56 protein-coding genes (2 of these 56 cut by a window edge) are annotated in these 55360 nt (G+C 65.3%); 23 read left to right on the top strand and 33 right to left on the bottom strand.

Going from position 1 to position 55360, the window contains the following annotated elements:
• A protein-coding gene (locus tag ACQUQO_RS03825; protein ID WP_435076625.1) for a branched-chain amino acid ABC transporter permease crosses the window boundary here: on the bottom strand, positions 1-305 show its 5' portion. It extends 556 nt beyond the left edge of the window; 305 of the gene's 861 nt are visible here — the first part of the coding sequence; the start codon lies at positions 303-305; the stop codon falls past the left edge of the window.
• A 3-nt stretch (positions 306-308) separates the two neighbouring features.
• Positions 309-1742 carry an ABC transporter substrate-binding protein gene (locus ACQUQO_RS03820; RefSeq protein ID WP_435076624.1) on the bottom strand — a complete coding sequence of 478 codons (1434 nt, stop codon included), beginning with the start codon at positions 1740-1742 and terminating at the stop codon, positions 309-311.
• A 180-nt stretch (positions 1743-1922) separates the two neighbouring features.
• On the opposite strand from ACQUQO_RS03820, the gene ACQUQO_RS03815 reads away from it, so the two are divergent.
• Together ACQUQO_RS03815 and sod are read left to right on the top strand one after the other, a co-directional pair.
• A complete protein-coding gene (locus ACQUQO_RS03815; protein ID WP_435076623.1) occupies positions 1923-3320 on the top strand; it encodes a cryptochrome/photolyase family protein in 1398 nt (465 codons plus the stop codon).
• Positions 3321-3418: 98 nt separating this feature from the next.
• Positions 3419-4030, top strand: coding sequence for a superoxide dismutase (gene sod, locus ACQUQO_RS03810; RefSeq protein ID WP_435076622.1), 612 nt, complete (start codon positions 3419-3421; stop codon positions 4028-4030).
• Positions 4031-4075: 45 nt separating this feature from the next.
• On the opposite strand, the gene ACQUQO_RS03805 is transcribed toward sod, so the two are convergent.
• Genes ACQUQO_RS03805 through aglG form a run of 3 tightly spaced genes read right to left on the bottom strand, consistent with a single transcriptional unit; the run spans position 4076 to position 7058 of the window.
• Complete coding sequence (locus ACQUQO_RS03805) at positions 4076-5044, bottom strand: deoxyhypusine synthase (RefSeq protein WP_435076621.1); 969 nt, start codon at positions 5042-5044, stop codon at positions 4076-4078.
• 47 nt (positions 5045-5091) lie between these two features.
• Positions 5092-6114, bottom strand: coding sequence for a rhamnosyltransferase WsaF family glycosyltransferase (locus ACQUQO_RS03800; RefSeq protein ID WP_435076620.1), 1023 nt, complete (start codon positions 6112-6114; stop codon positions 5092-5094).
• Complete coding sequence (aglG, locus tag ACQUQO_RS03795; protein ID WP_435076619.1) at positions 6111-7058, bottom strand: glucosyl-dolichyl phosphate glucuronosyltransferase; 948 nt, start codon at positions 7056-7058, stop codon at positions 6111-6113. The genes ACQUQO_RS03800 and aglG overlap by 4 nt, the downstream gene beginning before the upstream one ends.
• Positions 7059-7163: 105 nt before the next feature.
• Between aglG and ACQUQO_RS03790 the strand changes: the two genes are divergently transcribed.
• From ACQUQO_RS03790 to ACQUQO_RS03770, 5 genes are all read left to right on the top strand, one after another.
• Entirely contained in the window at positions 7164-10172 is a 3009-nt protein-coding gene (locus tag ACQUQO_RS03790; protein WP_435076618.1) for an oligosaccharyl transferase, archaeosortase A system-associated, read from the top strand.
• Positions 10169-11110 (top strand): DUF368 domain-containing protein, encoded by a 942-nt coding sequence (locus tag ACQUQO_RS03785; RefSeq protein WP_435076617.1) that lies wholly within the window; start codon positions 10169-10171, stop codon positions 11108-11110. The genes ACQUQO_RS03790 and ACQUQO_RS03785 overlap by 4 nt, the downstream gene beginning before the upstream one ends.
• Before the next feature lie 76 nt (positions 11111-11186).
• On the top strand, positions 11187-11615 hold the full coding sequence (locus ACQUQO_RS03780; RefSeq protein WP_435076616.1) for a hypothetical protein: 429 nt from the start codon (positions 11187-11189) through the stop codon (positions 11613-11615).
• A gap of 50 nt (positions 11616-11665) precedes the next feature.
• On the top strand, positions 11666-12292 hold the full coding sequence (gene gfcR, locus ACQUQO_RS03775; RefSeq protein WP_435076615.1) for a transcriptional regulator GfcR: 627 nt from the start codon (positions 11666-11668) through the stop codon (positions 12290-12292).
• An 8-nt stretch (positions 12293-12300) separates the two neighbouring features.
• Positions 12301-12774 (top strand): hypothetical protein, encoded by a 474-nt coding sequence (locus ACQUQO_RS03770; protein WP_435076614.1) that lies wholly within the window; start codon positions 12301-12303, stop codon positions 12772-12774.
• 239 nt (positions 12775-13013) lie between these two features.
• Here the strand turns inward: ACQUQO_RS03770 and ACQUQO_RS03765 are convergent, their stop codons facing one another.
• The 14 genes from ACQUQO_RS03765 to ACQUQO_RS03700 all read right to left on the bottom strand — a co-directional run bounded on the left by ACQUQO_RS03765 (position 13014) and on the right by ACQUQO_RS03700 (position 27384).
• Entirely contained in the window at positions 13014-13958 is a 945-nt protein-coding gene (locus ACQUQO_RS03765) for a carbohydrate kinase family protein (protein ID WP_435076613.1), read from the bottom strand.
• 521 nt (positions 13959-14479) lie between these two features.
• Entirely contained in the window at positions 14480-15484 is a 1005-nt protein-coding gene (locus ACQUQO_RS03760) for a Gfo/Idh/MocA family protein (RefSeq protein ID WP_435076612.1), read from the bottom strand.
• A gap of 45 nt (positions 15485-15529) precedes the next feature.
• Positions 15530-16642 (bottom strand): Gfo/Idh/MocA family protein, encoded by a 1113-nt coding sequence (locus ACQUQO_RS03755; RefSeq protein WP_435076611.1) that lies wholly within the window; start codon positions 16640-16642, stop codon positions 15530-15532.
• A gap of 40 nt (positions 16643-16682) precedes the next feature.
• Positions 16683-17645, bottom strand: a complete 963-nt coding sequence (locus ACQUQO_RS03750; protein ID WP_435076610.1) for a sugar phosphate isomerase/epimerase family protein — start codon at positions 17643-17645, stop codon at positions 16683-16685.
• Positions 17646-17699: 54 nt separating this feature from the next.
• The gene (locus tag ACQUQO_RS03745) at positions 17700-18803 is read right to left on the bottom strand and encodes a CNNM domain-containing protein (protein ID WP_435076609.1); all 1104 of its coding nucleotides are present in this window, start codon (positions 18801-18803) and stop codon (positions 17700-17702) included.
• 49 nt (positions 18804-18852) lie between these two features.
• A complete protein-coding gene (locus tag ACQUQO_RS03740; protein ID WP_435076608.1) occupies positions 18853-19941 on the bottom strand; it encodes a Gfo/Idh/MocA family protein in 1089 nt (362 codons plus the stop codon).
• 51 nt (positions 19942-19992) lie between these two features.
• Complete coding sequence (locus ACQUQO_RS03735) at positions 19993-20196, bottom strand: hypothetical protein (RefSeq protein WP_435076607.1); 204 nt, start codon at positions 20194-20196, stop codon at positions 19993-19995.
• 2 nt (positions 20197-20198) lie between these two features.
• Positions 20199-21380: an ABC transporter ATP-binding protein gene (locus tag ACQUQO_RS03730; RefSeq protein WP_435076606.1), complete on the bottom strand. Its 1182-nt coding sequence runs from the start codon at positions 21378-21380 to the stop codon at positions 20199-20201.
• Between the two features lie 19 nt (positions 21381-21399).
• Positions 21400-22332 (bottom strand): carbohydrate ABC transporter permease, encoded by a 933-nt coding sequence (locus ACQUQO_RS03725; RefSeq protein WP_435076605.1) that lies wholly within the window; start codon positions 22330-22332, stop codon positions 21400-21402.
• A 1-nt stretch (position 22333) separates the two neighbouring features.
• A complete protein-coding gene (locus ACQUQO_RS03720; protein ID WP_435076604.1) occupies positions 22334-23287 on the bottom strand; it encodes a carbohydrate ABC transporter permease in 954 nt (317 codons plus the stop codon).
• The gene (locus ACQUQO_RS03715) at positions 23284-24753 is read right to left on the bottom strand and encodes an extracellular solute-binding protein (protein ID WP_435076603.1); all 1470 of its coding nucleotides are present in this window, start codon (positions 24751-24753) and stop codon (positions 23284-23286) included. The genes ACQUQO_RS03720 and ACQUQO_RS03715 overlap by 4 nt, the downstream gene beginning before the upstream one ends.
• Before the next feature lie 85 nt (positions 24754-24838).
• Positions 24839-25297: a universal stress protein gene (locus ACQUQO_RS03710; protein WP_435076602.1), complete on the bottom strand. Its 459-nt coding sequence runs from the start codon at positions 25295-25297 to the stop codon at positions 24839-24841.
• Positions 25298-25327: 30 nt separating this feature from the next.
• A complete protein-coding gene (locus ACQUQO_RS03705) occupies positions 25328-26377 on the bottom strand; it encodes a dipeptide epimerase (protein WP_435076601.1) in 1050 nt (349 codons plus the stop codon).
• Complete coding sequence (locus ACQUQO_RS03700; protein ID WP_435076600.1) at positions 26374-27384, bottom strand: DUF1611 domain-containing protein; 1011 nt, start codon at positions 27382-27384, stop codon at positions 26374-26376. Before ACQUQO_RS03700 ends, ACQUQO_RS03705 begins: the two co-directional genes overlap by 4 nt.
• A gap of 105 nt (positions 27385-27489) precedes the next feature.
• Between ACQUQO_RS03700 and ACQUQO_RS03695 the strand changes: the two genes are divergently transcribed.
• A complete protein-coding gene (locus tag ACQUQO_RS03695; RefSeq protein WP_435076599.1) occupies positions 27490-28038 on the top strand; it encodes a metal-dependent hydrolase in 549 nt (182 codons plus the stop codon).
• 4 nt (positions 28039-28042) lie between these two features.
• Here ACQUQO_RS03695 and ACQUQO_RS03690 read toward each other — a convergent pair whose 3' ends face one another.
• Genes ACQUQO_RS03690 through ACQUQO_RS03675 form a run of 4 tightly spaced genes read right to left on the bottom strand, consistent with a single transcriptional unit; the run spans position 28043 to position 29376 of the window.
• Positions 28043-28285, bottom strand: coding sequence for a DUF7282 domain-containing protein (locus ACQUQO_RS03690; RefSeq protein ID WP_435076598.1), 243 nt, complete (start codon positions 28283-28285; stop codon positions 28043-28045).
• A 5-nt stretch (positions 28286-28290) separates the two neighbouring features.
• Entirely contained in the window at positions 28291-28647 is a 357-nt protein-coding gene (locus tag ACQUQO_RS03685; RefSeq protein ID WP_435076597.1) for a DUF7282 domain-containing protein, read from the bottom strand.
• A gap of 46 nt (positions 28648-28693) precedes the next feature.
• The gene (locus ACQUQO_RS03680; RefSeq protein WP_435076596.1) at positions 28694-29167 is read right to left on the bottom strand and encodes a YbaK/EbsC family protein; all 474 of its coding nucleotides are present in this window, start codon (positions 29165-29167) and stop codon (positions 28694-28696) included.
• A 35-nt stretch (positions 29168-29202) separates the two neighbouring features.
• The gene (locus tag ACQUQO_RS03675) at positions 29203-29376 is read right to left on the bottom strand and encodes a DUF7331 family protein (RefSeq protein ID WP_435076595.1); all 174 of its coding nucleotides are present in this window, start codon (positions 29374-29376) and stop codon (positions 29203-29205) included.
• 154 nt (positions 29377-29530) lie between these two features.
• Between ACQUQO_RS03675 and ACQUQO_RS03670 the strand changes: the two genes are divergently transcribed.
• Positions 29531-30124: a DUF7547 family protein gene (locus tag ACQUQO_RS03670; RefSeq protein ID WP_435076594.1), complete on the top strand. Its 594-nt coding sequence runs from the start codon at positions 29531-29533 to the stop codon at positions 30122-30124.
• Positions 30125-30178: 54 nt separating this feature from the next.
• The gene (locus ACQUQO_RS03665; RefSeq protein ID WP_435076593.1) at positions 30179-30679 is read left to right on the top strand and encodes an HTH domain-containing protein; all 501 of its coding nucleotides are present in this window, start codon (positions 30179-30181) and stop codon (positions 30677-30679) included.
• On the opposite strand, the gene ACQUQO_RS03660 is transcribed toward ACQUQO_RS03665, so the two are convergent.
• The 5 genes from ACQUQO_RS03660 to ACQUQO_RS03640 are packed head-to-tail and all read right to left on the bottom strand — an operon-like array spanning position 30676 to position 34880.
• On the bottom strand, positions 30676-31050 hold the full coding sequence (locus tag ACQUQO_RS03660) for an OB-fold domain-containing protein (RefSeq protein ID WP_435076592.1): 375 nt from the start codon (positions 31048-31050) through the stop codon (positions 30676-30678). The genes ACQUQO_RS03665 and ACQUQO_RS03660 overlap by 4 nt on opposite strands.
• Positions 31047-32204 carry a thiolase C-terminal domain-containing protein gene (locus ACQUQO_RS03655; RefSeq protein ID WP_435076591.1) on the bottom strand — a complete coding sequence of 386 codons (1158 nt, stop codon included), beginning with the start codon at positions 32202-32204 and terminating at the stop codon, positions 31047-31049. The genes ACQUQO_RS03660 and ACQUQO_RS03655 overlap by 4 nt, the downstream gene beginning before the upstream one ends.
• A gap of 39 nt (positions 32205-32243) precedes the next feature.
• Entirely contained in the window at positions 32244-32546 is a 303-nt protein-coding gene (locus ACQUQO_RS03650; RefSeq protein WP_435076590.1) for a hypothetical protein, read from the bottom strand.
• Positions 32546-34135 (bottom strand): acyl-CoA carboxylase subunit beta, encoded by a 1590-nt coding sequence (locus ACQUQO_RS03645; RefSeq protein WP_435076589.1) that lies wholly within the window; start codon positions 34133-34135, stop codon positions 32546-32548. The genes ACQUQO_RS03650 and ACQUQO_RS03645 overlap by 1 nt, the downstream gene beginning before the upstream one ends.
• 1 nt (position 34136) lies before the next feature.
• On the bottom strand, positions 34137-34880 hold the full coding sequence (locus tag ACQUQO_RS03640) for a beta-ketoacyl-ACP reductase (RefSeq protein WP_435076588.1): 744 nt from the start codon (positions 34878-34880) through the stop codon (positions 34137-34139).
• A 169-nt stretch (positions 34881-35049) separates the two neighbouring features.
• On the opposite strand from ACQUQO_RS03640, the gene ACQUQO_RS03635 reads away from it, so the two are divergent.
• The 5 genes from ACQUQO_RS03635 to ACQUQO_RS03615 are packed head-to-tail and all read left to right on the top strand — an operon-like array spanning position 35050 to position 42323.
• A complete protein-coding gene (locus tag ACQUQO_RS03635; protein ID WP_435076587.1) occupies positions 35050-36216 on the top strand; it encodes an alpha-1 4-glucan-protein synthase in 1167 nt (388 codons plus the stop codon).
• Between the two features lie 49 nt (positions 36217-36265).
• Complete coding sequence (locus ACQUQO_RS03630; protein ID WP_435076586.1) at positions 36266-37543, top strand: extracellular solute-binding protein; 1278 nt, start codon at positions 36266-36268, stop codon at positions 37541-37543.
• Position 37544: 1 nt separating this feature from the next.
• Positions 37545-39143: an ABC transporter permease gene (locus ACQUQO_RS03625; RefSeq protein WP_435076585.1), complete on the top strand. Its 1599-nt coding sequence runs from the start codon at positions 37545-37547 to the stop codon at positions 39141-39143.
• Entirely contained in the window at positions 39133-40287 is a 1155-nt protein-coding gene (locus ACQUQO_RS03620; RefSeq protein ID WP_435076584.1) for an ABC transporter ATP-binding protein, read from the top strand. Before ACQUQO_RS03625 ends, ACQUQO_RS03620 begins: the two co-directional genes overlap by 11 nt.
• On the top strand, positions 40287-42323 hold the full coding sequence (locus ACQUQO_RS03615) for a hypothetical protein (protein WP_435076699.1): 2037 nt from the start codon (positions 40287-40289) through the stop codon (positions 42321-42323). The genes ACQUQO_RS03620 and ACQUQO_RS03615 overlap by 1 nt, the downstream gene beginning before the upstream one ends.
• On the opposite strand, the gene ACQUQO_RS03610 is transcribed toward ACQUQO_RS03615, so the two are convergent.
• From ACQUQO_RS03610 to ACQUQO_RS03600, 3 genes are all read right to left on the bottom strand, one after another.
• Complete coding sequence (locus ACQUQO_RS03610; RefSeq protein WP_435076583.1) at positions 42324-43019, bottom strand: dolichyl-phosphate hexose transferase; 696 nt, start codon at positions 43017-43019, stop codon at positions 42324-42326.
• Positions 43020-43067: 48 nt separating this feature from the next.
• The gene (locus ACQUQO_RS03605) at positions 43068-44144 is read right to left on the bottom strand and encodes a cell surface glycoprotein related protein (protein WP_435076582.1); all 1077 of its coding nucleotides are present in this window, start codon (positions 44142-44144) and stop codon (positions 43068-43070) included.
• A 210-nt stretch (positions 44145-44354) separates the two neighbouring features.
• A complete protein-coding gene (locus tag ACQUQO_RS03600) occupies positions 44355-44636 on the bottom strand; it encodes an ArsR family transcriptional regulator (RefSeq protein WP_435076581.1) in 282 nt (93 codons plus the stop codon).
• A gap of 191 nt (positions 44637-44827) precedes the next feature.
• Here ACQUQO_RS03600 and ACQUQO_RS03595 point away from each other — a divergent pair, with 191 nt between their 5' ends.
• Together ACQUQO_RS03595 and ACQUQO_RS03590 are read left to right on the top strand one after the other, a co-directional pair.
• Entirely contained in the window at positions 44828-45952 is a 1125-nt protein-coding gene (locus ACQUQO_RS03595; protein WP_435076580.1) for a DUF1616 domain-containing protein, read from the top strand.
• The gene (locus tag ACQUQO_RS03590) at positions 45897-46550 is read left to right on the top strand and encodes a metal-dependent hydrolase (protein ID WP_435076579.1); all 654 of its coding nucleotides are present in this window, start codon (positions 45897-45899) and stop codon (positions 46548-46550) included. The genes ACQUQO_RS03595 and ACQUQO_RS03590 overlap by 56 nt, the downstream gene beginning before the upstream one ends.
• A gap of 7 nt (positions 46551-46557) precedes the next feature.
• Here ACQUQO_RS03590 and ACQUQO_RS03585 read toward each other — a convergent pair whose 3' ends face one another.
• Complete coding sequence (locus ACQUQO_RS03585; protein ID WP_435076578.1) at positions 46558-47562, bottom strand: GNAT family N-acetyltransferase; 1005 nt, start codon at positions 47560-47562, stop codon at positions 46558-46560.
• Complete coding sequence (locus tag ACQUQO_RS03580; protein ID WP_435076577.1) at positions 47559-49196, bottom strand: alkaline phosphatase family protein; 1638 nt, start codon at positions 49194-49196, stop codon at positions 47559-47561. The genes ACQUQO_RS03585 and ACQUQO_RS03580 overlap by 4 nt, the downstream gene beginning before the upstream one ends.
• Positions 49197-49484: 288 nt before the next feature.
• On the opposite strand from ACQUQO_RS03580, the gene ACQUQO_RS03575 reads away from it, so the two are divergent.
• The 6 genes in view from ACQUQO_RS03575 to wecB are tightly spaced (each overlapping or abutting the next) and all read left to right on the top strand, a layout consistent with a single transcriptional unit that may run on beyond the window.
• Positions 49485-50075: an acyltransferase gene (locus tag ACQUQO_RS03575; protein WP_435076576.1), complete on the top strand. Its 591-nt coding sequence runs from the start codon at positions 49485-49487 to the stop codon at positions 50073-50075.
• Positions 50072-51154, top strand: coding sequence for a DegT/DnrJ/EryC1/StrS family aminotransferase (locus ACQUQO_RS03570; RefSeq protein ID WP_435076575.1), 1083 nt, complete (start codon positions 50072-50074; stop codon positions 51152-51154). Before ACQUQO_RS03575 ends, ACQUQO_RS03570 begins: the two co-directional genes overlap by 4 nt.
• Positions 51151-52125, top strand: a complete 975-nt coding sequence (locus ACQUQO_RS03565; protein WP_435076574.1) for a Gfo/Idh/MocA family oxidoreductase — start codon at positions 51151-51153, stop codon at positions 52123-52125. The genes ACQUQO_RS03570 and ACQUQO_RS03565 overlap by 4 nt, the downstream gene beginning before the upstream one ends.
• The gene (locus ACQUQO_RS03560; RefSeq protein WP_435076573.1) at positions 52122-53477 is read left to right on the top strand and encodes a nucleotide sugar dehydrogenase; all 1356 of its coding nucleotides are present in this window, start codon (positions 52122-52124) and stop codon (positions 53475-53477) included. Before ACQUQO_RS03565 ends, ACQUQO_RS03560 begins: the two co-directional genes overlap by 4 nt.
• Positions 53470-54513: a glycosyltransferase family 2 protein gene (locus ACQUQO_RS03555; RefSeq protein WP_435076572.1), complete on the top strand. Its 1044-nt coding sequence runs from the start codon at positions 53470-53472 to the stop codon at positions 54511-54513. The genes ACQUQO_RS03560 and ACQUQO_RS03555 overlap by 8 nt, the downstream gene beginning before the upstream one ends.
• On the top strand, positions 54510-55360 hold the 5' portion of the coding sequence (gene wecB / locus ACQUQO_RS03550) for a non-hydrolyzing UDP-N-acetylglucosamine 2-epimerase (protein WP_435076571.1). The gene runs 211 nt beyond the window's last position; the window shows 851 of its 1062 coding nt (coding positions 1-851); it begins with the start codon at positions 54510-54512; its stop codon lies off the right edge, out of view. The genes ACQUQO_RS03555 and wecB overlap by 4 nt, the downstream gene beginning before the upstream one ends.

Below are 55360 nucleotides of genomic sequence, written 5' to 3'. Positions count from 1 at the left end.
ACGATGGAGGCGAGGAGAGTCAGAATCATCACGATGATGATGTCGCCGCGGCGCTCGGCGAACCCCTTGTAAAGGAGGACGCTGAACACTGCTGGTATCGCCATCGCTGCGAGCACGCCAGCCCAGATGCCGAAGCCGGCACTCGTGACGTAGTAGGCCGCAAACGCTCCGATGGTGATGATTCCGCCGTGGGCGAGGTTGATGGTACCGCCAACGCCGAAGATCATCGTGAAGCCGATGGCAACGAGGGCATAGAGCGAACTGATGACCGAGCCGTTGATGATGATGTTGACGACGTCGACCATCGATTATATCCACGCCGGCTGTTGGTACTCGGCCGTCTTGTACTTCTCCGGCCAGATGACCTCCTGAACCCCACCGCCGTTTTGGCCTTCTTGCCACTGGAGGAAGACGGGGTAGATGGCGTCCTCGGCGTAGACCGGGTCGTGGGGATACTTCTTGTCCCGTCCGTAGAATTCGAGGGTTCCGGTCGTCGCGGTGAACGAAGCGTTCTCCATCGCCGAGACCAGTTCGTCGGCGTCCGTCGTGCCGGTCTGTTCGACCATCTTCGCATAGAGCTTGACGGCATCGTAGGCGATATACCCAGTGTAAACGGGATAGCTGTCGAACTCCTTGTTGTATGCCTTGACGAACGGCTGGGTCTTTTTCGTGACCTCGCTCTGTGGCGTCGCGGAGGTCTGGGTCACACCATAGAGACAGGCCCCGTTGACCGACTGGTAGTACGACGGGAGCTGCATCGGAACGTGAATCCCCGCAAAGCCGAACGGTCGCTGCTGTTTGGCCCACTGGACGATGGCCTCCGTTCCGGTGTGGGCCATCGCGGTGAACACCCCGTCGGCGTTCGAACTCGCCACGTCGTCGAACAGCGGCCCGAAGTTCGTCGTCCCGCTGGCGTACCGCTGGCTGCCGGCCACGTCGACGCCGGTCCCGCTGAGCTGGTTTTCGAACACCTTGGAGATCGGCTCGGTCCATTTGTAGTCCTCGACCATCGAAAACGTCGAGTCCCAGCCCATCGTCTCGAAGTTCGCCTCCCCGAAGTCGACGAGGTTTCGCCCGAGGTCGAAGTCGTTGAGCGGGCCGGCTCGGAAGTGGTATTTGTACTTGTCGTAGTCCTCGGCGACCATCCGCGATATCTCCGCACTGGCTGCACCCGCCGTGAGATGTATTTTCTGCTGCTGGGCGATGTCGTCGGCGATATTGAGGAGGACCTCGCTCGTGAATATCCCCGTCGTCACGTCGGCGTTCTTGTTGAGGACGAGTTCGCGGTAGCGCTGCTGGCCGGTCGAGGGGTCGCCCTCGGTGTTGCCGACCGCCAACTCGACGTCCGTGCCGTCGATACCGCCGTTGTTGTTGAGCTGCTGGACGGCGAGTCGTGCGCCGTTGACGATGGACCCCCCAATCGGATCGTTCTCGGGGTTCGGAGCCAGCGCCCCGATGGTGATGGGTCCCTCGATGTTCGCGTTCCCGCCACCGCCGGAGTTGTTGCCGCCACCGCCGCCCCCGCTGCCGTTTCCGCCACCACCGGACCCGTTGCCGCCGCTTCCCCCGCCACCGCCGCCGAGGCTGAGACAGCCGGCGACCGTCGTCGTGAGCGCCGCACCGCCGGTCGCCCGCAGGAACGTCCGCCGGTTCGCGTCAGTATTTCTTCCATCGTTCGTTTCGGGGGATGAATCGCTTCCATCGGTCGAATTCGACCGCTGTTCATTACCATCGGTAGTCATTGTCGTGGATGGTAGTTGGATACACACTACATAAATGTGGCGGTGATATTCGTCCACCCGTGTCATCGAACCCGGTGCTCACGGCGACGCAACTGCTACTCGACGGTCAACGCCGAGCGATCTCGGTCCTCTCGACGCGCCGAACCGATGATTTAGGATGCACGAACTACTGATTCGGGCATGCGAATCCACTGGCACCGCCGCGACCTCCGGGCGGCGGACAACCGCGCGCTCGCGGCGGCCACCGACGATGGGCCTGTGCTCCCGGCGTTCGTCTTCGACCCGGACGTACTCCAGTACGCCAGCCCGCCCAGAACGAAATTCCTGCTCGAAGCGCTCGACTCGCTTCAAAGGTTCTATCGCGCGCACGGTAGCGACCTCCTCGTCGCCGAGGGCGACCCCACCGAGGAACTCCCGGCGCTCGCGGCCGAACACGGTGCCGAGGCGGTGTTCTGGAATCACGACTACTCGGGCCTTGCCCAAGAGCGCGACGAGCGCGTTCGGGAGGCACTCGACGATGCCGGCATCGAGTATACTGAATTTCACGACGCCCTCCACCACGAACCCGGCACCATCACGACCAACGACGGCGACCCGTACTCGGTGTTCTCGTACTTCGGTGACAAGTGGCTCGACCGCGAGAAGGCCGAGCCGTATCCCGTCCCCGACGGGGACGCGCTCGCCGATATCGAGGGCGAGGAACTCCCGACCATCGAGGAATTGGATTTCGAGGAACCGGCGGCCAACGTTCCGAAAGCGGGCACCGAGGCAGCCCGCGAGCGTCTCGATACCTTCTGTGCCGACCGGATCTTCGAATACGATGAAGGACGCGAGTATCCCGCGCGGGCGGGTACTTCACGGCTCTCACAGGACCGCAATTATGGAACCATCGGCGTTCGAGAGGTCTCCGAGCGAGTCGGCGAGGCGCTCGCAGACGCCGACGAGGCCGAGCGCGAAGCGGTCGAGGCCTACCGACGGGAGTTGGCCTTCGGTGAGTTCTTCACACACGTTCTGTTCTACAACCCGGAGGTCGTGACTGAAAACCACAAGGACTACGAGAACCCAATCGAGTGGCGCGAGGATGACGACGAGCTACAGGCGTGGAAGGAGGGGATGACCGGGTATCCCATCATCGATGCCGGCATGCGCCAACTCCGTGCGGAGGCGTACATGCACAACCGGGTTCGGATGGCCGTCGCCTCCTTTCTCACGAAGGACCTCATGCTCGACTGGCGCGCAGGCTACGCCCATTTTCGGGAACGACTCGTCGACCACGACACCGCAAACGACAACGGCAACTGGCAGTGGGCGGCCTCCACGGGCACGGACGCCCAACCGTACTTCCGGGTGTTCAACCCGATGACACAAGGCGAGAAGTACGACCCCGACGCCGAGTACATCGAGACCTACATTCCTGAACTCGCTGAGGCCGACCCCGACACCATCCACTCGTGGAACGAACTGAGCGACGACGAACGTGAGGAAGTTGCACCCGACTATCCGGCCCCCATCTGTGACCACAGCGAACGCCGCGAGGAGGCGATTGAGATGTTCGAGCGCGCCCGCGGCGAGGACTGACGGCCCACGATTCCGAGTTGCGGCCGTGTGGTGTGCTATCATCCGTTCCTCAACCTTTAACAGACGGCCGACCGTTGAGCCGAGTGGAGGAACGAATCATGCCTGAACATTCCAACGCGGAGCTACCACCGCTTCCGTACGACTACGACGCCCTCGAACCACACATCTCGGAACAGGTGCTCAACTGGCATCACGACACCCACCATCAGGGGTACGTCAACGGCCTGAATAGCGCCGAGGAGACCCTCGCCGAGAACCGTTCGTCGGGCGATTACTCCTCGACCGGCGGTGCACTCGGGAACGTGACCCACAACGGTAGTGGGCACTATCTCCACACCATGTTCTGGGAGAACATGTCTCCGAACGGCGGCGGCGAACCCTCCGGGGACCTCAAAGAGCGCATCGAGGAGGACTTCGGCTCCTACGAGGGCTGGAAGGGCGAGTTCGAGGCCGCGGCGTCGGCCGCCTCCGGCTGGGCGCTCCTCATCTACGACCCAGTTGCGAAGCAGCTGCGCAACGTAGCGGTCGACAACCACGACGAGGGCGCGCTCTGGGGCGCTCATCCCGTGCTCGCGCTCGACGTCTGGGAACACTCGTATTACTACGACTACGGTCCCGACCGCGGCAGCTTCATCGACGCCTTCTTCGAGGTCGTCGACTGGGACGCTGCCGAGGAGAACTACCAGCAGACCGTCTCGAACCACGAGTAACTCCCGAACTCACGATTTTTGGCGCTCGACCGGATAGTCTCGACTCTAGAAGAACGCACCCGCGACCAGTAGCGGGAACGCGAGCGTCGCCTCGGCCTGAATCTGGGTGTAGTTGCGCTCGTCGGCCTTGATCTTGCCCCACGAGACGGCCTCGGTCGGCGGCGCGCCCGACAGCGAACCGTCGCCCTCCATCCCCGTCGAGATGTAGATCGCGTAGTCCGCACCACCGCGGAAGAGGTTCGTCATGATGGCGTGGTGTTTTGGCACGCCGTCGCCGACGGCGATGAGACCTGTGGTGTCGGCGTCCATCCCGCCCTCGATGAGCGTCTCGTAGTCGTCGAGCAGCGCGATGTCCACCTCGGGGTCGTCGCTCTGGCGGTAGTAGTAGAGGAAGTTGCCCACCTCGGCGTCGGTCAGCGCCGGGCAGTACACCGGGACGTCGTTGTCGCTGGCCTGTTTCAACACCGAATTGTCGTCGTCGAGGGTCGCCCCGAGTTCGCGGGCGAACGCCGTCGGCGTCCGAACCTTCTCCTCGGCGAAGAAGTCGTCGAAGAAGTCATAGAGATACTCTTCGAGCCACACGTACCTATCCGAGGGCACGAAGATATTGCCGAGGCGATTGATGCCCTTCTCACGGAGCGCGGCCTCGTCGGCGTTCCACGTGCCCATCTTGAACGGTTTCTGTGTCTTGATGACGTCCTCGGTCAGCGCTCCGGAGGTCGTGATGAGCACGTCGATGTGCCCTTCGCGGACGAGCGCCGCGACGACCTCGCGCAACCCCGAGGAGACGATGTTCGAGGTGCAGGTGAGATAGGTCGTGGCGTCGGCCTCCTGCATCCGCTCGGCGATGTCGATGGCCTCGGCCAGCGCCGTCGCCTGAAAGCCCGTCGTCGCGTAGCTCGCAAGTAGGTCTCGGAAATCTACTCCATCACGGAACTCGTAGCCGCGCACGTCGGGCGTGTCGAGCGATTCGTCGCTGCCCGGCACGACGTGCTCGTGTGAATCGTCGTCCATACGTGGAAACGGGCGCGAACCGGTTTGAATCGCTCGGGATGGACTCGCTATGGAGCTTTCTGTCCAACGACCTCGGTGAGGACAGTTCGATAGGTTTCGGCCACTCGCTTGTAGTCGAAGCGGCTGGCGTACTCGCGGAACGCCTCCCGAGTGTCGCGCTCGCCGGCACGCTCGATGGCGGCGGCGATGGCTCGGGGCGTGGGGTCACAGAACTCGGCGTACTCGTCGAAGCGCTCCTCAGCGCGGCCGCGCGCCTGTATAACCGCCAGCCCCGCGGCAGCGTATTCGAGGACTTTCAGGGTGTGCGGGTCGTCGACCAGCGAGACGCCGACGTCGGCGGCGTGGAGATAGCCCGGTATCGCCTCGTGGGGAACGGTACCGAGGAAAACCACCGCTTCGCGTTCGGCAGCGCGCTCGACAGCCGGTGCGAGCGACCCCGTGCCGAGCACGACGAGCGTCCAGTCGTCGAGGTGTTCCATCGCTGCGAGGAGTTCCCCGATGTGGTAGATGGGTTCGAGACCGCCAGCGTAGACTGCCAGCCGCTCGTCCGCGCCGACGCCCGCCTCGTGGAGGCGTTCGCGAGCCTGTGCGACGACCGTCGAATCGGGGTTCGCAAAGCGCTCGTAGCTCACTCCGAGGTCGGTCCGCGTTGTGGCGCGGGCGTATCGGTGAACCCGCCTTCGTTCCTCCTCGTAGACGTAGAGGGTGTGGTCGGCCACTCGAAAGGCGAGGTTCTCGGCCGCTCGCACCACCAGCGAGAGCGGCTTCGAACGCGTATCGGCGAACTGGCGAATGGGATCGATGTGGTCGACCACGAGCGGTTTTCCGAACGATTTCAGCAGCGCGCCCGCGAACGCACCGGAGCGGGTCGTGCCGAGAACGATATCGTATTTATCGCGCTCGCGCAGCGACCGGAGTAGCGTCCGTGGCGTCGTACCTCGGAGCGTGACCTCGAACCCGTCGGCTTCGAGTCGGTCGGCAATGCGGCGGCGACCGACGCTGATGTTCGTCGGTTTGTCAGGCGTGAGCCAGAGCACTCCCAAGCCGCCGTTCGCCCCGCTCGCTCTCATCGCTCGAACTCTTCGGGTGGGCTGAAAACACCGTAGCCGTAGCCGAGTCCGACCAGGACTGTGAACGCCAGTAGCGAAAACAGTTGTAGCACCTTCTCGCCGGTCGGCTCGCGAGACAAGCCCCTGAGTCTACCGGGAACGAATTCGGTGAGCAACCGCCGGAGAAACGCGCTCTCCTCGCCCGTCGAGTCCGGAACCAGTCCCTCCATCGCCCGCTTGGAGTAGCCCTGCCAGAACGCGCGGTCGGCGAGCCAGCGCGGCTTCGTCCGGTAGTCGAAGACCTTGTGGGCGACCACGGCGGTGGGCGTGTAGTGGACGCCCTCGCCGTACTCTTCCCGAAGGCGGGCACAGAGTTCCGTCTCGCCACCCTGCAAATTCCTATCGCCCTTCCGCCCCCCGATTGTGGGGTCGAACCCGCCGAGGCTCGTGAAGACCTCGCGGCGAAATGAGAGGTTCGAACCGAACGTGTTCCTGACCTCGCCTTCTTCGTGCTCGTCGCCACCGGGACCAAATCCTCTGTGAGTGACGCCGACGAGCCAGTAGAACTCCGCGGGGAGAAACGAGGGTTCGTCGGCGACCCACTCGGGCACCATCCGCCCGCCGACCGCGAGCGCGTCCGCCCGTTCGTAGGCCGCGACGAGCCGCTCGACCCATCTGGGATGGGCGCGCGCGTCGTCGTCGAGGAAGGCCACGACGTCGCCGGCAGCGAGTTCGACACCAGTGTTCCGGCTTTCGAGCAGACCACGATTTTCGTCGTTACAGTATAGCAGAACGTCGTCGTGGCTTCCGTAGGTCTCGCGGACGCGCTCTGCGAGGGTCGGCGTGCCGTCGACGACGACCACGAGTTCGGTGGGATGGCTCTGGGCGAGCACGCTGTCGGCCGCGTCACGAAAGCGCTCGAACGACGCCTCGTCGTAGGTGCAGAGCACGACTGAGACCCGCATACCATCCTCTGTGGAGGGTCGACGGATAGCCGTTTCCGTTCGCCTCGCCGCTCGTTGTACGCCGTTTCACAAGGTTTATGCGCGCTTTGTGACTGGATGTCTCCAATGAGTCAACGCAGGGAGCAACTCGCCAAACGGCTCCCGGATTTCGGACCGCTTCTCGATTGGATTGGGGCGCTGTATCACGTTCCCCTGCTGCTCGCGCTCGTCGCGTTCATGCTCTGGATTCGCGTGCGCAACTGGCGGAACTTCCTCATCAACGGCCGGGTGTACTTCAGCGGCAACGACGCATGGTATCACCTCCGACAGGTCCGCTATACGGTCAGACATTGGCCGCAGACGATGCCGTTCGACCCGTGGACGAGCTTTCCGACCGGCACGAGCGTCGGACAGTTCGGGACCCTGTACGACCAACTCGTCGCCACTGCCGCGCTCGTCGCCGGCGGCGGCAGCCCCTCCGCGGAGACGACGGCGCTGGCCCTGCTGTTCGCGCCGGCGGTCGTCGGCACGCTCGTCGCCGTCCCGACCTACTTCCTCGGCAAGCGCTTCGGCGGGCGATTTGGGGGTGTGGTCGGCGTCGCGGTTCTCGCGCTCTCACCGAGTACCTTCCTCGGGCGTTCGGTGGCGGGCTTTTCCGACCACCACGCCGCCGAAGTGCTCTTTCAGGTGCTCGCGGTCGTGATTATCGTCTTCGCGCTCGCGGTCGCCGAACGCGAGAAACCCGTCTACGAACAGTTCGTCGAGCGTGATTTCGCCAACCTGCGCCGGCCGGTCGGTTGGGGCGTCCTCGCGGGCGTCGGGATTCTGCTCTACATCTGGGTCTGGCCGCCCGGTCTCATGCTCGTGGGCATCTTCGGGGTCTTCCTGCTCGTCGTCCTGCCCATCGAGTACCTCCGTGGCGAGAGTCCCGAACACGTCGCCATCGTGAGCGCGGTCGCGCTTGCGGTCGCCGGCGTCGGCTTCCTCGCTACGTTCAACACGTTCGAGGTGAGCGTGACCAACTTCTCGCTGCTGCATCCGGCGATGGCCTTTGCGGGTGCGCTCGGGTGCGTGTTCATGGCGTGGCTCGCGCGCCAACTCGAAGCGCGCGACCTGCCGCGGCCGTACTATCCGGGCACGATTTTCGGACTGTTCGCGCTCGGCGTGCTCGTCATGGCGGTTGGGCTGCCGGACCTGTTTTCGTTCTTCGTCCGCCAGCTGGAGGGCGTCGTCGGCTTCGGGGCGAGCGCGACCTCTCTCACTGTGGCGGAGGCGATTCCACCGCGCAATCCGGGGCAGTTCCTCTTCAGCTCCTACCGGCTGGCGCTGGTGACGGCCATCGCCGGCGCGGCGGTGATGCTCGTCCGCCTCGCGCTCGGGCGGAGCAGGGCGCGCGCCGGCATCCTATTTGTACTCGTCTGGGCCGCGTTCATGACCGCCGCCACGCTGACCCAGCAGCGCTTCAACTACTACCTCCTCGTTCCCGTCGCCGTGCTGAACGCCTACTTCGTCGGGCAGGTACTGCAGTACATCGGTTCGACGAGCGCCCGCTCCAGCCTCCGCAATCTGGAGGCCTATCAGGTGCTCTCGGTGCTCGCGGTCGTGCTGCTCATCACCGCCCCGCTCGCCATCGGCGGCAGCGCGGCGACGGCCGCCGGCAGCTACGCCAACCAGCAATCCGGCGTCGGTCAGTCCATCACCGGGTGGGACAGCAGCCTCTACTGGATGGCGAACAACACGCCCGCCGAAGGCACCTACGGCGGCGGCAACGAGTCGATGGACCGCTACGGGACGTACAACCGAACGGATGACTTCAACTACCCCGATGGAGCCTATGGCGTGCTCTCGTGGTGGGACTACGGCCACTGGATAACGACTCTCGGCAACCGAATTCCGACCGCGAACCCCTTCCAGCAGGGCGCTCGCCAGGCCGCGAACTTCCTGCTCGCGTCGAACGCCTCGCGCGCGAACGAAATCGCGCGCATGCCCGACGGCGAGGGTGTGCGCTACGTGATGATCAACTGGAGAATGGCCGACCCGGCGGGTGGGGCGCTGTTCAGCGTTCCGTTCACGTGGTACAACGACGGGCCGCTCTCCATCTACGATGACGTGACGCCGATTGCCACCCAAGCGAGTGGTCAACAGCGGCCAACGACCTCGTTTTTGGCCTACGAACAGCGCCATTACGAGACCATGCGCACGCGCCTCTATACCTTCCACGGCAGCGAGATCGAACCGGCACCCGTGGTGGTCGACTACGAGAGTCCACAGCGCCTCTCGGATGGCACCCTCCAGAGCGCGTTCGTGCCCTCGAGCAACGAGAGCGCCATCAAACGCTTCGAGAACATGTCCGCCGCGCGCCAGTTCGTCGAGCAAGAGGGCACGGCCCAAATCGGCGGCGTCGGCAGCTATCCCACCGAGCGCGTGCCGGCGCTCGAACACTACCGACTGGTCCGTGGCAGTCAGGAGAACGCTCTCTCGCGGTCGCGTTCGTTCGCCCAAAGCGCGCTCCAGCGCCTCCAGACGACGGGACTGAACGCCACCGAACTGTTCGAAACGCCGACGAACTGGGTCAAGACGTTCGAGCGCGTCCCCGGAGCCACCGTCGAGGGACAGGGGCCGCCGAACACGACTGTGGAGGCGACGGTCGAGATGCGGATGCCGACCACGAACGGGACGACGTTCAACTACACCCAGCAGGCCACGACGAACGCCCAAGGCCAGTTCACGATGACGCTGCCGTACTCGACGACCGGCTACGACAACTGGGGCACCGAGCGGGGCGCGACGAACGTCTCGGTGCGGGCGACCGGTCCGTACACCTTCCGAACGCCGGTGACGGGCACGGGTGAGAACGCCAGCCGGTGGACGGCGACCGCCAACGTCTCCGAGGGCGCGGTCATCGGCCGGACCAACGAGACCGTCTCGGTCACCCTCAACGAGACGTCGGTCTCGGTGACTAACGCGAGTGCAAACGCCTCGGCCGGCAACACGTCGGCAGGCAACGCCACGGCGATGACCACGAACGCCTCAGCGACGAACGCATCGGCAACAAACGCGAGCGCGGCGGCAGGCGCGCTGGCGACGCCCGAAGCCAGCGCAGCCGAGGCGGTGCGCGCACGGGTGAGTGGATGAGTGCGGTCCGCGAGTGGCTCACGGTCTATCTGAAGGGTGTCTTCATGGGCGCTGCGGACGCGGTTCCGGGCGTCTCCGGGGGGACCATCGCGCTCATCACCGGCATCTACGAGCGGCTCATCGGGGCCATCACGAGTCTCGACCCGCGCGCGCTGCGCTATCTCCCGCGGCTCCACCGGCGCACCGAACGCGCCGAGTTCCGGGCCGCGCTCGTCGAGATGGATATTCCCTTCTTGCTCGCGCTCGGAACGGGCATCGTTACGGCGCTCGTCACCGTCGCGCGAATCATGGACTATGCCTTCGAGACGTATCCGGGGCTGGTGGCGGCGCTGTTTTTCGGGCTGATTGCCGCCTCGGCGGTCGTCCTCTACGAACACGTCTCGCTCGATTCGCCACGGCGGGTTGCGGTCGCTGTCTTCGGGTTCGCCTTCGCCTTTGCTTTGTCGGGACCGGAGGTCAGCAACTCGATGCCGAACTCGCCGGTGTTCGTCTTCGTGGCCGGTTCCATCGCCATCGCGGGGATGATTCTGCCCGGCATCTCGGGGGCGTTTTTCCTCTACGTGCTCGGCCAGTACGAGTATCTGACGGGGACGCTCACCGAGTTCACGAACGCGCTCGCCGGACTGCTCTCGGGCGGGAGCCTTGCGGCGCTCGTCGAACCGGGTGTCGTCGTCGTTGCCTTCTGTGCTGGCGCACTCATCGGACTCTTCTCGATTGCCTACGCCATCCGCTGGGCGCTCGCGAACTACCGCGAGGCCACCCTCACGTTCCTCGTGAGCCTGATGGTCGGTGCGCTCAGGCTTCCCGCGACGAAGGTACTACAGAACACGCCCGAGGTGACGCCGATGGCCGTCGGGAGCGTGATGGCCGTTGCCGTCGCGGGCGGCGCGCTCGTCGTTCTCGTCGACCGGTTCACCGAGGACATCGAGTTCGCGTGAGGGGACTAGCCGAGGGGGTATAGCCCGCCGGCAGTTGCAGGCACAACCACGACGGTGCTGTCGTGTGTTTGAACTGATGGAGGGGATCGACATGTGTCCATTGCCCGAGGACGTACAGCTACCGGCCGGGTGGGTCTGCAAACGGGTCCGGGCGGACGAACTCGTCTTCGCCCACGACACGGGTGGGATGGAGGTCGAGGCGACGAGCATCGACGATACACAGCCGCTGCCGTTCGATTTGGCGCGTGGCTGGGAGGTGACCTGTCGCATACACGCTGGCGAGTCATCCAGCGAGCACTCGATCGGACGGGTAACGACGCGCGCGGCGGCAGTCGCAGCACTCCGGTCGTGTATGGAGCGCGCCAACCGACTCGACAAGGCGGGCGATTCGCTGGGGTCCCTCACGCCAGCCACCATCGCCGCCGACATCGACCTTCGGGGTGAAATCCCGTCGCCATCACCGCCGGAGCACGGGACGGACCGTCGAATGACGCTTCGGCACTGAGCCGAAACCGACGGACAACACCTATTACCGGCCGGGCGCAACCCCCGGCGATGAAGAACGTCGACGACCTCATCGAGAGCGCGAACGAGTTGGCAGGGCAGGGTCTCTCGAACGGCGAAATCGCCGACGAGCTGAACGTCTCCCGTGAGACGGCGAGCTGGCTGGTCGAACGCGGCGAGGGAACCGCGACGTCAGCCCGCGAGCCGACCGACGCGCTCGACGACATCCACGTCGATTGGAGTGCGCTCGGTCGTGACAGCACCCGCCTCGCCGATGTGGGCCACGCGATGGCGGACCTCCTCGGTGGCGAGGACGTCGACCTCGTGGTCGGCATCGAGAAGGCCGGCACGCCGCTGGCCACCACTGTAGCGCTCGAACTCGATGCGGACCTCGCTGCCTACGCACCCCGCAAACACCAGTGGGAGGAGGGCGACATCGAGGACCTCAGTGGAAGCTTCTCGCGGAACTTCGCCGAAATCCGTGGCCGGGAGTGCTACGTCGTCGACGACACCATCACCAGCGGCACGACGATGACCGAGACCATCGACGCCATTACCGAACAGGGCGGCACGCCGGTCGGCTGTGGCGTGCTGGTCGACAAACAGGGCGTCGAGGAACTGGAAGGTGTCCCCGTCGAGTCGCTGCTGCAGGTCATCCGCGTGAGCCGCGAGGACTGAGCCACTCGATGAGCCGGCGCGGCACTGACTCCTCCACCGAACGGCGCAAGGCCGGACCGCGAGCGGCGGGAAAGACCGGCGTTGAGCGCTGGGTCGAGAACGTCTTTTTCGGGCTCGTGGAGGTCGTTGTTGCCGGGTTTCCGGCACTGCTCTGGCTGATGGACGCGCCGTACAACGCCGAGGTGACGTTCGCCGCACTGGTCGCCCTCGTCACGCTTTCGCTCGCCGTCGGCACGGCCCGCAACGCCGATTCAGTCGGCTGGCCGGCGATGAGCTATCAGTCAGTTCCCGTTCGTATCGGCTATCACAGCCTCGCTATCGTCGTTGCGGTCGGCAGCGGGACGGCAATCGAGCTGCTCGCCGACTCGGCGCTTGGCTCGCTCGTAGCTGCGGTGGGAGTGTCGGTCGCCGTCGTAGGGCTGTTTCCCCGACTCGTCGTGATACTCCGGCGATTGCCGCCGTGGTGGCAGGGGAGTCCGTAGGTGTGGAACTCGTTGGTCTGTCGTGAACGTCCACGACAGAAATATTGGAAAATAAAAATATTCAAGTACGAGTAAATCCTCTAGACAGGTATGGAATGGCAACACCGCAGAAACCGAACGAAGGCCGAGAAGAAAAAAGAAGAGCCGACCTCGGGAACGAACTGGTGGTTCGTCGCCGGTACGGTTCCCGGCGCGTAGACTCACGACTCGTTTTCGCCACGTTCCAGTTCCGAACGCGCTCAGTTCGTGCGAAACCTCAGTACTGTCTCGTGGTCGGGCAGCGCATCGACCGCCCCGTACTCGGTCGTCGTGAGTGCAGCGACCGCGTTGGCGAACGCGAGCACCTCGTCGAGCGATTGTTCGTCCGCGAGCGCGCATAGCACACCCGCGAGAAAGGCGTCGCCCGCACCGGTCGTATCGACGGGGTCGACGGAATAGCCCGGATGGTCGTGTTCGGCCGGTCCCCACGGGGAACGCTCGACGGCGACGACGCGTGCACCACCCGCGCCGCGGGTCGAAAGGACGGTGTGTGGCCCGGCATCGAGCAGCGAGTCCGTCGACCTGTCGGCAAAGCGCGTACCCACGAGGTCCTCGTCCGACACCTTACAGACGTCCGTGAGCGCGAGCATCTCGTCGAGGGTGCGCTCGTAGGTCGCCGCGTCGGGCCAGAGTTCCGGGCGACTGTTCGGGTCGAAGACGACGGTGCAGTCGTATTTGTGTGCGCGTTCGGCGAAATCGAGCAGCCGTGAGCGCGCGGGCTCGCTCGCAAGTGCGACGCCGCCGAGGGCGACCCACGGGAGGTTCTCAAGCACGTTGTTGCCCACCACGCCGGGGTCGATGTGCTGGTCGGCGGTTGCGGTGCGATAGAAGGTAAAGCTCCGGTCGGCGCTCGTGTCGTGGGCGACGAAGGCGAGCGTCGTTCGGTGGTCGCCATCGCGGGTGAGAAATCGGTCGGGAATACCCTGCTCGTCGAGCGTTGCGGCGAGGAACTCGCCGAAGGCGTCGGTCGAGAGGTTCGAGAGAAACCACGGCTGCTCGTCCAGCCGTGCGAGCGCGATGGCGACGTTCGCCGGCGCGCCGCCCGCCCGCCGGGTGAACCCCTCGACCGCCCGAAGCGGTCCCGACCGGTCGGGCAGGAAATCGACGAGCGTCTCGCCGGCGACGAGAATCTCAGGCGTGGACATATCTACTCGTGTCAGGCCTACTTTTTTACTCCTCGGGTTGGCTCGCTTCGTCTGCTCACGGGCGGCTTCGCCGCCCCGTTCGCACGGCCAGCGGGACCTTCGGTCCCTCGCTGGTCGCAAAAACCTGTTCTGCCGAACGGAATGGGATCGTTCGAAACGGCGATAGCGAGGCGGCTCCGCCGCGCCAAGAAGCCGTTTCGTGATGACGACAATCTTCGATTTTCGAACCACAGAGCTTGGAAGAGCGAAGCTCTTCCCGTGGAGGAAAAAGAGCCGCTCACTCGCGCTGCTCGTTCGTGGTTCGACACCTAACCCCTTGACTGCACTGCGACAGCCATACCCTCCCCAGCCGATTCGCTCACTCTCTGCGGTCGCTCGCTCAGCCACCGTCAGAGCTTCGCTCTGACGAGCCTGCGCTCGCCGCGCTCGCGCAGACCTCGCGCGTTCTCCGGCCTGCGGCCGGATTCATCGCGCGCCACCGCCGTCGAAAACGGATGATTCAGGGCGTAGTTCGGTTTGCGTCAGTCGAGGTCGACGTCGACCCACTCGCCCGTGCGCGCGGACTCGTAGGCGGCTTCGGTGACGGCGGTCACCCGCAGCGCGTCGTGGACCGTCGCGGGCGGCGCGCTCCCCTCCTCGATGGCCGTGAGGAACGCCTCGGCCTTGTTCGTCTGTTCGTCGTGGTCGATATAGGGAACCGATTCGGTGTTCTCGTCGTCGATGTCGGTCACGCTGCGGGGTTCCCACTGCCGACCGTCGAGCGAGACCGCACCCTCGTCGTCCCAGAGGTGGATGTGCTCGCGAACACAGGGGAGATCGCCCGAGACCGAGACGTTCGCCGTTGCACCGTTCGAAAACTCGATCAGCACCGTGGCCTCGCTGTCCACACGCTCGGCGTCGTCGATGAACTCCATCCGGGAGAAGACCGCGGTCGGCTCCAATCCCGCAGTCCAGAGCAGCCCGTCGAGCAGATGACTGCCGGTATCGTAGAGCATGCCGCCGCCGGAGAGGTCGGGGTCAGTTCGCCACGTGTCGGTGAATCGCGGCAGCCAGTCCTGCGTGATTTCGGCGGTCATCCACTCCGGCTCCGAGTCCCGAAATCGCTCGCGCGCGGAGATGAAGGCCGGGTTGAGGTGGCGCTGATAGCCGACCATCAGCGTCCGGCTACTCCCCTCGACGCGCTCGGCGATCTCCTTCGCGTGGCCCAAATCGGTGGCCAACGGTTTGTCACAGAACACGTGTAGGTCTTCGTCGAGTCCGGCGAGAATCTGCTCGTGATGGAGCGTGTGCGGAGTGCCGACGAGAATCGCATCGAGCGCCGTGCCCGCGAGCATCCCCTGATAGTCACCGTAGAGCGCGTCGTCGGGGACCGTGAAGCGCTCGGCGGCGGTCGCGCGTCGGTCGGCGTCGATTTCGGTAATCGCCTCGACGCTCGATTTCGGGTGGCGATGGAACTGACCGCCGACGGTCGTCCCGATGTAACCGGTGCCGATGAGTCCCACGCGGAGGGGCTGGTCCGTGTTCATCATCGGGACGAACAGCGAGTCGCGCATAAGCGTGGCGGCATGTCCTCACTCGATGGCGACCCACTCGCCGCGCTCGTCGCTGCGCTCGACGGCATCGAGCACGCGCTGGACCTCGCAGGCGCTCTCGAAAGAGGGTTCGTAGCTCTCGCCGGCCGCGACCGAAGAGAGGAACTCGTAGTCCTCGTGGACGAACGTGTGCTCCCAGCCGAGAACGTGGCCGGGCGGCCACCAGTGCTCGACGTAGGGGTCCGACTCGTCGGTGACGAGCACCGTCTCGTATCCTCGATTGTCCTCTCGAAGCACCTCCAGCTCGTTCAGCCGTTCGAGCGCAAACTTCACGCTTCCCTCGGTGCCGTGCACGGCAATCGTGTGGTCGTTCTTGTGGCCGGGAGCCATCCGCGAGGCCTCGAAGGTCCCCATCGCGCCATCTTCGAATGCGGCCTGTGCCGAATAGGCGTCGTCCACAGTAACAGGACGGGTTTCGTTCTCTTCCTCCATGGGTCGCTCCTCGATGAACGTCTCCGTGTGACCGCTGATGCGTTCGATATCGCCCGCTCGCTCGCCGACCAGAAAGCGTGCGAGGTCGACGGTGTGCGCACCGAGGTCGCCGAGCGCGCCGCTGCCCGCGAGGTCCTCGTCCATGCGCCACGACCACGGGTCCTCCGGACTGACCCACCCGTCCTGGAGGTATTTCCCGCGGACGTGACGGATGTCGCCGAGTTCGCCCGCGTCGATGAGGTTCTTGGCATACTGGATGGCCGGCACGAACCGGTAGTTGAACGCACAGCCGGCAATCGCGTCGCTGTCGGCCGCTGCGGTGGCCATCCGCTCGGCGTCTTCGACCGTCGGCGCGAGCGGTTTCTCACAGAAGACAGGGACATCGGCTTCGAGGGCCGCAATCGACGGCTCGGGATGGAGGTGGTTCGGCCCGAGGTTGTAGAATACATCCACGTTTTCGATGGCGGTCTCCCAGTCGGTTTCGGTGTGGGCGAATCCCAGTCGGTCCGCGGCATCCGCGAGCGCTTCTTCGTCGCGCCCGACGAGCGTGTGGCGTTCGATGTCGGGTGCGTCGTCGAAGAACATCGGGAGTCGCGCGAAGGCGTTCGAGTGGGCCTTGCCCATGAACCGATAGCCGAGGACGCCGATTTGCAGTGCCATACCCATCCTACTCCCGAGGGGTTCTTAGTCGTTCAGGGAACTACTCCGCCCAGTAGGCGTCGCCGGGCGTCGTTGCGAAGACTGCCCTATCGAGCACGTCGACCGCCTTCTCCAACCCCTCGCGCGAACTCGTCAGTGAGTCCTCGTGTTCGATGGAAAGCGCGCCATCGTAGCCGACCATCCGCAGCGTCGAGACGACTTCCTTCCAGTGGGATTCGCCGTGGCCGTAGCCCACGGTTCTGAACAGCCACGAACGCTCTTGCTCCTCGGTGTATGGCGTCGTGTCGAGATATCCCTTCACGCCGGCCTTGGCCTCGTACAGCCCCGTGTCCTTCGCGTGGACGTGATGAATGCCCTCGCCCAGATACCGAATCGCCCGCGGCACGTCGATGCCCTGCCAGTAGAGATGCGAGGGGTCGAAGTTCGCGCCGATGCGTTCGTTCGTTTCCTCGCGCAAGCGCTTCATCCCTGTTGGTTCGTAAACCAACATGTTGGGGTGCATCTCGATGGCGATATCGATGTCGTGGTCGTCGGCGAATCCGGCGAGGTCAGACCAGTACTCGACGGCGACCTCCCACTGGTAGTCGTGGGCTTCCTTGTGCTCGGTCGGCCACGGTGCGGTGATCCAGTTCGGCACCTCGTCGTTGGGGCCGCCGGCGGGCAATCCCGAAAACGTGGTGACGGTCTCGACACCCAACTGCGCCGCCAGTTCGATGGCCTCCCGGAGTTCGGTGTCGGCCTCGGCAGCGTGGTCGTCATCGGGGTGCAGCGGGTTGTTGTGGGTTGCGAGCGCGCTCACCCGGAGGCCGTGCTCGTCAAGCTGCTCGCTCAGTTCGTCGTGGGCCGCCTCGTCGCCGAGGTACTCCTCGCGGGAGAGGTGGTCGTCGCCCGGACTGCCGCCACAACCCAGTTCGACGGCGTCGACACCGAGACCACCGAGGTAGGCGAGCGTTTCGTCGAGCGGCTGGTCGCCGAGCGGAACGGTGAGTACGCCAACGTCCATATGAACGATTGCTACGGGCGAGCGAATAAACCTTCAGGTCGTCTCATCCTGTGTCTACTCCCCGGCCGGCGATCCACGTCCGTACCGGCGCTCGCGGCGCACGCTCTCATCGAGGGGATCTTCGAGGTCGCCCATCACCGTTTCGAAGGCGTCGGTGGCGGTGAGCAGGCCGACGATCTCCTCGCCGTCGGTGACGAGTGCGAGTTCCTGACGCTCGTCCTGAAAGCGGTCGACGGCGTCGCTGACCTCCTCGTCGGCCGGTAGCGTCATCGGTTCCGTCGCGAGGTCGGTGATGTCGACTTCGCCATTCGTGAGGTCGTCGTATCGGTTCGTGACCGTCGGCAGATAGACGATACCGCGGAAATCATCGAGGTTCTCACCCATCAGCGGATACCGCGAGTGGGAGCGCTCTTCCATGACCGCGAGGTTCTCCGCGGGCGTGTTTTCCGTCGAGAGCGCCACGACGTCCTCGCGGTCGACCATGACGGTGCGGACCGGCACGTCACCGGCGACGAGCGCGCTCAGCACTTCCTGCTGGCGCTCTTCTGGCACGTCGGTACCCCTGAGCACCGCCTCGAAGCGCCTGTGCAGGTCCGCACGGCTCTCGACATCTTCGCCACCGGATTCGAGCCACGCGCCGGTCATCTCCACGCCGAACAGACCGAGCGTCCACTTCGCGAGTGCATCACCGACCCGCAACAGCGGCCAGATGGCTCGCGTGAACCAGTACAGCGGGGTCGCGCCGTACCGACAGACCTGCTGTGAGCGCTCGACGCCGAGGTAGGTGGGAGCCTGCTCGCCGTGGGTGAGATGGAGCAGGTTGATGATGAGAAAGCCGACAATCGCTCCCGCACCGACCGATGCGAGCACCGTGCCGGCGAACAGCGGCTCGAAGATGGCCGCCAGCGCCGGCTCGGCGACGATGCCGACCGCGATGGATGAGGCGGTGATGCCGATCTGACACCCAGTCAAATAGATTTCGAGGTTCTGCGTCATCTCCCACGCGCGTTCGAGAGCGGTGACGCCCTCCTCGACGAACGCCGATTCGGGATACTGGCGCGCACGGGTCAGCCCGAACTCGATGGTGACGAAAAAGCCGTTGGCGAGTACGAGACCGAGGCCAGCGAGGAGTCTGGCGATGATTTCGAGCGATTGCATCGACTGTTCGGGATTGTGGTGGCAGGGGGAAAAATGACCGGTCCGCGGCTCAGTCGAGTTCGGCCGTGGCGTCCTGTTGTTCGTCGAGGCGCACCGCCCGCCCTGTATCCGCCGACCGGTAGATGGCGTCGATGACGCGCTGGACGGTCATCCCCTCTGCAATCGTGTTTCGCTCCGGTGGCGTGCCGCTCTCGATGCCCTCCAGAAACGCCGCCTGCTCGGCCCGCATGGCATCGTTCGGGCGCGTCGTCACCGTCGTGTCGGTCAGGTGGTCCGCGCCGGCGGTGCTGCTCTCGTAGACGGTCAAACTGTTCTCGTTGCGGTCGAACAGCGCCCCGGCCTCGGTCCCCCGAAGGAGGAACTCGTGGTTGGTCGGGCGATTCGTGGCCCACGCGGCTTCGAGGCTCACCGTCGCCCCGTTCGCACAGCGGATAAACGCGCTCACCGAGTCGTCGACGTTGAAATCCGACGGTCCGAGGTCCTCACCGAGCATTTCGAGGTAGGCGTAGTCCTCTCGTGAGCCGAAGGCCGACCGGGTGGTCGCCGACACCTCGACGACCTCGGGGAAATCGAGGAAATAGAGCGCGAGGTCGATGGCGTGGACGCCGATATCGATGAGCGACCCGCCCCCTGAAGCCGACTGGCTGGTGAACCACGACCCCCGTCCGGGGATGCCCCGCCGGCGGATGTAGTTCGCCTCGACGTGGCGGGCGGTGCCGAAACGGCCTTTCTGTTGAAAACTTTTCAATACCTCGACGGGGTTCGCAAAGCGGTTTTTGAACCCCGTCATCACGAACCCGTCGCTGGCCCCGGCAGCGGCGGCAATCGTCTCGGCGCTTTCGAGCGAGTGGGCGACCGGTTTCTCCAAGAGCACATCGAGACCGGCATCGAGCGCCGCGACGGCGTACTCCTCGTGATAACGGTTCGGCGTCGCGACGAGCACGCCGTCGGCGTCGGCGAAGAGGTCGGCGACGTCCTCGTAGGCGTTCGTCGCATACGATTCGGCGAAGCGGGTGCGGGCATCGGGGTCGATGTCGCTGCCGACGACCTCGGCTCCGTTGTCGACGAAGCGGTCGGCATGGAATCGACCGATGTTTCCGAGTCCGATAATGCCGATTGTCGGAGAAGAGGAGGGCATATCATCCGATTAGGCGACCGTGGATTGTAAGAATACCGTTCTCCGCTTCTTTCAGTACAACTGCTCTTCGCGCTCCTCGCGCTCGGCTTCGCGCTTCGCTTCCTCCTTTTCGCGCCGCCGTCCACGGAGGTACTGGCGGCCCAACGGGATGAATTTGTTTTTCGTATCGCGGACGAACGCATAGATACCGTACGCCCAGAAGAAAAACAACAGCGTCATGCCGCCGACGTACAGGAGGGTGAGTTCCGAGACCATCGTTAGTCGTCGGTTTCGGCCTCCGTACCGGACGCGCCCTCGGCCTGTGTCGGCTGGTCCAACCCGTGCTGGAACGCCTCGCCCGAAGCGGTCTCGAACAGATGGACGTTCGAGCGGTCGAGCACGATGCGTACCGTCTCGTTGGCGGAGATGTCGGCTTCGGGGTCGGTCGTCATCAACAGTTGGTTGCTCGAATCGGATTCACCCATATCAGTGTCGCCCTCATTACCGAAGAGGAGATAGACGACGATTTCGTTGCCCATCGGCTCCAGTACGTCGGTGGTGGTTTCGATGTCGTCCGTGGGGTCGGCCACCGAATCCGCTTCCTCGGCGAGATGGACGTCCTCGGGCCGGATACCGAGCGTGACGTCCGTTCCCGGCTCGACGCCCATCGTCCGCGGATCGAACGCGACCGTGAAGTGCTCGGATTCGAAGCCGTCCTCCACGGTGGTGCCCTCTACGAGGTTCATGCCGGGCGACCCCATAAAGCCCGCAACGAACAGGTTTGCGGGTTCGTTGTAGCAGGTCAGCGGCGGGTCGATCTGCTGGAGTTCGCCGCCGTCGATGACCGCCACGCGGTCGGACATCGTCATCGCCTCCTCCTGGTCGTGGGTGACGTAGATGGTCGTGGTTTCGAGTTCGTTGTGGATGCGTTGGAGTTCCGTGCGCATGTGGACCCGGAGCTGGGCATCGAGGTTCGCCAGCGGTTCGTCCATCAGGAAGGCATCCGGCTCGCGGACGAGCGCCCGAGCGATGGCGACACGCTGGCGCTGACCGCCCGACAGCTCGTCGGGTTCGCGGTCCAACATCCCTTGCATCTGGACGATGTCCGCCGCGCGCTCGACCCGTTCGTCGATCTCGCTGTCCTCGAACTTTCGGAGCCGCAGCCCGAAGCTGATGTTGTCCTCGACGTTCATGTGGGGAAAGAGTGCGATGTTCTGAAACACCATCGCGATTCCCCGGTCCTTCGGCGGGAGGTCGGTTACTTCCCGGCCGCCGATAGTGATGGTCCCCTCCGAGGGAATAGTAAGACCAGCGATAGTTTCGAGTGTCGTGGACTTGCCACACCCGGAGGGACCGACGAGCGTGATGAACTCGCCGTCTTCGATGTTCAGATTCATGTCCTCGACCGCGACGACATCGCCGTAGCGTTTCGTGACGCCTTCGAGTGTAACGTTTGCCATGATTTTTGTCTCCGTGTAGTTACTCCTTGAGTGCTCCGCTGGTGAGACCGCTTACGATGCGTTCTTGGGCGATGATGACGAGTATCGCCACCGGCAACACCGCGATGATGCTCGCGGCCGCCATCAGGTTGTACTGGGTGGTGTACTGGGTCTGGTACTGGAGGATACCGCTGAGAAGCGGTGCCCAGTCCTGATAGTCGTTGCCCGGCACCATCAGCTGCGAGAAGAAGAACTCGTTGTAGACGTAGATGAACGTCAGTACTGCGGTAGTGGCGACGCCCGGAGCCGAAAGCGGCATGATAACTCGAAAGAGCGCGCCGAGACGCGTGGTGCCCTCGACGCGGGCGGCGTCCTCCAGCCCGTCGGGAATCTGGGCATAGAAGGTTGTGAGAATGAAGATCGACAGCGGCATGTAGAGCGCGGTGTACGGCGGCACCAGCGCACCGGGCGTGCCGAGCAACTGTGGGCTGGAGATTCCGAAGAAGCTCATGTTGCCGGCGAAGAACCGGAACAGCGGCAGGAAAAACGCCGCCGGCGGGAAATAGGAAATGGCGAGCACGAGCAGCATGAGTGGCAGTCGTCCCGGGAATTCCAGCCGACCGAAGACGTAGCCCGCGAGGCTTGCGAGGACGAGGACTATTACTGTGGTCCCGAGCGCGAGCACGAAGCTGTTGAACATGTAGAAGTGAAACGGCACCACCTGAAAGACTTCCACGAACGCCTCGATGTTGAAGCCCTTCGGCAACAGCCCCATGTTCGAGAGCGCGCTGGCCGGCGTGAGCGCCAGCACCAGCAGCCAGTAAAAGGGGAACAGCGTCGTGACGAGGAAGAAGATGATGGCGACATAGAATAGCGCGCGATAGACCCGTCGTGGGTCACTAATCGCGCGGTTCACCCACCGCGTGAACGGGCCGTCGTCGGTCTCGCTGGCGCTTTCGGTTTCGGCCGCCATCTCAGATGCCCTCCCGTGCGTAGCGGTAGATATAGACGAACGCCACCGCCGCGATGATGGCCGCCGTGACGAACGCCACCGCCGCCGACGACGCCAGCCTGTTGCCTTGGAAGTACGACGCCACCACGAGACACGACATCGACGGCAGCGTCGAACACCCGGCGACGGTCTCGATCAGCCCGTAGATCCGCATCGCCTCCATCGTCCGGAACAGCATCGCTATCAACACTGTGGGCAGGATGAGCGGGAACGTGATCAGCTTGAACTGCTGCCACTTCGAGGCCCCCGTGACCTTCGCCACGTCGTAGAGGCTTCTATCGACGCTCTGGAGTCCTGCGAGGATGAGCAGTGCCATGAACGCCGAGGTCTTCCAGACGTCGGCCACGATGACGATAAGCAGCGAACTCGTGGCATCGTTCAGCGGAGTCGTCGAGATGAGGCCCCAGTCGCTGAGAATCGGGGTAGCGAATCCGAGTCCCGGCTGGAAGAGGAGATAGAATATCATCCCCTGAATCACGATGGGCACCGCCCACGGGATGATGATGGCGACTCGCGCCCACCGCCGGCCACGGAAGTCCTGGTCGAGCACGAGCGCCTGCCCGAGACCGATGACCGTCTCGAAGGCGACGCTCACGGCCGTGAACACCACCGTGACGATCAGCGCGCTCGTCCACGGCTGGCTCAGGTCCAGGAAGGGCCGCGGAAGGATCGCGCTTCCGGTGAAGATGGCGACGTAGTTATCGATACCCACGAACTCCCCCGTGCCGACCGCCCCGATGGAGTTCGAGTGCAGCGACGTCCAGAACGTCTCCAACAGCGGCCAGAACGCGACGCTCCCCAGAATGATGAACACCGGCGCGAGCAGCAGGTACGCGAACTGGGTCTCGCTCAGACCGGACTGCCAGTTCACGAGCACCCGGTAGGGGGCCGACCGCTCGGCACCTTCCGTGCTCATTGGGCGGTCACCGAGTTCTCGATCTTCGTGATCCGTCGGTCGAGGTTCGAGAGGCCCTGTTCGACCGACGACTCCTGTGAGGCGATGGCGTTCACTTCCTGATAGGTGGCCTTCGACTCCGGCGACCAGATGACGGTGACGGGCCGCGAGATCGCGTTCTCACCTGCCGTCTTGAACGCATCGAGGTACTTTCCGGTCGGTTCCACGCTCCGTGCCGCCTGCGAATCGAACAGGCCCGGTTTCGGGGGGAGCCACCCCGTGATTTCGAATATCCCGATCTGGACGTCCTTTTTCATCTGTGTTTTGATGACTTCCATCACTGCCTCCTTGTTGTTCGTCTTCGGATTCACCGTCGTGTGCCAGCCGCCGAGCGCCGGAGACGTCCCGCCGACACCCTTCTCGGTGGCGCTTTTCGACGTCTCCGCGTAGGGCAACGGCATCACGCCGTAGGTTTCGGGAGTCGCCCAGTCGGCCTCGCTGATGGTGAGCGGGATGGCGTAGGGCCAGTTGCGGTGCATGACGACATCCCCCGCTGCGAACGGCTGTCGTGACGGTTCCTCGGTCCACGTCAGCACGTTGTTCGGGGCGATCTTCGAATATCCCGGCAGCGACTGTGGGTCCTCCTGGCCGTGAATGAACGTCCGCACCATTCGGGTGGCCTGCTGGACCGGTTTTTTCGCTATTGTGACCGGGCGCTCGCCGATAGGCCCAAACAGGTTATCCACGCCGCCGAAGTACGCGCCACCCCACGACGACAGGAATTCGTTGAAATCACAGCACGCAAGCCCCGAGTAGGCATCGAACTGAAACGAAAACCCCATCTCGGTGTTCGTCTGCTGCATCACGTCGCTCGTGACTTTGTTGAAACGCTTCCACGTCATCGGGTTGGCTCCCCACTTCTCCTCGTCGGGCCGGTAGCCCGCCTGCTTCACGAGGTCCTTCCGGTACTGCATCGTCGGGAGATCCGGAAAGAGCGGTACCCCATAGAGGTCGCCGGTTTCGGGGTCGGTCGTGGTCCGGACGCTGGTATTGAAATACTCGTTTTCGACCTCCTTGAGTCGGGCCTCCGGTAGCTCGTTTTCGAGGTTCAGGAGCTGTTTGCGCTGGATGAACGGAATCGTCCACCCACAGTCCATCATGAACATGTCCGGATTCGGCATCTTGGCGTTCAGAATCGTCTGGTACGACCGCTGTCGGCCACCGGTCTTCGCGCTCCCGGCTTCGAGTTCGAGCGTGATATCGTTCGAAAGACCGTTGTCGTAGAACAGCTGCTTGATCTTCTCACCGTTTTCCTGTGCCTGTGTCGGGTCGAACGCCCAGATGACGGTTGCGCCGCTGCTACCGCCGGCACCGCTGGCACCGTAGATACAGCCCGCGAAGCTGGCCGCCGCCCCCGACGCGCCGGCCGCCCGCAGGAAGGTCCGGCGGGAAGTACTAGCTCCCTGTGCGTTGGAACCACTCACCATTGTCGAGTGGAATCTACCCTCTCACTTATATCTATTGGCAACGGCGGCAGGCAACCGCCCGCCGGCACCCGAATCGATGCGGTCATCAGGACGTATCAGCCCGGACGAAAGTTACGGGGCAGGGTGCCGAGAGCATCACCTTTTGCGCTGTGGAGCCGAAGACGGCCTTGCCCGCCGGCGAGCGTCGCCGTCCGCCGACGATGACCAAGTCCGCCCCGGATTCCTCGGCGAGACCGACGATGCTGTCGCCGTGGTCGCCGACCGCCCCACCGATGGCGAACTCGACGCCCGCCTCGTCGAGTCTGTCGCCGAGTTCTCGGACCGTCGCGTGGCGGTGTGCCACCTCGTTCGGCGAGACCTCGCCGGCCGTGACGTCGAAGCCCAGACTGTCGATGGCGCGTTCGTATTCGGCCTCGGTGAAGACGTGGCCCAGTAGTACTGTGGCCTCGGACGGGCCGGCGATGTCGATGGTCTCTTCGGCCAGCCGGTCGACGCGCTCGGCGTCGCCCGGTCCGAGCGCTAGCAGGACGGTTTCGAGTGCCATATACCCTCTTTCGGGGGGCCTTATATAATTCTACGGGCGACCCTCGACCGGATGCGCACCCGTTCCCGGCCCGTCTACCCCGGCGAGGTCGATGTCGCCGCCGCGAATCGGCACCCCTTCGTAGGGGTCATCGGCGAGCAACAGCGAGCCGTCGAGGTCGGCGTAATCGAGCAGCGGCGCGAGCTGGCAGGCGGCCGCGATGGCGGCGTTCGACTCGACCATGCAGCCACACATCACTTCCAGCCCGTGTGCGCGCGCCGTGTGAATCATCCGTTTGGCTTCGCCCAACCCTCCACATTTCATGAGTTTGATGTTGGCGATGTCCGCACGTTCGGCGATGCGAGGAACGTCCGCGAGCGTCACACAGGACTCGTCGGCGGCGATGGGGAGCGCCGAGCGGTCGTGGACGTATTCGAGACCTGCCGGGTTCTCGGCGGGCACGGGCTGTTCGACGAACTCCACGTCGAAGTCGGCGAGCGCGTCGATGTTGCCGAGTGCCTCGTGGGGCGTCCACGCCTCGTTGGCGTCGACGCGCAGGCGCACGTCGGGCGCTTCGGCACGAACCGCCTCGATTATCTCGCGGTCGCGCTCGGTGCCGAGTTTCACCTTCAACACCGTGTGGCCCACCGCGACCGCGCTCTCGGTCTTTTCGCGCATGCGCTCGGTGCTGTCGAGACCGATGGTGAAGGAGGTCGTCGGCGTACTCTCGGAGTCGAGTCCCCAGTAGCGATACAGGGGGACGTCGAGGTGTTTCGCCGCGAGGTCGTGCAGCGCAATCGAGACCGCCGCGCGCGCGGCGGGATTGTCACGCACGACTTCGTTCATCCGCCGTTCGATACGCGCCAGCGCGTGTGGGTCGCCGACTTCCTCGACGATTGTGAGCAGGTCCGGGAGAACGGCTTCCACAGTACGAGGGGTTTCGCCGTAGTGCTCGGAGGGCGCGGCCGCGCCGATACCCTCGTGTTCGCCGTCCGAAACCCGTACGACGACGTTCGTGGCGGTCTCCTGTGTGCCGCGGGCGATGGTGAACGGGTCGTCGAGGTCGAGCGCCAGCCGCTCGAAACCGGTGTCGAGGCTCACAGCAGCGCCTCCAGCAGTTCGTCGGTCCCGAAGCGAATCGGGTCGGTCGCCGGCACCGAGAGCGTCCGCGAGTACGCATCGACCGCCGAGCGTGCGCCCTCGTCGGTGTCGAGCGACCGGGTGTTGAGCGCGCCCGCGACGACGTCGGCGTCGTGAACCGTGCCCGCGAGGCTCTCGTAGAGGTCGACGTATTCGGGGAGTGCCGGGAGCGAGAAGTCCTCGTAGCCGTGAATCGACTCGCGACCCGCCTCGTGACAGAGCACCAGTTCGTCGGGCATCGAACCATGGAGGATGCCGCAGGTCACCGCCGAGTACGCAGGGTGAACGATTGAGCCTTGACCCTCGACGAAGAGGTAGTCGTGGTCGGCCTTGTCGAGAATCATCTCCTCGACCGCCCCAGCAGTGAAGTCACTCACCACGCGGTCGATTGGGTTGCCCCAACCCGCTATCATGATGCCCGTCTGGCCTGTCGGAATGAAGGCAGCGTCCGCGCCGCGCTCGCGTGCGGCCTCGCAGAGTTCGAGCGTTGCGGTCATCTTCCCGACCGAGCAGTCCGTTCCCACTGTGAGAATGACCTCGGCATCGACCTCGCCGGCGATTCCGTCGCTCACCGTCAAATCGGGTGAGGGCTTGCGCACGTCGTGGAGTTCGCAGTCGTTCGCCGCGGCGAGGTCGGCGAACTCCTCGTCGTCTTCGAGGAAATAGTGGAGACCAGCGGTGACGTCACAGCCCCGCTCCAGGGCGGCCCGGACGTCCGGTCGCCACGACTCCTCGAAGCCGCCGCCGATGGGCGCGATGCCGATGAGCAGTTCGTCACAGTTCTCGACATCGTCCATGCCGGCGACGATTGGCGCGTCCTGAACCCCCGAAAGGTGGTCGCTGACGCGCGTGCCGGCGCGCTCGCGGTCGAGCACCGCGACTATTTCCTCGTCGGCGTACCGGAGCATGCTGACGGCGGTCTTCGCGTCCTCGGGAAACTTCTCGTGGGCGAGCAGCGCGACGGTCATGTTGCCACGGAGGGCGAGCGGGGGCTTAAACTCCGACCATCCGTCGTGAGCGCGACCGCCGCGCGTCTTCGAAGCGGGTAAGGCAGTCACGGCGATAACGGGTGTATGTGGCCGTGGGGACACCTCGCCGTCGGCTATCTCGTCTACGCCGCGCTCTCGCGCTGGCGCTTCGAGGAGCCACCCTCGGCGGCAGCGACGCTTGCGGTCGCCGTCGGCACGCAATTTCCCGACCTCGTGGACAAGCCGCTCGCGTGGACCTTCCACGTGCTGCCGAGCGGGCGCTCGCTCGCCCATTCGCTGCTCACCGTCGCCGTCGTCTGCGTGCTGGTCTACGTCTACGCCCGCCGGAACGGGTTGGGACGGCCGGCGCTCGCCTTCGCCGTCGGCTACATCTCTCATCCGTTCGCCGACGCGCTCTCGCCGCTGCTCGCCGGCGAATACGAGTACATTCGTTATCTCGGCTGGCCGGTGCTTGACCAGCCGCCCTACGACACGAGCCGGGGCTTCGGCGCACATCTGGCCGACCTCGAACCGTCCTCGCTCGTGCTCGCCGGAACCTTCCTCGTCGGCTTCGCACTGTTGGTCTGGCTGCGCGACGGCCGCCCCGGTCTCGCGGCGCTGCGCGAGTGGCTCCGTGCGCGACGTGTCGTTTGACGGGCTACCGGCGACGGGCCACGACGGCCGCGAGCACCACCAACGCGAGCAGCACGAACCCGGCCGCGACAAGGGGAACGAGACCGATGTCGAACCCGCCATCGGACGTGGTGCGCTCCTCGTGTTCGACCGATATTTCGGCGCTCTCGACGACGGCTTGGGTGCCCTCGACGTACGGCCCGTCGACGCTGCCGTTCGTCCGCACGAAGTCGAACTGACCGTTTTCGTTCGAATCGAAGTGGACCATCGCTGTCAGCGACTCGTTCGTCCGCAGACGCGACTGATTGAACTCGCGGCCCGCAACGGCGTAGAGTCGCACCTGTACGTCCTGATGGGGCCGGGGCTGAGCCGCTCGGAGACGCCGATGACGCTGCCCACGGTGTCGTTTTGGGTGGTGAGGCTCGCGTTGTGAATCGCCACGAACCCACCCTGTGAGAGATTGACGGAGTTGAGCTGGACGGTGGTCCCGTTGGTGGTCTGGTCGGTGAACACCATCGTCGCGTTCGGTGTCCGAACCTGCTGGGACTGGGCCACTGCCGGGGAAACGGCCATCCCCGCGATGCAGAACAGGACGATGAGAACCGCGGCGGTGGGTGTCGTCGAGCGCATATATCCGTCGAGGCCGGCGGCGGGGAAAAACAGTCGGTCCGCGGACTCATTTCGCCACGTCGGCGGGCTGTGCGCCGGCGAACTCCCGAAGGTGCTCGGGTGTGATGGGGAACACCGCTTCGGGCGTGCCGGCAGCGGCCCAGACGGTATCGAACGCAAGGAGGGTCTCGTCAATGTAGACCGGTACGGCCGTGTCGTGACAAAAGGGCGGCACGCCACCGATTGACCAGCCGATGGTCTCGCGCACCGCGTCGGCGTCGGCCATTTCGACCGCGCTCTCGCCGACCTCATGGGTTGCGGCGAGTTTTTCCTCGCTCACGCGGTTGGCCCCGCTCGTGACCACGACCACCGGCTCGGGAGCCGCGAACACGAGCGAACTCGCTATCTGGGCGACGTCACAGCCGACGGCGGCGGCCGCGTCGTGCGCCGTCTTGGTCCCTTCGGGAAACTCGTGAACGTCGACCGCGAAGTCGTGTTCCTGCTCGGCCCGTTCCGCGAAGGCCGCTGCTCGTCGATGCATACCGTTCGTGGGGGCGAACGGGACAAAAAGCCGTGCTATCGCGCGTCGGTAACTGCAACCGCGTCGCTGGATTGCAGCCACGCCGTGTGCTCGCGCTCGTCGTAGATGACGACCGCGCCGTCTTCGCGCTCGAAGGCGACGAGGCGTTCTTCGCGTGCCGGTACGCTCGCCGAGGTGTCGGAGGGCGACTCCTGTGGGGACGTGCTCATTGGTTTTGGGTTGGGTCTGTCGTTCGTTGCCGGTAGTTGCAACGAGGTGCCACGCCGTGATAAGCGTTATCACTAATCGCCCGCCGTCGAATCGCCGGGCCGGCGACCACACGCGTAGCCCGACCTTTTCATGCTCCGGCCTCGAAGCGTCGGTATGAGCGACGCGCCACGCGACCCCGAACTGGAGCGCCTCGCCGAGGACCTCTCGACGACGCTCGCCGAACTCCGCGACGAACTCGAACCGCGCGACCCGCCCCGCGGACCGCTCGGATTGCCGCGCCCGCCGATGCCGGGTGAACTGCTCGAACTCACCGACGAGTTCGCGATTCCGGCGGTGATTGCGGTCCTCGAAGCCAACATCCGCGCGCTCGAAGCGTTTCGGGCGGCCATCCGGTTGGCGCGCGCCGGCGAGGAAGTCGGCGAGCGCGGACGCGAGACCCGAAAGCGGGGCGAACGGCTCGGCCGCGACGCGCTCGACCGTCTCGACGACGTTCTCGTCGACTTGCAGGAAGCACTCGACGGTCGACCGCAGGACCCGGCGGCGCGCACGCTCGCCGACGAGGCCCGCGCGCTCCGGGACGAAATCGACGAGCGCCTCGCCGAGAGCGACCGCCGCGCGGCCGGTCCGCCCACCCCCGACCACCGTGAACGCGACGACCACGACGAGGACGTCGCCATCGACGTCGATGCCGAACTCGATTCCATCCGGGATTCCGTCGAGAACGACGACGATGGGGAATCGAAGTAAACGTTCACTCCGGCCACAAGAGTTTATAGTCTCGGTTACATCTCTTCGCGTGTGATGGTGGGGGTCAACTCGCTACCGGAGGGGAACGCACGGCTCGAACTGTTCGTGCGGTCGTCGGTGCCGGCGGCCGCGCGCGAGTCCCAATCGACGGTCCGCGAGCGGCTGCGTGCGCTCGAAGCCGACGGCAACGTCGATGGCGCGTCGGTGCGGACGTGGGAAAAGCGGATTCCGGTCGACGCGGGGGTTGCCGAACGCGAGACCAGCAACACCTACGCGGAATTCGACGCATGGGCACGCAGGCGCGGCGTCAGTCTCTCCCCGTTTTTCGACACGCGCGACTGTCATTCGTCGATAACGGGCGAGTCACACACCGCGCTCGTGCTGCCGGTAATGAGCCTCGCCGTCTACGAGGGCGACCGGCTCAGTGCCGTCTTCCCGCACGCCGACGAGGACCGTGCGTACACCGTCGGGGAGGCCCTCGACGCGCTGGATGACGATGGCGGGGAAAGCGATGAGAACGCGACGCGCGAGCGGGTCTCGGCCGGCGCGCCCTAACCAGTAGGTTCGAACCGGTAGCCATCCCACTCCTGACTTTCCGGCTCCCTGATACCGGCCGCAGGGTCGCGGAGTTGCTCGGTGTAGACGGGGGAGACGTCATCCCCGATTTCGATTTCGTCGGTGGTGAGTTGGCCAAGCGCGCGCACCGACTCTCCCTCGACATCGAACTCGACGATTGCGAGGTGGTTCGGCTCGCGGACGCCGGGCGGCGTGGCGGTGCTCGTCGTCCATGTGACGACCGTCGCCGTGTAATCGCTCAGGTCCACGGTGTCGACGGGTTCGTTTCCGTCGGGACCGAGCGGGTGTGGCGGATAGGTTATCGAGCCATCGGCGTACCGGGCCGCTTTCATCGGCGGGTCGTCGCTCATGCGCCCGCCTCCATGATGGTGGTGATGACGCAGTTGCCAAAGCCACCCACGTTACAGGCAAGCCCCACGTCGGCGTCGACCTGTCGCGGGCCGGCCTCGCCGAGTACCTGCCCGTATATCTCGTAGCCCTGTGCGACGCCGCTCGCGCCGAGGGGATGGCCCTTCGATTTCAACCCGCCGGAAGTGTTGATTGGTAGCTCGCCGTCGCGCTCGGTTTTGCTCTCCTCGACCATCCTCCAAGCCTCACCCTGCTCGGCGAACCCCAGCCCCTCCATCTGGAGGAATTCGAGGATGGTGAACATGTCGTGGAGTTCGGCCACGTCGATGTCCTCGGGACCGTAGCCACTCATCTCGTAGGCCTCTCTCCCCGACTCGACCACGCCACCCATCACCGTCGGCTCGCTTCGCTCGTGGACCACGTGAGTGTCGGTCGCGCCGCCGACACCGCTCACGAGGGCGTACTCGTCGGTGTATTCGCGGGCGACCGATTCGGGGCAGAACATGAGCGCGGCACTCCCGTCGGTGATGGGACAGAAATCGTAGAGTCTGAGCGGGTCGGCGACGATTGGGCTCCCGAGTACAGTATCGAGGTCGACTTCCTTTTGAAACTGGGCATGCGGGTTGTCGACGCCGTTCTCGTGATTTTTGACCGCGACCTTCCCGAGGCTCTCGCGCGGCGCGTCGTAGCGGTCGAGGTAACGCCGTGCCGTCAGCCCCGCGAAGCTCGGCAGCGTCACGCCGTGTTTGTACTCGACGGGGTGGGTGAGCGAGGCGATCACGTCCGTGGCCTCGCCCGTCGAGCGATGGGTCATCTTCTCGCCACCGACTAACAGAGTCATCTCGCTCGCGCCCGACGCGACCGACTGCCACGCGGCGTACATGCCGGCACCGCCCGACGAGGAGGTCTGATCGACACGTTGGGTGTAGGCCGGCAGACAGTCGAGGTCGTGGGCGAGCGCGTTCGGCACGCCAGTCATCCCCTCGAACTCGCCGCTGGCCATGTTCGAGACGTACAGATGCTCGACGGCGTCGGGCGAGACGCCCGCATCGTCGAAACACGCCATCCCTGCCTCGGCGAGCAACTCCCGAATCCACGCCTCGCGCTGGCCGAACTGCGTCATCGACGCGCCGATGACCGCGACGTTCGTGCTCATACCGCCGCCTCTCCCGCCGCCGTTATGGCTGTTTCGACGTTACCGACGAACCCGCCCCGCCGCCTTCCACTCCTCGCCACGGACGACCTCGGGGGGCGGTGTCCGCCCTCCGAAACGGCCACAGAGCGTCCAGCGGTCGCAGTGTTCGGGACTCGTGTCGTCGGTTCCGGCGGCGCGGTCGCGGAGATGGGCACCGATGGCGACGGCGATGGCCGCGGCCTCGGCGCGGTCGGCGCTCGCGGGTATCGACAGGGACGCATCCTCCGGAAGCACGGCGCTCGTGTCCGTTCGGTCGGCGTTCGATTCGTCCGCGTCGGTCGGTGCGGATGTGGACGAAGCCATCAGAGTTGGATGTTGCCGTGGTCTTTCGGCGGTCCGTCCGTTCGCTTGCGGTCGAGCACCGCGAGGTCGCGGATGAGCCGCTTGCGAGTCTCGTTCGGTTCGATGACGTCGTCGACGTAGCCACGTTCGGCCGCCGAGTACGGGTTGGCGAACTCTTCGCGATACTCGTCCATCAGTGCCTGTCGGGTCGCTTCGGGGTCGTCGGCCTCGTCGAGTTCGTCGCTGTAGAGGATGTTCACCGCTCCACGCGGACCCAAGACTGCGGTCTCGGCACCGGGCCACGCGTAGTTCGTGTCCGCGCCCAGCAGCTTCGACCCCATGACGATGTACGCTCCCCCGTAGGCTTTCCGCAGGATCACCGTCACGAGGGGAACCGTGGCCTCGGCGTAGGCGTAGATGAGTTTCGCGCCGTGGCGGATGATACCGTTGTGCTCCTGGTCGGTGCCCGGCATGAACCCCGGTACGTCGACGAACGTGAGCACTGGGAGGTTGAACGAATCACAGAAACGGACGAACCGTGCGCCCTTCTGACTCGCCTCGATGTCCAACGTGCCGGCGTTGGCCGATGGCTGGTTGGCGACCACACCCACCGGCCGGCCGTCCATGCGCGCGAGACCGGTCACGAGCGTCCGCGCGAAGTCGCCATGGGTCTCGAAAAACGAGTTCTCGTCGACGATACCTCCAACCACGCCGGTCACGTCGTAGGGTTTGCGCGGCGCATCGGGGACCATCTCCCCCACCTCGCAGCGCCGGTCGGGGTCGTCCCACGAGTCGACCCGTGGCGGGTCCTCGACGTTGTTCCGTGGGAGATACGACAGCAATCGCTTGATGTCGTCGAGTGCGCTCTTCTCCGAGTCGGCGGTCATGTGTGCAACGCCGCTCTCGCTGGCGTGAGCGTTCGCCCCGCCCAACTCCTCCATCGTTATCTGCTCGCCCGTGACCGTCTCGATGACGTCCGGCCCGGTAATCATCATCTGGGCGGTGTCCTCGACCATGAGGGTGAAGTCGGTCAGCGCCGGCGAGTAGGTCGCTCCACCCGCGCAGGGACCCATGATGGCCGAAATCTGCGGGACGAGACCGCTCGCCTTCGTGTTCCGGCGGAAGATTTTGGCGAAACCGGCCAGCGAGGCGATGCCCTCCTGGATGCGTGCGCCCGCCGAGTCGTTCAGACCGATGATGGGGACGCCGTTCTCGATGGCCTTGTCCATCACCTTGCAGATCTTGTCGGCGACCGCCTCCCCGACCGACCCGCCCAGGACGGTGAAATCGTGGGCGAAGACGAACACCGTCCGACCGTCGACGTCGCCGTAGCCAGTCACGACGCCGTCGCCGGCGTACTTCTTCTCGGCCATATCGAAGTTCGTCGACCGGTGCTCGACGAACCGGTCGAACTCCTCGAAACTCCCGTCGTCGAGGAGGTAGTCGATGCGCTCGCGGGCGGTCAGTTTGCCCTTCTCGTGTTGGGCGTCGATGCGGTCTTGGCCGCCACCCCGTTCGGCCTCTGCACGCCGACGGCGGAGTTCCTCGATGGGCGATTCCTCCCCTTGGGAGAGGTTCTCGCTGGCGTCGGCGTCGTTCTCGGTGGCCACGCTACCACTCCATGCCGCCGTTGACGGCGAGAATCTGGCCGGTCATGTAGCTCGATTCGGGACCCGCGACGAAGCGGACGATGCCGGTGATGTCCTCGACCTCGGCGAACCGACGGAGCGGGATGCGCTCGATGATCTTCTCCTGGACCTCATCGGAGACCTCGTCGAGCATATCGGTTTTGACGAATCCCGGCGCGACGCAGTTGGCCGTCGAGTTCGACCGCGCGAGTTCGAGCGCAATCGTTCGCGTAAAGCCGAACAGTCCGCTTTTCGTGGTGGCGTAGTTCGATTGCCCGTAATTACCCTGCTGACCGACGACGCTCGAAATGTTGATGAGCCGGCCACATTCGGCCTCGACGATGTCCTCGAAAAACGAGTGCGTGCAGTTGTAGACCCCGCCCAGATTGACATCCATGACGCGCTGCCAGTCCTCGCGGGACATGTTCTTGAAGGTGCGGTCGACGGTCAGGCCGGCGTTGTTCACGAGCACGTCGATGGAACCGAACGCGTCTCGTACGTCCTCGGCCATCCCCTGGACCGCGTCGTAGTCGGCGACATCGGCCTGCACCGGAATGGCTCGTCCACCCGCGTCTTCGATTACATTGACCACTTCGTGGGCGGCGGCCTCCGAGGTGCGGTAGTTCACCGCGACGTCCGCGCCGCACTCGCCGAACTCCTCGGCGATACCGCGCCCGATACCCCGCGACGCGCCGGTAACCACACAGGTCTGTGTGTCGAGCGTCATGTCTCTGTCTCGAAGCTCTACGTGTAGCCACGTAAATCTGTGCCACGTCCGGCCGCCCGCCGCCGGTGTTCGTCACAATCGTTCCCGTCAGATACCATCGAACGGTACTGGCGTCCGCGCCCGACAGCGATAGATACTTTAGGCCATCCTAAAAATACGCGATACCACAATGACCGCCGACGTCTGTGTCATCGTTCCCACGATACGTGAGTTCGAGTGCGTCCGTACCTACGCCGAAAACGCCCGCAAGCACGACTTCGATATCGAGCGCCTGCACGTGATTTTGGTCACTGAGGACTTCTGTGACACCGACGCGATGGCGTCGATACTCGATGACCTCGCTCTCACGGGGGAGGTCTTCGACGGCACTGCCCGCGAGGAGTGGTATCGCGAGCAGTCCATCACGGAGTTCGCCCATCTCGTCCCCGCGGCAAGCCATGCCCAGACGAGTTTCGGACTGCTCTACTGCTGGGCGAACGACTTCGAGTACGGGGTGTTCATCGACGACGATACCCGCCCGCACATGGACGTGGACTTCTTCGGGACGCATCTCGCGAACTTGAACGGCGAACACGAGGTCGAGCGCGTCCGCTCGGACGAGCAGTGGGTGAACGTCCTCCACGAGAACGCCGACGAGCACGGTCTCTACCCGCGTGGCTACCCCTACTCCGCGATGGATGAAGAGGTCGAGACCGACCGCACGCACGCCACGAACGTCGTCGCCTCCCAAGGCCTGTGGACCAACGTACCCGACCTCGACGCCGCCCGAATCCTCGCCGACGGCGACCTCCGAGGGCAGGCGAAGACACACCTTTCGGCGGACGATTTCGGGGAGACGTTCGTCGCCGCCGACGGCCAGTATCTCACCCTCTGTTCGATGAACCTCGCCTTCCGGCGCGAGGTGATTCCCGCCTTCTATCAGCTTCCGATGGACGACAATCCGTGGAACGTCGGCCGATTCGACGACATCTGGAGCGGCGTCTTCCTCAAGCGCGCCTGTGACGTCTTGGGTACCGAAATCGTCACCGGCGGGCCGCTCTGTGAGCACAACAAGGCCGAGCGCTCGACGTTCGACGACCTCCGCTCGGAGCTGCCCGCGCTCGACGCCAACGAGCGCCTCTGGCGTGTCGTCGACGACGCCGCTGCGGATGCGGAGTCGTACGCCGACGCCTACGCCGCGATGGCCGACGCGCTCGTCGCACACGACTGGAGCGACTGCGAGAACGGCGAGTTCCTTCCCTACGTCGGCGAGTACATGCACGACTGGCTGGCCTGTCTCGACGCGCTCAAACCGGGGTCGGTCGCCGTGCCGGCCGCCGCCAGCGCCGACGACTGAGCTCGACGGAGCGACAGAGTTTTTAGGCTACCCTAAATCATATCGGCCAATGACGCGACGCGCTGGCGAGGACTTCACGGCGAACGGCTGCGATGACCACAGCGACTCCAGTGTGGGGCGGCGACGGTTCCTCCGCACGTCGGCCGTCGTGGCCGGCGGCGCGCTGGTCGCCGGCTGTTCGTCCGGTGGCAGCGGTTCCAACGCGAGCGGGGCGAACGACTCCAACGGCAGCGCCGGCAACGCAAGTGGGGCGAACGGCACCGTCGGCAACGCCACCGAGGGCGCGAGCGCGAACGAGTCGGTCGGCGTCGCGGCGTTCAGGGGGTCGGGACCGCTCGTCGAGAGCCGCCCGCCGCTCAAGGGACCGCGCATCGACGACCTGCCCGACCTTTCGGGACAACTCAGCATCTACCTCGGCGGCGGCGAGGGCGGGCTGTATACGCAGTTTCTGGACCTATTGCAGCGGATGTATCCGAAGTTCACCGTGAAACTTCGGACAGCCTCCTCCTCGCAGCTCGCGAACACGCTCATCACGGAGGTCCAGAGCGGGTCGTCGAAGGCGGACGTCTTCTGGGCGGTCGACCTCGGCGCGCTCGGCGTCGTCGCCAGCAACGACGCGACGGTAACGCTTCCGTCGAGGGTCGTGAAGCCAGTACCCAAGGAGTTCCATCCGAACGACCAGTGGGTCGGCGTCGCCGGGCGCGCGCGCAGCGTGCCCTACAACACGAACCAGCTCTCGGCCAACCAGATTCCGAACAAGGTGCAGAAATTCACCGACGCCGGCGGTCTGAAGGGGTCGATGGGCTGGGCACCCACGTATGGGGCCTTCCAGTCGTTCGTCACGGCGATGCGGCTGCTCCGTGGCGAGAAGCAGACCAAACGGTGGTTGCAGGGGATGCAACAACAGGGAATCTCGGAGTATCCCGACGAATTTCTGGTCTCGAACGCCGTTGCCGACGGCGAACTCGCCGCCGGCTTCGCCAATCACTACTACGCGCTGCGCGTGCGGGCCGCCCGCCCGAACGCGCCAATCGAACTCGCCTTCACGAAGGACGATGCGGGCGCGCTCGTCAACGCTGCCGGCGTCGAGGTCATCAAGGGAACCGAGCGCCGCCAGCTCGCGATGAACTTCGTCCAACACCTCCTGACCGCCGAGGCACAGGAGTTCTTCGCCACTCGCACCTTCGCCTACCCGATGATTCCGGGCGTCCCTCCCGTGGGCGGGCTGCCGACCATCGACGAGCTCAACCCGCCGGACATCGACCTCGCCAAGCTCTCGAACCTCGAACCCACCCTGCGGCTCATGCGCGAGAGCGGAGTGCTCTGAGATGAGCACCCTCGGTGGCAATCGTATCGACCGCGCGACCCTCCTCAGAGGTGGGTTGCTCGCGCTCGCGGGAGCGATTGCGCTCGCGGTCGTCGCACCCATCGCGTGGCTCGTCGTCCGCGCGTTCGACATGGGCGTCGGCAGCGCGCTCGCGCTGCTCGCCTCGTCCTCGACGGTTCGAATCACCGTCAACAGCGCGCTGTTGGTGACCGCCGTCACCGCCGGCTCGGTACTGGTCGGCGTGCCGCTCGCGGTGTTGACCGCGCGCACCGACCTTCCCTTTCGACGGTTCTGGACCGTCGTGTTGGCGCTACCATTGGTAGTACCGAGCTACATCGGCGCGTTCGCGTTCGTCTCGGCCTTTGGCCCTCGGGGGACGCTTGCGGACCTGCTCGCCCCGCTGGGCATCGAGTCGATTCCGACCATCTACGGACTCCAAGGGACAGTGTTGGTTCTCACGCTGTTCGTCTATCCCTACGTGTTCCTCACGACGCGCGCGGCGCTGCTCTCGTTCGATACCTCGCAGGTCGAGGCCGCACGAACCCTGAACCACTCCTATCTCGGAGCGTTTCGCCGCGTCGTCCTGCCCCAAATCGCGCCGGGCATCGCCGCCGGCGCGCTGTTGGTGGCGCTGTACACGCTCTCGGATTTCGGGACGCCGGCCATCATGCACTACGACGTGTTCACCCGCATGATATTCGTCGAGTACAACGCCTTCGGCCGGAGCCGTGCGGCGCTGCTCTCGGTGCTCCTTTTAGGACTTACCGTCGCCATCCTCGCCATCGAGTCGCGCCTCTCGCCGGACGACGGGAACGCCTACGCGGGCGGACGGCGCGGGAGCACCATCTCGCTTGGCGTCTGGAAGTGGCCGGCACTCGCTTTCTGTGTGCTGGTCGTCGTCCTCTGTCTGGTCGTCCCGCTCGGCGTGCTGGCGATGTGGCTGTTCCGCGGCGGACCGGGCTACTCGGCCGGCGGCTTTGCCTTCCAGTGGTCGTATGGTCTGAACTCCGTCGTCGTCGCGGCGCTCGCGGCACTCGTGGCGACGCTCGCGGCGCTGCCGGTCGGGTATCTCTCGGCGCGGACGAACGGGAAACTCGCCGAACTGTTCGACCGGATGACGTATTTTGGCTACGCCGCACCGGGCATCGTCATCGGCTTTGCACTGGTGTATTTCGGCGTGCGCTACCTGCCCGGTCTCTACCAGACGCTTCCCCTGCTGATCTTCGCCTACGTCGTGCGATTCCTCCCGCAGGCGGTCGGCACCACCCACTCCTCGGTGCTGCACGTCGACCGCTCGCTGCTCGAAGCCGCGCGCACGCTCGGCCACGCGCCGCTGTCGACCTTTCGGCGGGTGACGCTCCCGCTCATCGCGCCGGGCGTCGTCGCGGGCGCGGCGCTGGTCTTCCTGACGACGATGAAGGAGCTTCCCGCAACCTTGCTCCTCCATCCCTCGGAATTCAAGACGCTCGTCACCTACATCTGGCAGGTCCAAGGCGCAGGATATTATGGAGCGGCGGCCGTACCGGCGCTCGTGCTCGTCGCCGTCTCCGGTCTCTCGATGCTCGTCATCCTCTCACAGGAGGGCGATGATGTCCGGTAAGACGACCCACGAACCGCACGAGACCACCGCCGCCCGCTCACGAAAGGCGGGCACCGACGCGCCCGGCGGAGCGCCGGACGCCGCCGACGCCGTGCTCGAACTCGCCGGGGCGAGCAAGGAGTACGGTACGGAAACGGCGGTCTCGGACCTCTCGCTTTCGGTCCGCGACGGCGAGTTGTTGACGCTGCTGGGTCCCTCCGGTTGCGGGAAGACGACGACGCTGCGGCTGATTGCGGGTCTCGAAACCCCGGGTGCAGGGACCATCACCCTCGACGGCGAGCGCGTCGCCGATGATACTCACTCCGTGGACCCCGAAAACCGCGACGTCGGCATCGTCTTCCAGGACTTCGCGCTCTTTCCGCACATGACGGTAGCGGAGAACATCGCGTTCGGTCTCACGGACGCCGACGCCAGTCAGAAAGACGAGCGCGTGGCCGAACTGCTCGACCTCGTGGGGCTGGAATCCTTCGGCGAGCGGACGCCCGACCAGCTCTCGGGTGGCCAGAGACAGCGCGTCGCGCTCGCCCGCGCGCTCGCACCGGAGCCGGACCTCCTCCTGCTCGACGAGCCGTTTTCCAATCTCGACGTGCGCCTGCGCGTGCGGATGCGCGAGGAGGTCCGCCGAATCTTGGATGCGGCGGGTGTCACCGCCGTTTCCGTGACCCACGACCAGGAGGAGGCGCTGTCGATTTCCGACCGAGTAGCAGTATTGAACGACGGCCGTCTCGAACAGGTCGGCCGGCCCGAAGTCGTCTTCGAACAACCGGAATCACGGTTCGTCGCCGAGTTCCTCGGTCGAGCAGGCTTTCTCTCGGGGCACGTCGACGAGACCGGCGTCCACACCGGTATCGGGAGCTTCGAGACCGCGCGGATGCAGGGGCTGACCGACGACTACGCCGGCACCGACATCGACGTGCTCGTGCGGCCGGACGACCTCCGGGCGAAGCCGGTCGAGAGCGAGGCGGGCGACGGTCGCGTCGTCCACCGCCAGTACACGGGATCGTCGTTCGTCTATCGCGTCGAACTCGACACGGGCGACGTGATTCACTGCGAGCACAACCACACGACCGACATCCATCTCGACCAACGGGTGGCCGTCGCGTTCGTCGCCGACCACACGCTCGCGTGGTATCCCGGCGAGTGATGGGTCGGCTCGGCGACCGATTTCATCGACACCGATTCGCCCTCGCGGCACTCGCCCTCTCATTGCTCGGCGCGCTTGTGATTTGGGCCGTCTCGACGGCCGTCTTTCCGTACCTCTCGCTGAATCACGACGAAGGCGTGTATCTCCAGCAGGCCGGCATGTTGCTCGATGGACAGTTGTTCCTCCGGCCACCGGTTCCCGACGCGTTCCGACCGTGGTTTTTCGTCGGAAGCGAGCAGGGGTTCTATCCGAAGTACGCACCCGTCGCCGCCGCGATGTTCGCCGTCGGCCGGCTCGCGGGCGACTACACCCTTGCGCTCGTCGCCATCGCTGCGGCGAACGTCTTCCTCACCGCCGTCGTCGTCGCCGAAACCTTCCGCCACGAGGGCCAGAGATTCGCGCGTACGACCGGGCTTCTCGCGGGTGCGTTGCTCTTGCACTCGCCGCTCTTTCTCATCACCTCCTCCGTGTTCCTGTCGTATGCGCCGACGACGCTGTGGAACCTGCTGTTCGCGGCGGCGTATCTCCGTGCCCAGAGGGTGGGGAGTCGGCCGCTGGCAGCGGTCGCCGGACTCACCATCGGCATCGCCTTCTTCTCGCGGCCTTACACGGCGGTACTGTTCGCCGCACCGTTCGTCGTCCACGCACTCTGGACGCTGCGGGATGGCCGTGCCGCCGCTGTCCGACAGGCGCTCACCGCTGCCGGTGGCTCCCTCGGCGTGCTCGTCGCGCTCGGATACAACGCCGTCGTCACCGGCGACCCGCTCACCTTCCCGTACGCGGCGTTCGCGCCGCTGGATGGCATCGGCTTCGGCCGGCGGAAAATCCTCGGCCACGCCGTCGAATACACGCCGGAACTCGCACTGAAGGCGAACGCGCGCGTGCTCGCGGCGTTTTTCGGCCGGTGGGGAATTGCTGGTGCGCTCGGGACGGTGCTCGCCGCGCTCGGACTGGTGCTGGCATTTGCCGTCCCACGGGAGCAACGGACTGCCAGAACGGCCGCGCTCGCCGGTCTGTTCGTGTCGATTCCCGCCGGGAACATCCTCTTCTGGGGTAACCTCAACATCCTCGGCGACCTCGAAAACTCGGGGACGGGTCTCATCGCCTTTCTGGGACCGTACTACCACTTCGACCTGCTCGTTCCGACGGCCGCGTTCGCGGCGTATGCCGGTCTCCGCGGCGCGCTTCGACTCCGACGACTGCTGCAACTGCGTTTCACCCCCCGACGAACGCGCGTCGCGCTCACGGTCTGTCTGCTCGTCACGGGTGCGGCGCTTGCGGGTGTGACTGTGAGTGTGATGGACGAACCGCTCGAACGCAACAGTAACGTCACCGCCGAGTACGAGCAGGCCTACCAGCCCTTCGAGAACCGCTCGCTGGAGAACGCGCTCGTCTTCCTGCCGACCCCGTATGGCAACTGGCTCAACCATCCGTTCCAGGCGCTGCGCAACGACCCCGATTTCGATGGCGACACCGTCTATGCGCTGGCCAAGCGCCAGTTCGCGGTCATCGACGCCTATCCGAACCGCACGTACTACCGCTACACCTACGGCGGCTCGTGGAACCCGACGGACGGCGATGCCCCCGAGACCCGCCTCCGCCAAATCGAGGTTCACACGGGCGAGCGGCTGGTACTCGATGGTCGGTTCGGGATACCCGATTCGCCCGAGAGCGTCACGGTCCGACTCGCCAGCGGACCCAATCAGACGTATTACACCACGACGCCCAGAAACGGCACTCTCGACCTCCGGCTCGTCGCCGACGAGCGCGCCCGACTCCGCGGGGAGGTCACGCCGGTCGACGAGAGTTCGATACCGGTCGATGGATCGCTCACGCTCTCGGTGTTCGTCGACAGGGGACCGACCGGCGGGTTCGGCTATCGCGTCGGTCTCCCGGTCGACGAACGGAAAAACGGTCTCCGTGCGCTCGCGCCCACGACGGAAGTCTGTCCGTCCTATCGCTGTGGCGGCGGGCGCGGCGCTCCCGCGACGACTCGCGACGGAGTGTTCGTCGAGACGAACCTCACGGCTTCCTGACTATCGGCGGCGCTCCTCCTCACAGACCGTGAGTATCGAGCGTGCGATGGCCGCGCCACCCGAAAGCGGGTCGAGCGTCGTCTCGCCGAGGCGCTCTCCATAGCCGATTGGCATTTCGCGGACGGCGTAGCCCCGTGCGAGCGGGCGGATGAGTAGTTCGGCCGAGAGTCCGGTGTTCTCGGTCCACTCGATTCCCTCGATGACCTCGCGTCGGTAGGCACGCATCCCGGTCGTCGTGTCGTGGACGCGCTCACCCAACAGGACGCTCGCCAGCGCCGCGAAGGCGTGGTTGCCGAGGCGATTGAACGGCGGCATCGTCGCGGCCCCGTGATAGAGGCGGTCGCCGCTCACCACGTCGTAGCCCCGGTTGATGGTGTCGAGGAAGTCCGGAAGGGCGTCCATCGGATAGGTGCCGTCGCAGTCAGTAGTGATAATCACGGGCCGACTGGCCGCCCCGAGCGCCGCCCTCACCGCAACGCCGTAGCCCCGTGGCTCCTGTTCGATGACACGCGCGCCGTGCTCGCGGGCGATTTCGGGCGTGCGGTCGCTCGACCCGTCGACACAGACGACTTCGGCCGCATCCTCCGTAGCCTCGGCGATGGAGTCGAGCACGCTTCCGACGGCGGCCTCCTCGTTGTAGGTACCCATCACGACGCTCACGTCCTCGAAACTGTGGGTTTCGTCCGGTTGAGTCATCGACGCGGGTTCGCCCCACCGACACTTGAAATTTTAGGCTCGCCAAAATCACCGACGTCGGACGAGTGCGACGGCCGCGAGCGCGAGGACGGCAATCAGTGCGGCCCCCGTCCCGAATCCGGGACCGAACGCGCCGCTGCTGTCGGTCTCGGTCGATTCACCCGTGCCGACCAGTCCGCCGGCATCGGTCTCGGTGGTCGCGTCCCCGCTTTCGTCTCCGGTGGGCGTCGCTGGCTGCGTATCGGTCGGCGTCGGCGTGTCGGTGGGGGTTGCCGTCTCGGTTGGCGTCGGTGTGTCGGTCGCGGTTTGCGTATCGGTCGGTGTCGCTCCATCGGTCGCCCCCGCCGTGTCGGTCGCGGTGGCGTTCGTCCCGTTCGGCGTCGCGGTGAACGTGCTCACGCCGCCGCTGCAGGTCCCCGGACTGATTTTTACGGGCGTGTTGATGTCGAGTTCGGTCGTGCTACCGTCGCCCGAGCGGACGATCCAGCGCTCGATTTCGTTGTCGCTGGGCGAGCCGCTCCACTCCTCGAAGGGATAGCGCTCGACCGCATCGTTGAATTTGAGGTTTGCGGTGATGGTGCGGTAGTTCGAACTCTCCAGCCCGCGGAAGGCCGCGCCGTCGGTGCGCCCGCCATTCGAGTTCCACTCGATGTGTGCGCCCGTTTCGGTGTATTCGAAGGTGTCGTCGCGGTTGGTGTAGTTGTCGTCCTCGACGGCCCACTCGCCGTCGGCCGGCAGTCCAGAGATGTCGCCCGTGGCGACGAACCCGCCCGGCTGGTTGATTTCGTCGTGGAGGAAGACGAGGCTCAGCCCCTCACTCCCCCGATAGACGAACAGTTGGCTCGTCTGGTCTTCCTGAATACCTGTGGTGCCGAGCGAACTGTAGTTCGCCGTGTCGTTGAGCACCTCGTAGTTGTAGAACGCCTCGACCGACTGGCTCCCGTCGCCGAGCGGCGTGACCTCCGTACACGTATCGCCCTGTTGGACGATGAACGTCGTGTTCTCCTGCGCTGCCGTCGTTCCCGGACCGATAGCGAGCGCGCCGACGACGACGACTGCGAGTACGACGCCGGCGAGCCACGACGGTCCGCGCTCGTCCGCGCGCGTTCCCGAACTGTCGCTCATGACACTGGGTGCTTCGTCCACCTATATAAATTGCGCCCGTCTCCTGTCGACGGTCCCGCAGTGACCGAAACCGACTGGCTGGTCCATCGACCGATGGAACGGGGTACTGGTCGTACTGTCGGACGGCGTTGCCGAAGGGTCGAGACGGGACATCCATCCGCTGTCCGACGATTCATCGGCGTCCGCCATTCGACCACCGCTCTCGACATATCAGACCATGTTTTCGGTTTCGAGGCGTTCCCAGACGGATTCACCCTTCTCAGTGATGCCGTAGACGCGGCCTTTCTTCTGGTCTTCGGAAACGAGCAGCTCGACCATCCCGCGGTCGTCCTCGCGCAGCCCCGACAGCGCCCGCGAGACGTGCGCGATGGCGATGTCCTCGTCGGCGGCGATGCGCGAGGGCGTCGCTGGACCCTCGACCAGCCGCGAGAGCACGTCCACGCGGTACTGCGAGCGAATCACGAAACTGACCGTATCCCAATCATCTGACATTTAGTCTCCCCCGTTCACGGCACCTATACACCGGAGAACCATAACAAGTGTGTATCGAATACGTTCATCTACGCATTTTTCATACTGTATTATTATAATAAACATTCCCGTTTTGTACGTATACTAAACCAGTCGGGCGGCGATGGCGAACGAACACACTCAAGAACCCACTCGTCCGAAGGGCATCTATAGTGTCCCGTGATTCGCTTTCGGAGAACGCGGCGACCGACCGCTACGCCGAGAGCGCCTCGGCCCTCGGCGGACTGCCGGGCGACCTCTTCGTCATCGTCGCCTACGCGCTCGTCGCCGGCGGTCTCGTCGTCGCCGGTCTGCCCTCGGCGCTGCAGTTTCTCGTCGGGATTCCGCTGGCGGTGTTCGTGCCGGGCTACACAGTACTGTCGGCGCTGTTTCCCGGCCGTCCCTCCCGCAACGCGGGACAGGTGAGTTCGCTGTCCGGGATGAGTCGGCGGTTTTCGAGTCTGCGCTCGATTCAACAGCGCGGCGTCCGCTGGGGCGAGCGTGTGGCGCTGTCCTTTGGTCTCAGCATGTTCCTCATCCCGTTGCTCGCGCTCGCGCTCGATTTCGCTACGCTCGTGTTCGGTACCGGCTCGCTCTATCACACCGGTCCCATCGTCGCGGTGCTCGTCGGCTTCTCGACGCTGTGTGCGCTCGTCGGTCTCGTCCGCCGGCTCAGGCTGCCGCGCGCCGAGCGCTTCGGCGTGCCGGTCGGCTACTGGGTCGACGACTTCGTTGGGGGTCTCACCGGCTCGCCGGTCGACGCACTCCTGAACATCGTTCTGATTCTCAGCGTGCTCGTCGGAGCCGCGAGCATGACCTACGCGCTCGCGGTTCCACAGGACGGTTCGTCCTCGACGAACTTCTACGTCGGCACGCAGAACGGCTCCGGACAAGTCACGCTCGACCACCCGCGAAACCTGACCGCCGGCCAACCCCAACAGCTCACCGTCGGCATCCAGAATCACGAAGGTGAACCGGCGAACTACTCGGTGGTGGTCCAACTCCAGCGCTACAGCGGCGAGGAGGTGCTCACGCGGAACACGCTCAAGCGCTTCTCGACTGGGACCGTCCCGCAGAACCGGACGTGGCAGCGCCAACACACCGTCACCCCGACCATCGCCGAGGACAACCTGCAACTGGTCTATCTGCTCTACCGGGGCGACCCACCACAGAACCCCACCGAGCAGAACGCCTATCGGTCGCTTCATCTCGCAGTGAACGTTTCGAGCGGCGGTGGGGGTGGTGGTGCTGGAGGCGGTGCCGGTGCTGGGGGTGCTGGCGGCAACGGGAGCGCCTGACGTGTTCCCGTGGGGACACGTTGCGGTCGGCTATCTCTGCTATTCGCTGCTGATGCACCTTCGGGGACGCACGCCGACCGGTGCGGCGACGGTCGCGCTCGTCGTCGGCACGCAGTTCGCCGACCTCGTCGACAAGCCGCTGTCGTGGTCGTTCGACCTCCTGCCGGCGGGCGTGCTCGCCCACTCGCTGTTCTTTGCCGTTCCCTTCTCGGTGCTCGTGTTCGCCGTTGCCCGGCGTTTTTCACACACCGAACTCGCCGGTGCGTTCGTCGTGGGCTATCTCTCACATCTCCCGGCCGACGTGCTGCCCTCGCTGGCAATCGGTGACCCCTCCTACTGGCCGCTGTTCTGGCCCGTGATGGCCCGTCCCGGCGCGGACGTCTCGGACCCCATCGTGGGTCCCGGTGCGGGCGCGGGGCTGCTGGAAAACGCCGCCTACTACATGAGCGACTTCCTGCCGATGCTGTTCAGTCCCGTCGGTGTGGCGTACGTGCTCGCCATGGCGGGAATCTTCGCCCTCTGGCTGTACGATGGTCATCCCGGTATCGGTCTCGTCGGGCGGGCCATCGGCCGAATCACGGGCCGGAGTTCATACTGACGTCCACTCAGCGAAGACGGGTGTAGGCCGCCCGCGCGAGGCGCATGACCGGTCCGGCGCGCTCGGCCTCGTGGTAGGTTCTGAGGTCGGGGTCGAACTTCGCCTTGTACTCGTTGAGCCGCCGCGAGTCCGCACCCACGAGGTCATACGACGAAATCCCGCGCTCCATCGCCTCGCGCATGACGTGCCAGTCGACGTGGTCGTTGACGGGAATCGCGGCGTCGTGTTTCGCGCCACCCTGCCAGCGATGGATGGTGCCCTCGTCTTCGAGCGTTATCATTCCCCCGGCGAAGCGGCCATCGACGCGGCAGACGTACGCCCGGAGACACCCCTCCGGCAGGCGCTCGCGGAGGTCGAGGACGAACCCCGGCGTCACGCCGTATGATTTGTCCTGTGCCTCGTAGCGGCGATAGATTTGGGTGACGATGCGCCGAATCGCCCGCTCGCCACCTTCTTCGATGGTGCAGTTCTCCGGAACACCGTCGCGGACGTTGCTCCGTGCGTCGCTGCTGAACCGTTGCAGGAGTTCGTCAGCACCGGCCGAGAGGTCCACGGTGTAGGTATGGCCGAGCGATGCCTCCAGTCGATTCCATTCGAGCGGGCGGAGGTCCGTGTAGCGATAGTCGCTGCGGACGTGGGTGTAGCGCGGTCCGAGATGCTCGTCGAGCCACTCGATGCAGCCGTCGACGAAGTGCTGGTGGCGGCGCTCGCGCTTTCGCCGTTTCAACTTCCCCATGTTGAGCAGCGCCGGCCCGAGATACGGAATCAAGAGTTCGGGCGGCGGCGAAAAGGCCATCGGAACCCCCAGTCGCTCGACGGCAAAGAGAGGGAGGAGTCCCACCGGCTCCTGCCCCTTGAACCCGATGAGGGGATGCAGGTCGGCATCGGCGTGTGCCGCGAGCGCCGCGAGGCTGCCCCGCAGATGGAAGGGGTTCGACTGCGGCGACCGCTCTACATAGCTGTCCCACTTGTCTAGGTCGTCGTCGGTCGCGCTGCGTATCTCGATGCTCATTCCATATACCCCAAATCGGAGAGCCGTTCCTCGATTGCTTGCTCGTCGGTCGCCTCGCGCGCCCGCCCGTCGTACTCGGGATAGGACTGCTCGCCAACCGGCTCGACCATTCCCAATACCTCGCCGTCCATGTGGTCGCCGCGCGGAAGCCCGAGCGACGCGAGCACCGTCGGCGCGACGTCGAACAGGTGTGCGTCCGCGAGCGACGCATCGGTGTCGATGCCTGCTCCCGTCGCGGCGACGATGCCGTCGCGTTTGTGGTTGTAGGGTTCGGTCGGCGGGCCGAACGTCTCGTCGCGCAACTGCGTCGAGAGGAACTGGTCGAAATCACGCGGGACGAGCACGATATCGACCGCGTCGTCCGATTCCGACCCGTGGAAATACGCCTCACGCGGAGCCACGTCGTCGAATGCCGGTCTTCCATCGGGCGTTTCGAGGTCGGCGAAGCGGCCGATGAGTTTCTCACGGACCTCTTCGTAGTCGTCTGCTGGGACGACACCGTCGGGGTCGCGCCCGGCGACGTTCAGCCGGACGCCACACTCGATGTGCGAGCGGGCGTAGGCCGTCGAGGCGGGGAAATCGACGCCCTCGGTGCCCGCACGAATCATCTCCTTGGGGGCGTGGGCGACGACGAACTCCGCGAGTCCGAGGCGGTCGAGCACCGCGTTGAGCCGCTGGCTGGTGATACCTACTCGCGCCAGTCCACCCATCACCCGTTCGAGCAGCCCGCCCGTCCCGCTTTCACCCTCGCCATCGAAGAACTGCTCGTCGCGGAGCACGTCCCACGAGGGCATCCCGCCGCCACGGGCCGTTTCGACATATCCCTCCTTGCGCAGGAGGGAGTTCACGCGCACATCGTAGCCGTCGTATTTGCCGATACCGTGGTCGCTGGCGACGATGACGGTATCGGGGTTACAGGCATCGAGAGTTCTCCCCACCTGTTCGTCGACGGCCTCGTAGACCGCTTGGAGGGCCGCGAAATCGCCGGGGCACTCGTGAAAGACGGTATCCGTGGTCTGAAACTCGACGAAGCCGAAATCCGGCGAAAAGCGCGCGGCGAGATACCGGAACGCCTCGCCGCGCATCCGCGTCACCGTCCGGTACTCCGCGACCTTCCTTTCGGTGCGCGTCTCCGTGCTGCCGGTGTGGCGCGGATAGACGCGGTACGCGCCGAGTTCCTCACGGACGTCTTCGAGGAGTCCGTCGGGGTGGCAGGTCGGCGAGTCGGGCGCGACGTAGCCCGGAATCAGTGCGCCGTCGAACTCGCCCGGCGGGTGGGTCACGGGCACGTTGACGACGACGGACGATTTCCCCTCCTCATCGAGCAGCTCCCAGAGCGCTCGCTCGCGCACGTCGGTGGCGTTCACCACGTCCCAGTCGTACCCCGAATAATCGAGAAAACCGAAGACGCCGTGTTTGCCGGGGTTCGTACCCGTATACAGCGAGGGCCACGCGCTCGCGGTCCACGGTGGCACCTGCGATTCGAGCGGGCCGCTCACACCCTCCTCGAAGAGTTCCTCCAGTACCGGGAGTTCGGCTCCCCGCTTCGCCAGCCGGTCGAACACCGGCTCACAGGCTGCATCCAGCCCGACGAGCAGCGTCTCCAATCCCGTGTCAGGGCGTTCGTCGTCCATTCGTTGTCCGTTGGTAGTCGGGGCGGCGGCCGTGAATCTACCGATGCGTGACGGCCACCACCGATGAGGGACGTTCCGTCGGATGGGAAAACACATATGTGAGAACGGAGTGTACTCCAACGAGACCGACACGAACCAGTCATTCAATCGCCCTGATACACCTCCACCGAATGACCGACCACAGCACACACCCACTACAGCCATCGAAACGGAGTTCCTCGTCGAGACGGTCCCCACCCCCGACGTCCGGCACCGAGCGACCGACCAGCGGACGCCCGGAGGTGCTCGATGAGCGATGAGACGCGTGCACGCATCGGCGCGGACAGCCGTATCGACGTCGGCGCGACCGTCGGCTACGTCCACGATACGGACGCCCAGCCCGCCGATATCGGCGACGATGCGACGGTTCGGGCCGGCACCATCGTCTATGCCGACACGACAATCGGCGACGGGTTCACCACCGGTCACAACGCCGTGGTCCGCGAGGAGACGACCATCGGCGACGACGTGCTGGTGGGGACCGACACCACCATCGACGGCTCCTCGACGCTCGGCTCGCATGTGAGCCTCCAAACTGGCGTGTACGTCCCGACCGAGACGACCATCGACAGTCAGGTATTCGTCGGGCCGCGTGCGGTGCTCACGAACGACCCGTACCCCGTGCGCCGAGAGGCAGCCCTCGCCGGTCCGACGCTCGAAGACGGCGTCTCGGTCGGTGCGAACGCGACGCTGTTGCCCGGTATCACTGTTGGCGAGGGGGCGTTCGTCGCCGCCGGCGCGGTCGTCACCGAGGACGTTCCCCCGGAGACGCTGGCGGTCGGCGTCCCCGCCCGCCATGAACCGCTGCCGGAGAGACTCATGGGGGCGAACGAGATATGATACCGATAGCCGACCCCGAACTCGGCGCACGCGAGAAGGAACGGGTCGAAGCGGTCATCGACAGCGGCCAGCTCGCCGACGGTCCCGAGGTGCGCGCCTTCGAGGCGGAGTTCGCCGAGTTCTGTGGCGCTGCCCACGGCGTGGCGACCACCAATGGCACGACCGCACTGCACACTGCATGCGAGGCGCTTGGTCTCGGTCCCGGTGATACGGTGGTGACGACGCCGTTCTCGATGGTCGCCAGCGCGAACGCCATCCGGCTGGCGGGCGCGGACGTCGCCTTCGCCGACATCGACCCGCGAACGTATAATCTCGACCCGCATGCCGTCGAGGAGGTCGTCCGCGAGCGGGACGTGGACGCGCTCATGCCCGTCCACCTCTACGGGCTGCCAGCCGCGATGGACCATCTGCGGGATATCGCCAACGAACACGACTTGCTGCTCATCGAGGACGCCGCACAGGCCCACGGCGCGGAATTCGACGGCGAGCGCGTCGGGACCTTCGGCGACGCGGCCTGTTTTTCGTTCTACCCCACCAAAAACATGACCACCGGCGAGGGCGGGATGGTCGTGACCGACGACGAGGCTGTCGCCGACCGCGCGGCGAGTTTCGCAAACCACGGCCGCGACCCCGACGGTGACACCTACGAACACCACGGCGTCGGCCAGAACTACCGGATGACGAGCGTGCTCGCGGCCATCGGGCGCGTCCAGCTCGACCGCCTGCCCGAGTACAACAAGGCCCGGCGGGCGAACGCGACACGACTCACCGAGGAGCTACCCGACGATTTGACGACGCCCGTCGAACCCAGCAATCGAAAACACGTCTATCACCAGTACACCGTTCGTAGCGAGGACCGCGACGCGCTCGAAGCACGTCTCGACGCGGCCGACATCGGCAGTGGCATCTACTACCCGATACCGATACACGAACAGCCGGCCTACAGCGGTGTCGAGCGCTCGCTGCCGGTCGCCGAGCGCGCGAGCGATGAAGTGCTCTCGCTACCGGTACATCCAAACCTCTCCCCGTCGGACCTCACGGACATCGTGAACGCGATAGCCCCAGAGGTGGTTGGATGAGTCGAGCGACGCCGATGCGTGCCGGCGTCATCGGCGTGGGGAGCATGGGACAGAACCATGCGCGTGTCTACGCCGAACTGCCGGGCGTCGAACTCGCGGGCGTCGCCGACGCCGACGCCGAGCGGGCGCGCGAGGTCGCCACCAGACACGACACGCGAGCGCTCTCGATGGCGGAACTGCTCGACCGCGTGGACGCGGTCTCGATTGCCGTTCCGACGACTCATCATGCGAGCGTCGCCCGCGAGTGTATCGAGAGCGGCGTCGACGTGCTCGTCGAGAAACCGTTCGTTGCCGACCCGGCGGAGGGGCGCGCGCTCGAAGCGCTGGCCGACGAGCGCGGCGTCGTCGTCCAAGTGGGCCACATCGAGCGGTTCAACCCGGCGGTGCGGGCCGTCTCTGAAATCCTCGACGAACAGGAGGTCATCGCGGTCGACGCTCAGCGGCTCGGCTCGCCGCGCGAGCGCACCATCGCGGACAACGCCGTGATGGACCTGATGATTCACGACATCGACGTACTCCTCTCGCTCATCGGCGAGGACGTTGTAACTGTGAACGCCCTCGGCGCGGAGGACAACCGCTACATCGACGCCCAACTGCGTTTCGAAGGGGGTGTCGTCGCCAGCCTCACCGCGAGCCGCGTCACCCAGAAGAAGATCCGCGAGCTGTCGATTACGACCCGCGAGTGCTGGATTTCGGTGGACTACATCGACCGCTCGGTCGCCATTCATCGCCACTCGCTGCCCGAGTACGTCGAGCGAAAGAGTGGCATGCACTACCGCCACGAGGGCGTCGTCGAGCGGCCGATGGTCGACAGTGGCGAGCCGCTGAAGGAAGAACTCGCCTCGTTCGTCGAGTGCGTGCGGGAGCGGGAAACGCCGCTGGTGACCGCCGAAGACGGCCTTCGCGCGCTGTCGGTCGCGCGGACAATCGACCAACTGGCCGACGACCGCATGGAGGCAGAGGTCCGATGAGTCGCGCCGAGTCCGTCGCGCCCTACGGCGGCGCGAGCGAGCGCACGCGCGAGGCGTTTCGCAACGGGGACCTCCCCGTCGGCGTGTACGGACTCGGGAAGATGGGGCTGCCGCTGGCGGCGGCGTACGCCGAGGTCTGTGGCAACGTCATCGGCGCGGACACGAACGAAGCAGTCCTCACGGGTGTCAACCGGGGCGAGTCTCACGTCGGCGGCGAACCCGGTCTCGACGCGCTCGTCGAGCGACTGGTTGCGGACGAGGCCCTGCGGGCGACGGACAACCGCACCGCGGCCGCGGCGACGTCGATTCATGTCGTCATCGTGCCGACGCGGCTCACCGACACGAACGCACCCGACCTCTCGATTCTCGAATCGGTCGTCGAAGACATCGCTACGGGGCTGTCGGCGGGCGACCTCGTCCTCGTCGAGTGTACCGTACCGCCGAAGACCTGTCGAGAGGTGGTCGCGCCGCTGCTCGAAGCCGAAAGCGACCTCGCAGCCGGCGAGTTCGGCGTCGCGTTCTGTCCCGAGCGGACCGCAAGCGGGCGCGCGCTCGAAGACATCCGGGGAGCGTACCCGAAGGTCGTCGGTGGCATCGACGAGGACAGTACGCGGGCGGCACGGACCATCTACGAGCAGCTCAACGCGAAGGGGGTGCTCACCGTCGCGGACGCGACGACGGCCGAAGCAGTCAAACTGTTCGAGGGAGTCTACCGCGACGTGAACATCGCCCTCGCCAACGAGCTGGCGCGGTTCACCGACGACCTCGCGGTCGACGTGCGCGAGGCCATCGCGACCGCCAACACCCAGCCCTACTGCGACATCCACGACCCCGGTGCGGGCGTCGGCGGCCACTGCATCCCCTATTATCCCTATTTCCTCGCCCACGACCGCACCGAGGACGCGCCGCTGCTCCGGACCGCACGCGAGGTCAACGACGGCATGCCGGCGTTCACCGTCGAGAAACTCCGCGAGGAGTTCGACGCCGAAGGAAGGAGTTTGGGAGAGGCGACGGTGCTCGTGCTGGGGGTCGCCTACCGACCCGGTGTCGCCGAGACCGCCGCGACGCCCGCCCGCCCCATCATCGACGGGCTCGCCGCAGCCGGTGCCGAGGTGCTCTGTGCGGACCCGCTCATCGACGATTTCACCGACTTCGACGCGACACCGGTCAGCGTGGCCGAAGTAACTGACCGTGCAGTCGACGGCGTCGTGTTGGTGACACCACACGAGGCGTTCGAGCGCATCGATTGGAACGCGTTCCCATCGCCGCTGGTCGTCGTCGACGGCCGCGGAGCGCTCGATTTATCCGCCACCCCCCACAGGGTCTATACGATAGGGGGCGGCCATGTATAACGACAAGAGCGTGGGCGTCGTCATTCCGGCCCACAACGAGGAGGCGTTCGTCGGACGGGTCATCGAGACCCTTCCCGAGTACGTCGACCGCGTGTACGCCGTCGACGACTGCTCGACCGACGGGACGTGGGCCGAAATCCAGCGCCACGCCGAGCGCGCAAACCGCACTCACCGGGAGAACGCGACGCTGGCCGATGGCGGTGCGACCTTCGGAGGTGTGGTCGAGCCGATTCGCCACGAGACCAATCACGGTCGCGGCGGCGCGGTCAAGACCGGCTATCACCACGCGCTCGACGACGGCATCGACGTCGTGGCGGTGATGGACGCCGACGGCCAGATGAACCCCGACATGCTTGCCCGCATCGTCGAGCCGGTCGCCGAGGGCCGTGCCGACTACGCCAAGGGCACGCGCCTGCTCCACCGCGACCGCAAACAGATGTCGGGCTGGCGATTCTTCGGCAACTCCCTCCTCACGTACCTCACCAAGATCTCCAGCGGCTACTGGAAGATGAGCGACCCACAGAACGGCTTTACGGCGATAGCCGGGACCGCACTCGCCCGCATCGACATCGACGGTTTATACGACGACTACGGATTTTTGAACGACATGCTCACGACGCTCAATATCCATCGGTTTCGGGTAATCGACGTCTCCCATCCAGCAGTTTACGGCAACGAGGAGAGCGGCATTCGCTACTCGACGTTCGTTCCTCGACTCTCGCTGCTGCTCGCGCGCAACTTCGTCCGCCGGCTGGTGCTTCGATACGTGGTCCACGACTTCCACCCGCTCATATTGCTCTATTTCATCGGTATCGCCAGCGTGGTTACGGGTGCTCTCGGCGGGCTGTTCACCCTCGGTACTCTGCTCGGGTCGGGTATGGGGTTCGTCCGGGGGGCGCTATCGATACTGTTGGTGGTCGTCGGCGTCGTCGCGCTCGCACTCGGGATGGCCTACGATTTGCAGACGAACGAGGGGTTGCGTGTCGGACAGCACGAAAACCCCGAAGCGGACGGTATCGGTTGGGAGGACCGATGAGAGTCGTCTCGGTCGTCGGCGCGCGCCCGCAGTTCATCAAGGCCTTTCCCGTCTCGCGCGCGCTCGCCGGCCGTCACGAGGAGGTCCTCGTCCACACCGGCCAGCACTACAGCGAGGCGATGTCGGAGGTGTTCTTCGAGGAACTCGCCATCCCGACCCCGGAGTACGATTTGGGGGTGGGGTCGGGTACCCACGGCGAGCAGACCGGCGAGATGGTGCGGCGTTTCGGCGACCTCATCGAACGCGAGGACCCCGATGCGGTAATCGTCTACGGCGACACGAACTCCACGCTCGCGGGCGCGGTCGTGACCGCCAAGACCGACGCCTGTCTTGCCCACGTCGAGGCCGGCCTGCGGAGCTATAACCGCGCGATGCCCGAGGAGACCAATCGCGTGCTCACCGACCACGTCTCGGACCTCCTCTTTGCACCGACCGAACGCGGCGTCACGAACCTCGACGAAGAGGGCGTCGAGAACGTCCACCTCACAGGGGACGTCATGTACGACGCCATCCTCTGGGCGCGCACCCGCGCGGCCGACCACTCGACGGTGCTCGACGAGTACGGTCTCACCGCCGGCGAGTACGTCCTCGCGACCGTCCACCGAGCCGGCAACACCGACGACCGCGAACGACTCGCAGCCATCATGCGCGCGCTCGGCGCGACCGACCGCGAGGTGGTCTTCCCGATCCATCCACGGACGGCCGACCGTCTCGAAACATACGGACTCTTCGAGGCGGTCGAGCAGCAGTTGACGCTCATCGAACCGCAGGGCTACCTCGATTTCGTCCGCCTGCTCGACGGGGCCGAGCGCGTCGCCACCGACTCCGGTGGTGTGCAGAAGGAGGC

It is taken from the genome of Halococcus sp. AFM35 (genome assembly GCF_051195015.1).
Taxonomy (GTDB): domain Archaea; phylum Halobacteriota; class Halobacteria; order Halobacteriales; family Halococcaceae; genus Halococcus.
This window is presented reverse-complemented; position numbering and strand designations above follow the sequence as displayed.

Excerpts from the sequence above, each read along its gene's own strand:
- ACQUQO_RS03615 (WP_435076699.1), top strand. The coding sequence starts at position 40,287 with ATGGGTCGGCTCGGCGACCGATTTCATCGACACCGATTCGCCCTCGCG.
- ACQUQO_RS03640 (WP_435076588.1), bottom strand. The coding sequence starts at position 34,880 with ATGACGCTCGACACACAGACCTGTGTGGTTACCGGCGCGTCGCGGGGT.
- ACQUQO_RS03805 (WP_435076621.1), bottom strand. The coding sequence starts at position 5,044 with ATGGACGACGATTCACACGAGCACGTCGTGCCGGGCAGCGACGAATCG.
- ACQUQO_RS03605 (WP_435076582.1), bottom strand. The coding sequence starts at position 44,144 with ATGAGCGACAGTTCGGGAACGCGCGCGGACGAGCGCGGACCGTCGTGG.
- ACQUQO_RS03725 (WP_435076605.1), bottom strand. The coding sequence starts at position 22,332 with ATGGCGGCCGAAACCGAAAGCGCCAGCGAGACCGACGACGGCCCGTTC.
- ACQUQO_RS03700 (WP_435076600.1), bottom strand. The coding sequence starts at position 27,384 with ATGACCGTCGCGCTGCTCGCCCACGAGAAGTTTCCCGAGGACGCGAAG.
- ACQUQO_RS03715 (WP_435076603.1), bottom strand. The coding sequence starts at position 24,753 with ATGGTGAGTGGTTCCAACGCACAGGGAGCTAGTACTTCCCGCCGGACC.
- ACQUQO_RS03695 (WP_435076599.1), top strand. The coding sequence starts at position 27,490 with ATGTGGCCGTGGGGACACCTCGCCGTCGGCTATCTCGTCTACGCCGCG.
- ACQUQO_RS03730 (WP_435076606.1), bottom strand. The coding sequence starts at position 21,380 with ATGGCAAACGTTACACTCGAAGGCGTCACGAAACGCTACGGCGATGTC.
- ACQUQO_RS03630 (WP_435076586.1), top strand. The coding sequence starts at position 36,266 with ATGACGCGACGCGCTGGCGAGGACTTCACGGCGAACGGCTGCGATGAC.
- ACQUQO_RS03820 (WP_435076624.1), bottom strand. The coding sequence starts at position 1,742 with ATGACTACCGATGGTAATGAACAGCGGTCGAATTCGACCGATGGAAGC.
- ACQUQO_RS03790 (WP_435076618.1), top strand. The coding sequence starts at position 7,164 with ATGAGTCAACGCAGGGAGCAACTCGCCAAACGGCTCCCGGATTTCGGA.
- ACQUQO_RS03710 (WP_435076602.1), bottom strand. The coding sequence starts at position 25,297 with ATGGCACTCGAAACCGTCCTGCTAGCGCTCGGACCGGGCGACGCCGAG.
- ACQUQO_RS03685 (WP_435076597.1), bottom strand. The coding sequence starts at position 28,647 with ATGCGCTCGACGACACCCACCGCCGCGGTTCTCATCGTCCTGTTCTGC.
- ACQUQO_RS03680 (WP_435076596.1), bottom strand. The coding sequence starts at position 29,167 with ATGCATCGACGAGCAGCGGCCTTCGCGGAACGGGCCGAGCAGGAACAC.
- ACQUQO_RS03770 (WP_435076614.1), top strand. The coding sequence starts at position 12,301 with ATGAGCCGGCGCGGCACTGACTCCTCCACCGAACGGCGCAAGGCCGGA.
- sod (WP_435076622.1), top strand. The coding sequence starts at position 3,419 with ATGCCTGAACATTCCAACGCGGAGCTACCACCGCTTCCGTACGACTAC.
- ACQUQO_RS03785 (WP_435076617.1), top strand. The coding sequence starts at position 10,169 with ATGAGTGCGGTCCGCGAGTGGCTCACGGTCTATCTGAAGGGTGTCTTC.
- ACQUQO_RS03690 (WP_435076598.1), bottom strand. The coding sequence starts at position 28,285 with ATGGTCCACTTCGATTCGAACGAAAACGGTCAGTTCGACTTCGTGCGG.
- ACQUQO_RS03660 (WP_435076592.1), bottom strand. The coding sequence starts at position 31,050 with ATGAGCGACGACCCGCCGATGAAAGCGGCCCGGTACGCCGATGGCTCG.
- ACQUQO_RS03555 (WP_435076572.1), top strand. The coding sequence starts at position 53,470 with ATGTATAACGACAAGAGCGTGGGCGTCGTCATTCCGGCCCACAACGAG.
- ACQUQO_RS03750 (WP_435076610.1), bottom strand. The coding sequence starts at position 17,645 with ATGGACGTTGGCGTACTCACCGTTCCGCTCGGCGACCAGCCGCTCGAC.
- ACQUQO_RS03755 (WP_435076611.1), bottom strand. The coding sequence starts at position 16,642 with ATGGCACTGCAAATCGGCGTCCTCGGCTATCGGTTCATGGGCAAGGCC.
- ACQUQO_RS03735 (WP_435076607.1), bottom strand. The coding sequence starts at position 20,196 with ATGGTCTCGGAACTCACCCTCCTGTACGTCGGCGGCATGACGCTGTTG.
- ACQUQO_RS03740 (WP_435076608.1), bottom strand. The coding sequence starts at position 19,941 with ATGCCCTCCTCTTCTCCGACAATCGGCATTATCGGACTCGGAAACATC.
- ACQUQO_RS03765 (WP_435076613.1), bottom strand. The coding sequence starts at position 13,958 with ATGTCCACGCCTGAGATTCTCGTCGCCGGCGAGACGCTCGTCGATTTC.
- ACQUQO_RS03720 (WP_435076604.1), bottom strand. The coding sequence starts at position 23,287 with ATGAGCACGGAAGGTGCCGAGCGGTCGGCCCCCTACCGGGTGCTCGTG.
- ACQUQO_RS03565 (WP_435076574.1), top strand. The coding sequence starts at position 51,151 with ATGAGTCGAGCGACGCCGATGCGTGCCGGCGTCATCGGCGTGGGGAGC.
- ACQUQO_RS03760 (WP_435076612.1), bottom strand. The coding sequence starts at position 15,484 with ATGAACACGGACCAGCCCCTCCGCGTGGGACTCATCGGCACCGGTTAC.
- ACQUQO_RS03780 (WP_435076616.1), top strand. The coding sequence starts at position 11,187 with ATGGAGGGGATCGACATGTGTCCATTGCCCGAGGACGTACAGCTACCG.
- ACQUQO_RS03585 (WP_435076578.1), bottom strand. The coding sequence starts at position 47,562 with ATGAGCATCGAGATACGCAGCGCGACCGACGACGACCTAGACAAGTGG.
- ACQUQO_RS03665 (WP_435076593.1), top strand. The coding sequence starts at position 30,179 with ATGGTGGGGGTCAACTCGCTACCGGAGGGGAACGCACGGCTCGAACTG.
- ACQUQO_RS03745 (WP_435076609.1), bottom strand. The coding sequence starts at position 18,803 with ATGCAATCGCTCGAAATCATCGCCAGACTCCTCGCTGGCCTCGGTCTC.
- ACQUQO_RS03570 (WP_435076575.1), top strand. The coding sequence starts at position 50,072 with ATGATACCGATAGCCGACCCCGAACTCGGCGCACGCGAGAAGGAACGG.
- ACQUQO_RS03575 (WP_435076576.1), top strand. The coding sequence starts at position 49,485 with ATGAGCGATGAGACGCGTGCACGCATCGGCGCGGACAGCCGTATCGAC.
- ACQUQO_RS03635 (WP_435076587.1), top strand. The coding sequence starts at position 35,050 with ATGACCGCCGACGTCTGTGTCATCGTTCCCACGATACGTGAGTTCGAG.
- ACQUQO_RS03650 (WP_435076590.1), bottom strand. The coding sequence starts at position 32,546 with ATGGCTTCGTCCACATCCGCACCGACCGACGCGGACGAATCGAACGCC.
- gfcR (WP_435076615.1), top strand. The coding sequence starts at position 11,666 with ATGAAGAACGTCGACGACCTCATCGAGAGCGCGAACGAGTTGGCAGGG.
- ACQUQO_RS03580 (WP_435076577.1), bottom strand. The coding sequence starts at position 49,196 with ATGGACGACGAACGCCCTGACACGGGATTGGAGACGCTGCTCGTCGGG.
- ACQUQO_RS03655 (WP_435076591.1), bottom strand. The coding sequence starts at position 32,204 with ATGAGCACGAACGTCGCGGTCATCGGCGCGTCGATGACGCAGTTCGGC.
- ACQUQO_RS03560 (WP_435076573.1), top strand. The coding sequence starts at position 52,122 with ATGAGTCGCGCCGAGTCCGTCGCGCCCTACGGCGGCGCGAGCGAGCGC.
- ACQUQO_RS03800 (WP_435076620.1), bottom strand. The coding sequence starts at position 6,114 with ATGAGAGCGAGCGGGGCGAACGGCGGCTTGGGAGTGCTCTGGCTCACG.
- ACQUQO_RS03610 (WP_435076583.1), bottom strand. The coding sequence starts at position 43,019 with ATGACTCAACCGGACGAAACCCACAGTTTCGAGGACGTGAGCGTCGTG.
- ACQUQO_RS03670 (WP_435076594.1), top strand. The coding sequence starts at position 29,531 with ATGAGCGACGCGCCACGCGACCCCGAACTGGAGCGCCTCGCCGAGGAC.
- ACQUQO_RS03815 (WP_435076623.1), top strand. The coding sequence starts at position 1,923 with ATGCGAATCCACTGGCACCGCCGCGACCTCCGGGCGGCGGACAACCGC.
- ACQUQO_RS03620 (WP_435076584.1), top strand. The coding sequence starts at position 39,133 with ATGTCCGGTAAGACGACCCACGAACCGCACGAGACCACCGCCGCCCGC.
- ACQUQO_RS03600 (WP_435076581.1), bottom strand. The coding sequence starts at position 44,636 with ATGTCAGATGATTGGGATACGGTCAGTTTCGTGATTCGCTCGCAGTAC.
- aglG (WP_435076619.1), bottom strand. The coding sequence starts at position 7,058 with ATGCGGGTCTCAGTCGTGCTCTGCACCTACGACGAGGCGTCGTTCGAG.
- ACQUQO_RS03625 (WP_435076585.1), top strand. The coding sequence starts at position 37,545 with ATGAGCACCCTCGGTGGCAATCGTATCGACCGCGCGACCCTCCTCAGA.
- ACQUQO_RS03675 (WP_435076595.1), bottom strand. The coding sequence starts at position 29,376 with ATGAGCACGTCCCCACAGGAGTCGCCCTCCGACACCTCGGCGAGCGTA.